Genomic DNA, 57671 nt, shown 5'->3' with positions numbered 1-57671 from the left:
CGCGAAAATATAGGCTTTATTTTCCAGCAGTTTCATTTATTACCTGAATTAACCGCACTTAATAACGTTGCATTACCGCTCAAACTACGTGGTGATAAGCAAGCACTGACTAAAGCAAAAACGTGGCTCGATAAAGTAGGTTTAAGCCATCGTTTAGCTCACAAACCCCAGCAACTTAGTGGTGGTGAACAACAACGAGTGGCAATTGCAAGGGCATTAGTCTTTGAACCTAAATTTATCTTTGCTGACGAACCTACCGGCAATTTAGATCAGCATAATGCGACTGAAATTGCGGATTTACTCTTTGATTGCTGTCAGGAAAACAATGCTGGCTTAATCCTTGTAACCCACAGTCACGCCCTTGCCAATAGAGCCGAGCATATATTTTCATTAGCAGATGGACACGGTATAGCAACCGCCATTGAGCAATTAGAGGCGGTGTCATGAACAGTGCAAATATAAAACTTGCAGTTCACTTTTTTCAACAGGAAAAGACACTGGCTCACCAAAAGTACCTTCGGTTTATCCAAGGCTTGTTAATGGTTTTTATTATTGCGTTAAGCCAAAGCAGCGATACGGTTCAAAGCTACTTACATGAGAATTTACAGAACCTATTAGGCGCCGATGTTGTCATTACTCAGCAAGAATCTTTGAACAATAATCAACTGCAAGAAATTGAAAATATTGCTCGAGCTCTAGTAGTCACTCAACAAGTATCATCCACCCTAACCCATAATGGTTTGTGGCAACGAGCCCAAATAAAGGCCGTTGGTGATGGCTACCCATTACAGGGGCAACTGTCTATTGCAGACAGCCCGCAAGGTGATGTGCAAGGCGTATATTCAGGGCCTAATATTGGCGAAATATGGCTAGATGCAAGATTGCTTGTTGGTTTGTCTGTCAATGTTGGCGAGTATCTAACATTGGCAGAGCAATCATTTTTGGTCGCTAAAGTCTTGGTCCATGAACCAGACAGATTAATGGAGGGCCATAATGTTGATATGCGCGCGATGATAAACGCTGCAGATATCACTAAGCTTGGCTTCCCAGCTGAACAGGTACAATACCGCTATCTTATTACAGCCAACAAACAACAAAGCACAGCACTTATTCAATGGCAAAAAGACAATTTACCTGGGGCACAACTCCATCATAAACAAGGGGCTCATCCGCTTGCATTATTTTGGAAACGTACGGAAAATTTTATTGGTTTAACATCGATTATCTTATTCTTTATGGCAGCCATCGCCCTTGAACAGTTAAGCCAAACACAAATCCATAAAGAGCAGTATTTTTCTGCAATTTGCTTAAGTTTAGGAAGTTCGTTAAAAAGCTGTATTCAGCTTTCAGTGGTTAAGTGGTGTTTGAGTTTCGCAACACTCTTACCCGCAGTATTGGTGGTTTCGGCATTGTTCTATGGTGCGGTGGTAATATGGTTACAAGCAACATTTGTTGAAATCACTTGGCAATGGAACACTTGGCTTGCAATAAAATCTGTGGCGGCAATGGCCATTATTTTAATGATAATGCAGTTACCCGTATGGCTGTCTTTAAAATCGTCCACCGTTGCTCAGTTGGTTAATCCCCCTAAAACAGACAGCAACTTGTTGCTAACTAAAATAAGCAGTGTCGTTGTTTTATGTGCCATCGCCTTTGCCTATTCAGACAACGGCTTATTGACTGCGATGGTGGTATCTTCAATCGCGGTCAGCATATGTTTGATGATCATCATCAGCTGGTTGAGCTTAACAATAGGTGAAAAAGTGTCGCAGAGGTTCTCTGGCTTAGTTCCATTCACCTTATTCATGATGAAACAGCGATTACTAGCAAAAAGCACCCAAATACTAGGTATTGGCTTATGCACTTTTTTACTGCTATTTACCTTAATGCTTTTAAAAGACCTCGGAAACACAATGTCTGCCTATCAGCGCCAGCATGATGGCAACCTGCTTATTTCCCAAGCAACGCAAACTCAGATGCTAGATATTGAGCAACTTGCGTCGACTGAAAACATTGAAATACGCCAAGTTAAGCCCTATTTACGCGCCAAACTAATAAAAATAAATGACACACCATTAGATGAATTTAGCCAAAAACCAAGTGATAGCTTATCGACTTTAGGCCGTGCTATTAGGCTACATTGGAGTCAAGATATACCAGCTAATAACCGCATAGTTGAAGGTAGCTGGTGGGCTGAAAACACTGAAAATTGGCAGCAGATTTCTGTTGAACAAGAAATAATGACAGATCTTGGTTTGAACATAGGTGATCGTTTTACCCTATTTATAAACCAACAAGCCATTGATTTTACCATTGTCGCCAGCCATGTTTATCGCTCTGGCGGAGGTTCGATTACTTTCTGGCTGCAAATGCCAACCGCAGCAATTGACCACATTCATGCACCAATTTTTAATATGGCAAGTATCGAGCTGAGCCAAACTCAATGGCCTTTATTAAATCAACTGTGGCAAAAACACCCCACATTGCGCATGGTTTCACTAAAAGAAATGACCGAACGCTTTGATCGTATTCTGGCAATGGTAACCCAAGTAATCAGTGGGTTTTCACTGCTCATCATCATTCTAGCCAGTGTGGTTATTTTGGCCTCAGTTCAAACGTTAGAAGACAAAGAAAAGAAAAAGAACAGTATTATCATGAGTTTTGGTTTTAACAAACCTACCTGTTTAAAACTCAATATCATTGAATGGTTATTTACCGCTGCAATTGCAGCTCTTGGGGCGATTTCTGGCACTTACCTCGCAGGCATGATGATTTACCAATCGCAATTTTCAATTGCTTACCAACCTAATTTCTGGTGGCTGCTGGCAACACTCACCTTAATATTAGCCCTAGTGACATCATTTGGTATTTACGCCAGCCGCAAAAGTTTAAAAACATCTATTCGACAATTATTAGCAGAGAATTAATCGCGCTAAGTGGTAACGAATAGTGTTAAGTGGAAACGAATAGCGCTAACTGAAAACGAATGTCGCTTAGCAAGAGCTAATCGCTGTTAATATGAACTAACAGCATTAATATGAACCAACAACATTGGGGTTTCACATCTGTTTCACATCAAGGTTGCCAATATATAGGCAACCTAATGGAGGAAACATTATGTACCACTTTAAAAAACAACTCATCCAAGCTCTCGCACTTGCCACTCTCGTTATTTCCACCTTTTCATTTGCCATGCCTTCACAGAAAAAAGTGCTCATGGTAGTGACCAGCTATGGCGAGCAACAAGGTAAAGTCAGCCCAGGCTATGAGTTTGATGAATTCAGTAAAGCCTATTTAGTGTTTAAACAACATGGCATTGCCATTGATGTTGCGAGCCCAAAGGGAGGAAATGTTGAAGCCGACCAATACGACCCTGCCAAACCTTTTAATGCAGCAGTATTAAACGACAATAAGGCAATGGAAAAACTAAGTCATACCTTAAAAGTGAAGTCGCTTTCTGCAAGCCACTACGATGGTATTTTCATCGTTGGCGGAAAAGGAGCCATGTTTGATTTTCCAAAGAACCAAGCATTACAGCAATTAATCGCTGATGTGTATCAGCAGCAAGGTTCAGTTGCTGCCGTATGTCACGGACCTGCTGCACTCGTTAATGTGAAACTCGATAACGGTCAATATTTAGTAGCAAACAAAGCCGTTAATGGGTTTACCAATCAAGAAGAACATTTATTTAGTTCAAAATGGATTAATGACTTTGAGTTTTTACTTGAAGATAAGTTAGTTGAACGCGGTGGCCTGTTTCAATCAAGCGAAATCATGCTAAGCCATGTGACTGTTGATGGTCGTTTAATGACAGGGCAAAATCCAAGTTCAACCATTGCTGTCGCAACTGAATTGGTTCGTTCTTTAGGAATAGCTCCACAACAAATTAAGCAAGACAAAGAAGATAAGACAATGGCGGTCATTGCCGAAATAATCGCAGGTAATAAGCAAGCTATTGCTAAGCTCAACAGCGAACAGTCGCAGTACCAATTACCTTTAGTTGGTATGTATGGTTTTTACTACCTAAAAGTTGCAACAACCAATCAGCAGCGTGAAAACGCATTAACCTTAATGAAGCTGGGGCAAGAAGCTATCAACAAGCCTAGTCTCGATATGAAAATAGCCAATACCCAAGTTGAACTCGATAAGCATGAAGCTGCCGTCTCAACTTTGAAGCAGTTACTTACGAAAAAACCTGACTTTAAACCCGCATTAGACTTGTTAAAAACCCTGTCTTTATAATAAGTTACTTTTAGTCATCAAGAATAATCGGAGTGTTCATGACGCAAAAGGCCAATTCACTGAATATTTTACTGGTAGAAGATCAGCTTAATATCGCTAACAACATAGCTGATTACATGGAGTCAAAAGGACATATTTTTGATTTTGCGACTCAAGGTAAACAAGGTTTATCATTGGCACTAGAGCAATACTACGATTTGATTATTCTTGATTTAAATTTACCCACAATGGACGGCCTTGAAGTGTGCCAGCAGATAAGAGAAAAAGCTGACCGCTATATCCCTATCCTGATGCTTACTGCACGCGACAGTGTTGAAGATAAAGTATCTGGTTTTACAGTCGGTGCTGATGACTACCTTACTAAACCATTTTCATTGCAAGAATTAGAAGTACGTTGCCTCGCTCTTTCAAGGCGGCACTTATTACAAACCAAGGATGTAATCCATATCGGCCCTTTATCTATCAACAGAAAACAAAAAGAAATTCAACGAGATGGTAAAATATTGGCACTTCACTCTATGGGCTATCGTATTTTAATCATTCTAGCCGAAGCTTACCCGCAAGTGGTCAGTCGCTCAGAGCTAAGTCATAAACTCTGGGGCGATAGCCCAACAGAATCAGATGCGATACGCTCACATATCTATCAATTACGTACAGTGCTTGATAAACCATTTTCACAACCGCTGTTAAAAACAATACACGGTGTCGGTTTTTCACTTCACATTCCAGTTCGAGATTAATCTTATGACTAACAATACAGGTAGATTTCATAGTTTAAGTCGACGAATCGTCATCATTTTTTGCATGTTTACTTTAGCACTATCACTGGTTTTTAGTTCTATAGCCTTTATTTTAATGTATACCTTGGAGGACAGTTTCATTGAAAAAACCATTGTTCAAGAAGCGGAATACTTAAATCAGGTATACCAGAGTACGGGACAGTGGCCATCAACAAGGCAAGGTAATATGCAGCTGTATTTCTCAAAAGAAAGCTTCCCTGAAGATATTCGACAAACCTCAATTGCTGAACCTAGACGTAAAGAGTTTTACGGACATAACAATCGCCATTACCACTTACACACACTCACCGAACAACCAAATACATTTCTTGTTGCTGAGGTAAGCGCCGACTTGTTAGTACGCCCCATAAGAGGCGAGATAATCAAGTTTCTTCTAATGAGCACACTTATAGTCACCATAAGTGCGTGCCTCATTGCATGGTTGATGGGAAGAAGAACGACTCGACCTTTAAAACAATTAGCGCAATTAGTTAACGGTGTTGCGCCTGAAAATATTCCAGAAAAATTTGCTCACCATTATCCGAATAACGAGATTGGTATTTTAGCGACAACCTTAGAACGCACACTAAAAAATATGAGCAATGCATTAGAGCGAGAAAAATGTTTTACCAGAGACACCAGTCACGAATTACGCACACCTCTGGCAATCATTAAAAATGCAGTTGAAGTATACATGTGCAAAGCCACGCTCAATAATCAAGATAAACAAGTGCTTAATCGAATCAATGAAGCCTGCCAACAAATGGAGCAAACTGTTTCTACGTTACTAATACTTGCTCGCGAAGAAAATACCCAAGCCACGCAAGAGGCAACAAAGCTCATGCCAATGGTTGAAGCATCAGTGATCAACAATCATTATATCTTGGCAAATAAGCCGGTAGAGGTTGAAATAGACAACTCATGCAACATTACAATCACTTGTCAGGCTGGCATGTTAAAAGTATTAATCAACAATCTTATTAGTAATGCATTTCAATATACTGAACATGGCAAAGTCAGTATTTTATTCATGGACAACCAAATCATTGTCAAAGATACAGGCCCAGGTATCGAGGCAGAAATTTCAAATAAAATAACCGAACCCGCCATTAAAGGCAGTCAAAGTACAGGCTTTGGCTTTGGTTTATCTATCGTAAAAAGACTATGTGACCACCAAGGTTGGCAACTTGTAGTAACCAGTGACCAAGGCACAACTGTCTCAGTCACATTAAGTTAATTCTATGATTATTAACGCGCACCAATGTATTGATAATCTGAAAAGGTATCAGTTGAGGTTTCATCAATGTCGGTAAAAAAGGCAAAATGGCCTTTCATTGCCAGTTGGTTTTGATATAGCAACACTGACTCTTGCAATTTAATGAAGCTAAATACTAATTTAAAATCGGTTATTTTGGCGCTAAACATTGGAGAAAATGATTCCGTATTAGTAATAATCAAGGTTTCAATAAACTGGTTGTTTTTATCGTAAATTAATTGGCCATGGAGTTTTTTACTGCCCTCCTCACCTAGCTTTTTAAGGTATACATTAAAGTTTGCTTGCAGCTTGAATTCATCTTCAGCAGCAAAGGTTAAACTGCCTTGCTGAATCAAATCTGTTGGTTTAATCGATATATTATGGCCATTGTCTTTATTTTCAGCGGACTCTACTTTGCCCGCTATAAAATCACTAGTTTGCTGTTTAGTCGGCAATTGGCCATTGATTAATTCGAGTGACCACCGCTGAGAAATGTCTTTGTGCGGGGTAAAGCGCTCAAGACTGCTAGTGACATTACCCTCTTCATTTTCAAAGCGCGATACTTCATACGACCATTCTTTTCGACGAGTTTGTTCAAGGTGTTCAATTGCTGTTGCAATTGTTGTTTGCAAATAGCGAGGGTTTTCAAACAAGCTACTTTGTACATGTTGAGCATTGTCATTAGCGGCTAACTGAAAACTGATACCAAGAGACAACACAATGAGCAAATATTTAAACTTCATTAGAATTCCTTGTAGATATTTTAGTGAAGAAAACTTACGCCATCCGATGTGAAACGCTTGTGAAATGACAGGCTTAATTAACAAGAGCACAAGCATAGGCTTGGAATACCAATGAGGAAGCAAATATAGATTGGTTGTGGGTGATAAAGAACCAAACACCTCAGCTTGATGTGGTTCTTTTTTACATTGTGATTTAGTTATAGAAAACGCTTTAGCTATTAAGTTGCATCGTGTTGTTTTTCTGGAGATGCCGCATCGAACGCTGCCAGATCAGTACACGCTTTATCAATACGTAAAATATTGGGATATGCTGCCATATCGACGTTAAAACGTCTGGCGTTATACACTTGCGGTATTAAGCATAAGTCTGCCATTGTGACCGAATCGCCAAAACAGAATTGCCCTGCATGTTTATCTAATTGTGCTTCTAGTGCTTTAAAACCGAGGTGGATCCAATGGTGATACCACACCATTTTATTTTCTTCGGTGACATTCATGTCATTAACTAAATATTTCAACACCCTTAAGTTATCCAGCGGATGAACTTCGCAGGCTAATGTTTGCGCCATCGCGCGTACAATTGCTCTTTCTTGGTGACGTTCAGGCAATAGTGGAGATTGCGGGTAACTTTCATCTAAGTATTCAATAATCGCCATAGATTGTGTAATGCAAAAATCACCATGTTCGCCAATATCAATTAAAGCCGGTACCAAGTTCTGTGGGTTCAAACGTTCGAAAGATGCAGTATGTTGCTCCCCACCATTGTTAACTAAATGGACTGAAACATGCTCAGCGGTTAGTTGTTTTAAATTAAGTGCAATTCTAACTCGGTAGGCTGCGCTTGAGCGCCAATATCCATAAAGCTTCATCGTCTTTCCTTATTACTTTTGCCGACATTATATCTACGCAAAATATCACTCATATTAAAAAAGCAATAACGAATCGCTATTGCTTTTTGGTAAATATCTTATCTTAATGATATACAACTAAAGGTACTAGCCTTTATATTCAACAACTTTCTGATCAATCGAACCGAATATGCTGCTGTCATTGTCATCGAACATTTCGATGCGCACTGTATCGCCAAAACGCATAAATGGTGTGCTAGGCTTGCCATCGGCAATGATTTCTAACATGCGCTTTTCAGCTAAACAGCTTGAACCTGCACTACGGTCATAGTTCGAAATTGTGCCTGAACCAATCACAGCGCCAGCACATAGTGGGCGAGTTTTAGCGACATGAGCCACTAATTGACTGAAATCAAATGTCATATCAACACCAGCATTTGGACGACCAAACAGCTCACCATTTAGATGGGTAACAAGTGGTAAATGGACTTTACTGTCTTGCCATTTTTCACCTAATTCATCAGGGGTAATCGCCACTGGCGAAAATGCGCTTGATGGCTTAGATTGGAAAAAGCCAAACCCTTTAGCGAGTTCACCTGGAATAAGGTTACGCAGTGAAACGTCATTAACCAGCATCAATAATTTTATGTGTTGCTGTGCATTTTCAGCGCCAACGCCCATTTTTACATCATCAGTGATCACTGCTATTTCAGATTCAAAATCAATACCGTATTCTTCACTGGCCATTTCAATATCAGCTTTAGGGCCAATAAAGCAATCAGAACCACCTTGATAAACCAGTGGGTCAGTCCAGAATGTTTCTGGCATTTCAGCGCCACGGGCTTTACGCACTAATTCCACATGGTTTACATAAGCACTGCCATCAGCCCATTGATATGCGCGTGGTAAAGGCGATAAACAACGTGCTTCGTCAAAATCCACTGCATTATCCATTTGACCCGCATTCAACGCTTCATACAGCTCTTGTAGCTGAGGATTCAGTAAATCCCATGCATCAAGTAATTGTTGCATTGTTTTCGCAATAGCAGGTACTGCAACGGTTTTAGTTAAATCTTTGCTAACCAACATCAGCTGGCCATCGCGGCGACCGTTGTTATAACTTGCAAGTTTCATTCTGACTCCTAAATAGGTACAAATAAAGTTGATATCAAATAAATAAAATTGTCATCACTGCTGAGTGTGTAGCTCAATAAAACATAGCTTATGTTCCACTTTTAACCGATACACATCGCAGGTTAATACCAACAAAAATAGCCTTCTTAAGGCTAGAAATACCTTAAGCTTAGCCAAATTAATATAGCGTGAGGCAAATCACATTTTTGCAAGGTAGTCTAGGTTTTGTAAACCTTTTGATACATTGCTCAAGATAATGCCAATTAAAGCAATAAACGTCTTGAAAACACGACAATGCCAGCGTATTGCTGGCATTAAATCGTTACACAAGATTTGAGTCTCAGTTTCTACACATTGACCTTTACCGCTAATTATCGTTTTTTGGTAATTTTGTAATCTCGTAATTTATTAGCAATTGCGGTGTGGGAAACCCCCAGTTTTTTCGCCAACTGACGCGTACTTGGGTAAGCAGGATATAAGCGCCTTAGTAAGCTTGCTTCATATTCTTTCATGGCTTGATCTAAACTGCCTTCGAACTCTTCGTCAAAGTAACCAAAACCTTCTGCATAAGATGGCAGTTTTAATTGTTCAACGGTTAACTCCGCAGAGCCATCCCACATTGAAACAGCTCTAAATATCGCATTTTTTAATTGGCGAACATTGCCAGGCCAAGCGTAAGTGAACAGATAATCACGACAACTGGCAGAAATACGTCGAAGCGGACTAGAGAGTTGCTGGCTGTAATGCTCTAAGAACATCTCCGTTAACGGTATAACATCGACTTTACGCTCACGCAATGATGGCATGTGATAACTCAAGACGTGAATGCGATAATATAAATCCTCTCTAAACTCACCTGATTGACATAACTCAGCTAAATTCTTCTGGGTTGAACAAATAATACGTACATCAGCACGCACTTCTTCATCACCGCCAATACGTCTAAATGTACCGTCTTGCAACAGACGCAGTAATTTAACTTGCGCCGCTTTCGACATTTCAGCAATTTCATCTAAAAATACCGTACCGCCCTTTGCTTCTTCAAACAAACCGCGTTTAACGACTTGGCCTTCATTAGAAACAAAGCCAAATAACTCTTCTTCGGCAACACTGTCTGGGAGCGCGGCGCAATTAATTGGGATAAAAGGGTGTTCACGTCGCATGCTGGCATCATGGCTGGCTTTCGCCATTAACTCTTTACCAGTGCCTGTTTCACCGGTGATGAGTAACGGTGCATCAAGTTGCGCCATTCGCTTAGCTTGCTTAAGCACATCTTTCATTTTATCGCTAACAGCCAATACATTATCAAAACCAGTGGTTTGATTCTGTAATGCATTGAATTGCTTACCGACTCTTGCTGGAGATTTAAGTGACACCACTGCGCCCGCAAGAATGCTGGCATTATTTTCATCGGGTAGATAAATCGGCAGCATTTCGGCTAAGTATTCATTGGTACCAATTTGAACCCGTGTAGCTTGTGCAAGCACTGGGGCTTCGGTTAACCAACGCGAAAAGTTAAATCCTTGCACCCAATGATTTAACGACTCATCAATCACTTCATGTTCTTGCATATTTAACGTCAATAAAGCCGACTCGTTTACAATACGAATACGTCCTTTAGCGTTTATGGAGAACACAGAATCAGGTAAGGTTTTTAATAAGGTTTTTAACGCATAATGTTCTTGCTCTGAGGGCATAAACGAGACAGTACGAACATCATGTACGCTTTCTACTTTACGAATAAGAGGCATTAATTCGCTTAAGGTTTCGAAACCGATTTCAGCAAATTGTAAGTATAGAAATCCCCGGTTACTGGCATCAATTGCGATTAAGTTAATGCCATAATTTTCTAGCACTTCGAGAATATCTTTCGCAAGGCCGATGCGATCTAAACAGCTCACTTCCAAACGCATATACAACTATTCCCTATCAGTCATTTTTTCTGGAATATACGAGGATTAATGAAAATCTCATTTAAAAATAATGAGAAATACCATCCTTCTTTATTTGTGAGCGATACGTTAAAAGGTTATGAGGCGTGTGGCAAGTGTTGTTTACAGTGGAATTGTAACAGGGGAAGTATTTCAGCAGGTTACGTTAACGTAACCTGCTGAAATTCATGATGAAGATAATTAACCAATTAACTGGTCTGTTTTCGCCGCCATGATGAAATCATTCTTATGTAAGCCTTTTATTGAATGTGACCACCACGTTACCGTGACTTTTCCCCATTCAGTTAAAATTCCTGGGTGATGAAATTCTGCTTCAGCAAGCTCGGCTAATTGATTAGTAAAAACCATCGCAAGTTTGAAGTTTTTAAACTTATACACGCGTTCTAGTTGATTAATACCATCGCGATTTTCAACACGCCATTCAGGTACCATTTTACTGAACTCAACCATTTCTTGCTCAGTTACTTTTGGGGCATCAATTTGGCAAGCTTCACATTTCAACTCTGATAAATCAGACATAACAACTCCTGGGTAAAGTAATTTATTCTTATTAAATTTAATTCTGTCGCTTAACTGGCAATGGTTTTAGGTGCAAATTTGGGTTCAAGCAGTCCCAACTTACGTGCTTCAGTCACGGCTGCCATAATATCCATCTTGGCAATTTCATCAAGATAATCAACACTGTCGATGACGTAATAAACAGGCTGCATGATATCGATGCGGTATGGCGTTCTTAGCACTTCAATCAGATCAAATGGCTTACGCTCAGGTTCATCGCTTAATGCATATAAGGTCTCACCGGGAGAGCTTAAAATGCCGCCGCCATAAATATTCAATTCGCCATCAGCACCTTTTACTAAGCCAAACTCTACAGTGAACCAATAAAGTCTCGCTAAAAAGACTCTCTCTTCTTTTGTCGCAGCTAACCCTAATTGACCATAAATATGCGAAAAACGCGCAAATGAAGGGTTGGTTAATAATGGGCAATGACCAAAGATTTCATGAAAAATATCGGGCTCTTGTAAGTAATCAAACTCTTCCTTAGTACGAATGAATGTCGCCACTGGGAATTGTTTATTTGCCAGCAGCTCAAAGAACTTTCCGAATGAAATAAGTGCAGGCACGCCAGCCGTTGTCCAGCCAGTTGCCTCAAGTAGCACCTTATCGATTTCTTTTAATTGTGGCACTCGGTTGCTTGGCATAGCCAAAGCATCCAATCCTTGCATGTAGGCATCACAAGCGCGGCCAGGCATATTGATGGCTTGTCGCTGATACAGTTGATGCCATACATCATGTTCTTCATCTGTGTATTGAATATAGCCCTGATTGTCAGGGATCTTAGCGGTATAGTTTGTTGCTTTGCTCATAAGTGTCACTTTACGTAAACTGCTCTCCCTTCATAGTGTGCTAAGGTTTCAAATTTGTTAACAACCTCAGGGTTTATTCTTGGTCCATGTGGTAGCAACAAACGTAAACTATTCACTACAAGTTACCATAATTAGAAAATTACTCTTTTAAAATCAACAAACTAAAATGTAGTTAATGTTTGACAAACGAGGCGATAACTTCAAAATTACTTTGTTGGCATTTTGCTTTAACTTCTAGCTGAGACGCTAAAATAGATAAAAGACAACAAATGTTATATTCAGCTCGATAACTTCAGTACAATAAGTTTAATTGTATAATTCAATCGAATAGTTTGTCGTACGACAGCGTTAAGGAAAGACCATGGCAATTTTAGTTACAGGCGGTGCTGGGTACATAGGAAGCCATACTGTTGTTGAACTTTTGAATGCCGATCAGCAAGTCATTATCGTAGATAATCTATCGAACGCCAACGTTAACGCCCTTGAGCGTATCGAAACCATAACTGGTAAAGCCTGTGTTTTTTACCAAGGCAGTGTGCTTAATAAAGCCCTACTACATAAGATTTTTACCGATCACCCTATTGAATCTGTGATTCATTTTGCAGGTCTTAAAGCTGTAGGTGAGTCTGTTATTAAGCCTCTGCAGTATTACGAAACCAATGTCACTGGCACCATTATTTTATGCCAAGTGATGGCTGAGCATAACGTAAAACAGCTGGTGTTCAGTTCGTCCGCGACCGTTTATGGCATCCCTGAAGGTTTACCTATTCGTGAAGACTTCAGCACAGGTGCAACCAATCCTTATGGGCAGTCAAAATTAATGGTTGAACAACTGTTACGAGACTTACAGGTGGCCGATAATCAGTGGAATATTGCCGTACTGAGATACTTTAACCCGGTTGGCGCCCATCAAAGTGGTTTAATTGGTGAAGATCCAGCTGATATACCCAATAATTTAATGCCATTTATCTGCCAAGTTGCTGTGGGGAATATCCCTGAGCTAAAAATATTCGGTAATGATTATCTAACACCAGATGGCACCGGAATTCGCGATTACATTCATGTCGTTGATTTAGCTCAAGGTCATTTAAAAGCGTTACAAAAGTTATCAGAGCAACCTGGCATAGTGACCTATAACTTAGGTACAGGAAGGGGCTACAGTGTTATCGAAATCATTAAAGCGTTTGAACTGGTCAGCGGTAAACAGATCCCCTATCGTTTTGCCCCACGCCGTGATGGCGATCTTGCAGCATATTTTGCCGATGCAAGCCTTGCTTATGAAGAATTAGACTGGCAACCATTGCACACGCTTGAATCAATGGTTGAAAGCAGTTGGTTGTGGCAATCTAAGAACCCTAATGGTTATAACGATTAGCCTAACTTAATCTATTTTGTGTTACCGGAAGAAATATGAGCCAATCAATTAATCACAGTCGCAGAAACTTGTTTCGTCGTAAAAAGTTTGATGCGCAAAGACCACCTTGGGTAAAGTCTGATATTGAATTTACCGATGAGTGCACCCGCTGTAATGCCTGCATCGACGCATGCGAGACCAAGGTATTAATTAAAGGCGACGGCGGTTTTCCGGAAATCAAATTTACTGAAGATGAATGCACCTTTTGTCAGCAGTGTGCCACTGTGTGTAAAGAGCCCATTTTTGACCTAGCTCAAGAGCAACCATGGACGATTAAAGCGACTATTAATGACTCTTGTTTGACCTATAAAGGGGTTTGGTGTCAAAGCTGTAAAGATGCATGCGACCCAGGAGCGATTAGTTTTAAGATGGCGGTTGGACAGGTACCAAAACCAATTATTGATACTGAAGCTTGTACTGGATGCGGCGCTTGTGTTTCGCCTTGTCCATCAGTGTCAATTAGTATCAATGAGTCAAAAATCGGCGATTAATGGTGATTTCTACTGAGCAGTGTCAGAAAAAGTCAGTGTCGTCAAAATATAATGGTTTTTTTTGATTTTATTTGCCGTTATATTAATGTTAATTTTTATAATAAAGCCATTTCGGTCGCTTATATATAGTGGACTAATTTGCGAAAAAAGAGAGCCTACATGTTTAGTAAAAAAAGCCCTACCAGTAACTTAAGTTTCATCGCTAATGATTGTGAATTAACGGGTAATATTAAAGTCGCTGGAGATGTACTCATCGCGGGTAAAATCAATGGTGAAATTCGTGCATCAGGCAATGTAACTGTAGAACCTTCTGGCGTGATTACAGGCGGCGTTGTCTGTGTTGAAGCCACCGTTTCAGGCTTAATAAATGGCAATATTACTTGTGAGAAGCTTTCGATTACTAACACGGGAACCTTTGACGGTGAAGTGTACAGTAAACGTATGGAAATATTAGATAATGGGCAGTTTATTGGCTACCGTAAAGCCTATGACGAAAGCCTAGAACACAAGAGCTTGCTTAATGAAAAGGTGGTTAGTCCAGAAGCTGATAAATCAACTGATAACCCTCAGCTGTCAGCAGTTAACGCGTAACTGACAGTTAAAAACTAATAATTTAGTTATCGTTTGTATTGATAAAATGCACTTGCTGCCACTCGCGAAGTAGCTCAACGAACTCTGCGGGTGGTCTATCAAGACTATCAATCGAAATATACAGATGAAACCCCAAATGACTTTCTAGGGTTTGACAACGATGCCCAAACATCGCTAATACACCTCGATAGCGATCACCGTTCACCACTAATGGGGTAAATTCAGCCCCAAGATACGTTTCTAGACTCTGTAAATCTTCATCTTGTGTCGCAGCGGTCATTAATAGCGGACGTTGTTCCCCTAATAACCCCGTTGCCAACCTCGGTGAAATACAATCTAAAATCGGATTAATTTGCTTTAATTTAAAACCAATATAAGGCAGTTCAATTAACTCAAGGTTTTGTGTCACTCTAGATACATCAACACGTTGAATATTGTCCCAACTAATGTGCACTGTGCCACGTTGATGAAAGTAATCTAGTCCCGTCTCGGTCAGTTTAAAGCTTGCCTTAGGCTGATTAACTTTGGCTATCCCTAATATTAAACTCACACTGCCAAAACCAAATAACACAATGCCGATACCAAAAAGATGTTGGGCATTGATAAACAATACTAGGCTGATAATCAGCGCTATTGCGCCAAAAACACTCAATGTGATGCCATTTCGCTTGCCAAATGGGCTGATTAATAATGTTTTATCATCTAGGTTTGTTTCATTAGACATTGGTGACTAACCCTTTAACTTTTATCCATAGCATGCCGATATACTCGTGAATGGAGCGTTGTGAAATAAATAGGTTTTCAGCACTAAAACGCCACCAGTAACCTGGAGAGCTTAAAAAATTAGTTGGTGCAGCAACCGGTGAGAGCTCATTAGCAGTGAAAATCATCATCGAGCGAGGTATATGGGTCGCTGATGTCACTAAAATAAATGGTTTTTTACCAACAATGCTTTTCATTGAACGTGCTTCTTCGATGGTATCAAGTGCATCAGGGAAAGTGACGATGCTATCTTCGCTAACGCCTAGCTCAATTGCCGCTTGTTTCATGATGATGGCATGTGGTGTTGGGGTTAAGCCGCCACTCCAGCCACTCACCACTAAAGTACACTGTGTATCTGAAAGCGACAGTTGCCTAATGCCCTCAGAAAGTCTTGATAAAGCAGTAGCCGATAATTGCTGAACTGCACTGATAGCGTTATTTTCTCGATGGGCAGATCCCAGTACCATCACAAAACAAGCATCATGACTAATTTGTGTCAACGGTAACTCGTTAACTGGATATCTTGACTCTAAACTGTTCGCGAGGTTGGCAGAAATAAAAGAGTTACTTAATAGCATTAAGCTCGATATGCCAACCAATAAACATAACTGGCCAAATGACTTAAATTTTTTAGCCTGAAAACGCCAAATAAAAAGTGCGAACAATAAACAAATTAAAATAAACGGCACCGGCATTACAAATTGCGACAGGCCTTTTTTAAACCAAAACATCAATTTCATCTGCTGTTTACCTGCTCAATTAGAAGGGGCTAAAGTAAATTAGCTGTATTGTATCTTTTGCGACAGCAGATTGCGAAAATTACCGATATTCAATTAGATTTTGCAAATAAACCCAATAAAAAAGGTGCTCACAGAGCACCTTAATATCAGCAATTTATACTGGCAAAGCTTATTAATTGATGAGGACCAATTAAGTGTTACTCTTTGCCCCACAACCATGCAGCGCCACGTACACCTGATGAAGCGCCAAATTCATTCTTAACCACAATTGTGTTGCACTCACGGCCGACTACGTATTTAGGTAACACTTTTGGTAGCTCAGTATAGATTGCATCAATATTTGACACCCCACCGCCTAATACAATCACATCAGGGTCTAACATATTAATCAGATGCGCTAATGAACGTGCTAAACGGTCTATATAACGAACAAATGCTTGGGTCGCTAACGGATCACCTTCTGCCATCATTTGTGAAATTTGAATACCACTGTCTGCCACGCCGCCTGATCGGCGAAAATCTCGTACCCAACCCGTGCCCGATATAAAAGTTTCAATACAATCTTTATTGCCACAAAAACATGAAGTGGAGTTGAATTCATCAGATGTCATCCAAGGCAGTGGATTATGTCCCCACTCACCTGCAATACCATTGCCGCCAGCATGCACTCGACCATTTATCGATAAACCGCCGCCACAACCAGTGCCAATAATAACCCCAAAGACCACACCTTTACCTGCAGCTGCGCCATCAACGGCTTCAGATACAGCAAAACAGTTTGCATCATTTGCAATGCGCACTTCTCTATCAAGACGTGCACTTAAATCTTTATCTAATGGATGGCCATTAATCCAAGTAGAATTTGAGTTTTTAACTAACCCTGTAAAGGGTGAAACCACTCCAGGGATCCCAACGCCAACCGAGCCTTTTTGTTGAGTATCAGCTTCAGCCTCATCTACTAAACCAATAATGGCATCTAAGGTATCAGGATAATTTCTCGGGGTAGGAACACGTTTACGAAACAATTCGCTACCATCTTCAGCTAATGCCACTAATTCAATTTTTGTCCCGCCAAGATCAACACCCATGCGCATCATAGCTTTAGTCTCCATTTAATTATAATCTGTCATTCGATACGCATTTGATGCTGCAACCATGATGGTTCATAGGATGTTTAATGACTTAATCTCTGTGTGCTACCACTTTAATACACACAAATATGTTAGCCAATAAACAATACTAAGCTATGTACGCTCAAACCATTTTGGTGATGCTGCTATAAAATACGGATTTAAAATATTTTCTTTTTGGTTGTACTCAAGCGGTGTGAGTTCAGGGTAAATAAGCACCTGACCACCCGCACTTTCTAATACCGCTTGCGCCGCACCAGTATCCCACTCGCTAGTTAAGCCTAAACGTGGATAAACATCTGCATTGCCTTCAGCAACTAAGCAAAACTTCAGCGAACTCCCCACACTTTGCATTTGGTGGTCGCCGATATTAGCAACGTATTCAGCAAGGCCAGGGCTAATATGTGAACGGCTACCGACCACAATAGGCTTATCATTAATCTGTTGCTGACTGATATCCAACACTTGCTGCTTTGCGTTACTTTCTAACCATGCACCCTCGCCTAAGAGGCCTGAGTAGCATTTATTTAATACAGGGGCGTACACGACACCCGCCACGGCTTTGCCGTTATGGATAAGCGCAATGTTGACCGTAAACTCGCCATTGCGTTTAATAAATTCTTTGGTGCCATCTAATGGATCAATTAACCAATAGGTTGGCCAGTTTCTTCTTACATTCCAATCAATATCAGCAGCTTCTTCACTCATCACTGGTATATCAACAAAATGTTTTTCAAGTTCAGCGACAATCACATTATGGCTGGCGATATCGGCTGCCGTAACTGGGCTGTCATCTTGCTTTTGCTCAATTTGCAAGTCAGGCTTTGAATACACTTGCATAATCGCGTCACCTGCCTGCTTGGCAATGGTAATGACGGTATCGAGCTGTGCTTTAGTTAAGCTTGTATGTTGTACTAATTTTTTATTACTCAAAGGGAATTCCTTAGAAAATACCGACATTTAAGCCAGAAAATTATCAACATACATTATGCCACCTTGCTTATTAAAGATTTATAACTATTTTGTTTGTCTTAGACATTTAACATGATTGAAATTAATGCCATTAAATGGCTTGTACCACGGGTTTTCTTTATTCACTCACACTAGATTTCTAACGTGATGTAATCTGATTTCATTCAAGGCTAAAACTTTATTGTTACTTATTTGTAACGCCAGCTTGATAGTAAGCCAAGAGCGATGAGCTTAAAACCCTCATCGCCTTGACTGCATTCGTATTCAAACTTATTTAGTCAACATCACATTATCAACTTGCATCACGACACCACTTTGATTACCCCATGCAGGAAAGATAACTAAAGGTGTATCCACTTGAGTTAAATCTAAACTAGAACCTGTATTGGCTACGACATCTGCAAACGCTATTTTGTAATGAGTCCAAACACCAATTTCAGGCGCATCAATCGCAAAGTCACCTGAACTGCATGGATGACCACAGTCGACTTTAATATTAAAATCTCTTACTTCACGTGGGTCGCTGGTGACATTCAAATCAAACTCGACAAAGTTAAAGCTACTGACGTCTTGCTGAAAATTTGCACTTTGAAAATACACCACGGCTTCATTAGTATTAAAGCTAAATTGGCTCACAAGATTATTGTCACCACCAACATCAACCTGTTCAATTGCAACACTCCCTGTTGCCGCATAATGACCAATTTCAAAAGGCGCTTTAACTGCATCATCATAAACAATTAATTCATCAGATTGAGACACTTCATATTCATAGCGCACATTATCAATTTGCAGGCTCATATTGCCTAAAGGCTCTATCACAAAAGGGTTGGCTACCGAGGCTAAATCAACAAAGCTTCCCGGTGAAAATCGATTACCACTGGCAACAAGGTCGGCAATAGGTAAGCGAATTTCACTCCAAGTATTTAACTCGGGTAAAACCACGCTGGTGTCGCTAACATTGGGCCAGCCACTGTCTATTTTAACCAATAGCTCCACGTCATTATCGGTGCTAATGACATTCAAATCGAAAACTAACACGCCATTCGTCGCCCAATGGGATAAATCAGCCGTGGGAGGGTGTGCAAAATAAGCGTTCCCCGTTGCGCCAACCTTGTCTAACTGAAGCACTTCGCCGCGCCCTTCAACCTCAACAGCAGCAAGCGTGACAGAACCATCAGGGTTATAGCTGTCTAAGCTTAGCCCTTCGCTGAGCTCGTCATCATATAAAATGAATTCTGGCCCAGCTCCAATATCAGTCGATGGCGTGGTGATTTCAGGTGCTGTATGGCCTTCGACCATTTCAGCGCTTTCGCTAATAGACGCACAGCCTTGTCCTGTTTCTGGCGAAACACTGCATTCATACACTCGTACATAATCCACTTCTAACGTCTGTGGGAATACGCTTTCATCCACCCCAGTATTATTGACATTCGCCGCCCACGTGCCGCCAACTGCTAGGTTTAAAATCATATGAAATGGCTGATTGTAGGGCGCATCTTCTGGAGCACTTTGAAGGTTCCCATCTGTATCCGTGTATTGGCTATACCAGCCTGCTGAAGTTTGAGTGGCAAAATGAACCTCATCAACGTACCAACGGATCTCATCTTTTTCCCATTCCACTGCGTACACATGAAAATCGTCAGCAGGGTTTGCTCCTTCTGGCAGTGAATATTCTGCGCCAGAATAAACATTTCCAGGCCATGCTTTGCCATAATGCAAAGTACCGTGAATACGAGACTCTGGTTCAGAACCTTCGGTAACTACTTTTAAATTCACCGCTTCCATGATGTCGATTTCACCCGACCCCGCCCAAGGGCCATACACCCAATCCGTTGGTAGCATCCAGATTGCAGGCCACGTTCCTTGGCCTTGAGGCATTTTGGCGCGGATCTCAAAACGGCCGTATTTCCAATCCCCTTTATGGGTGGAATCTAATCTTGCCGAGGTATAAGGTTGCTGCTTAGATGTATCGGTTGCATCGTAATTAGGATCGCCTAAAGCCACGGCTGGACCGCTAAAATCTTCTCGCTCAGCCGTTATCACTAACATGCCATCAGCTACTTTGCTGTTTTCATCACGCTGGGTATAACACTGATGTTCTTCATTACCCCCACCATAACAGTTATGGGCAAGATTCCATTTTTCTAGATCAATCGCAGTTCCGTCAAACTCATCACTCCAAACTAGTGTCCACGGGCTTTCTTGTGGCTGTTCGACGGTGTTATCAACCGATGTAATATCATTTTCTGTTGAGCTATCTGAACCACAACCAACTAGCAATGCTGCGGCGATACTCATACTGGTGAAGGTTAAAGTTGATGTTAATTTTTTCATTTTCCCCCCAAGGAAATAGTAAAATAACTTGAAAAAAATCCAACAAAATCCCTTACAAAGTTAATTGCAAGTTCACAACAGTGCAGGAGTTATTGCCAGTTGATTGTCTTAACAATCAACTGGCAAAGATTAATTAAAGCGCTGGACAGGTAATCGTGGCGTCATTAGCCGCATTAGGCACAATCAGTAAATCACTGAAATTAATTTCGGCTTTACCTTCTGTCGCAATATAGAAAGGTGTATTGATATTGCCAAACTCAACTTGCTGATTTGCAAAACACTTCAAATCAACACTAATAGTTTGCCAAGTTCCAACTGACTCATTTAAGGCTCCTGCAATATCAACATCTGCGCGGCAATCTCTATCGCACGCCACACCTAACATGACCGGTTTTTCAACCTTGTTGGTGGTTTTAATTAATACAGATAAAGCGGAATTACTGTTTGAATAAGCACGTAAGTCACGTGGGAAGTTACTGATTAACCCAACAAAGCCCATGCCTGTTCCGTTAAAGTTCACTAACCTTGCGTCTTCTTGCACTGCTTTATCAAAGGTTCTTAAGGTCAATGCATCATTTTTTTGAATACTGCTACTTACTGTCTCCATTGATGTTTCTGTACCAATAATAAGTTTCCAAGGTGCTTTTACAGCTCGCTCAAATAAGGCTAACGTTTCAAGCTTAGCGTCAGATGCGAAGTTATCTTCTGAAAGCATATCTGACACCTGGCTTTTTTCACCGTATTTAAGACCATAACCATAAGCAAATAAGGGTTGGTAGTCTTCATCATTCACATTAACCGACGTTTGCTGCGGCGTTGTTGGCCATGAGAAAGATAGCTTACCGACAAAGTCAGCATTGACTTTTCCATCTATCTCAGTGAAAAGTACTTGAGCTACGCCATCACCTTCTGTGCCAGGTAACCAAGCAGCGACAAAGGCGTCTGATGCGTTTAATTCAGGGTTAACCCACATAGGACGGCCACTGATAAATACTGAAACCACAGGAATACCCTGAGATTTTAATGATTGCAGTAAAGCTAAATCACGCTTATCTCCACGTTGGTATTCAAGGTTATCAATGTCGCCATTACCTTCTGCATACGGCTCTTCACCAAATACCACAATTGCCACATCAGGTTTGTTTGTTGCGTCAAATTGACCATCAACACTTAACCAAGCTTGACCACCCGCAGCATCCACAGTTTGCTCAATACCCGCAAAAATCGAAGTTGCACCTGGGAAATCTTCATTTAAGTTATCTGTACCCTGCCAAGTAATACTCCAACCACCAGATTGCTTACCGATATTATCGGCTGCATCACCCGCCACTAAAACTTTGGAATTTGGCGCTAATGGTAAAATGTTAGCGTTATTTTTAAGCAGTACTAGTGATTCACGCACCGCTTGTCTTGCTACATCTCGATGCGCTTTAGCACCAATTAATTCTGTTTTGCCTGAAATAGCGCGATTAGCAGGACTTGGCTTTTCAAATAATCCTGCGCGAAATTTAACTCTAAGAATACGACGTACTGCATCATCAACACGTGCTTGACTAATTTCGCCATCTTTAACTTGGGCAATAGTGTTTTCGTAAAGAGGTTTCCAAGCACTGGTTGGCACCATGAATACATCTAAGCCTGCATTGGCAGCTTGAGCACATGATTCATTAGTACAGCCGTCAACTTGACCATGACCGTTCCAGTCACCTACCACAAAACCATCAAAACCCATTTTGTCTTTTAATACATCATTAAGTAGGTATTTTTCGCCGTGGATTTTTTTACCTTGCCAGCTATTAAATGACGCCATGACGGTTTGCGCGCCAGCAGTTAAACCGCCAACATAACCTTGAGCATGGATATCAAATAAGTCTTGCTCTGAATCTAGGTTTTGCCCCTGATCAATACCCTTTTCTGTTCCACCATCACCCAAGAAATGTTTTACCGTTGAAATGACATGTTGGTCAGATAAAAAGTCATCACCGACTTTTCCTTGCAAACCTTCAACAATCGAGTGCGAGTAAGCTTTAACAATGCGTGGATCTTCTGAGTAACCTTCATAGGTTCTTCCCCAGCGATCATCCCTTACAACCGCAACCGTTGGAGCAAACACCCAATCAATTCCTGTTACCATTACTTCTTTGGCTGTAATGGCAGCAATATCACGGATCAAGTCTGGATTATTCGCCGCACCCAAACCAATGTTATGGGGAAACAAGGTCGCACCAATGACATTGTTATGACCATGAACCGCATCGGTTCCCCACATTGTTGGAATAGCGATACCATCAACGCTGTCGTCCATAGATGCTTGGTACATATCTTCAGCTAACTTAATCCAGTCCGCAGGTGTTGCGTGTTTATCATCATTTGGATAAGCTCCGCCGCCATTCAAATAAGAACCAAATCCATACTTACGCATATCTTCAACGGTGATATCACGGATTTCAGGTTGGATCATCTGAGCAATTTTTTGCTCTAAGGTCATCTTTTCCATTAACGATGAAATGCGCTGTTCAAGTTCAGCATCTTTCGCTAATGGAATCGCAAGCTTTGGCCAAATATCAATATTATTTACTGTCGCTACGTCAGTGTTTTTGGCTGCAACTTCTACTTCAACCACAGGCTGTTTATCTGCTTTAACCGATGCCATTGGCATATCCTTGTTTTCACCTGAACAAGCCGATAGCCCCATCAATACGGTTAATACTTGCAGTGGCAATGCTAATTGCTTCCTTGCGATAACCTTATTTGCCTTTTTCATAAAATTTGCCTTATGTATTCTTGTCATAAATTCTATATTTGTTTTTAAATGTTTCATCATTAAGCGTTTCAGTCGAATATTACGCAGCTTCTGGGCGTTTAGCTTTACTGCCCACTAAACCGTAATAAGCAATAAAGGCGTAACACACTAGCGGTAAAACAAACGCCAATTGAATGCCAAAGGTATCAGCTAGCATGCCTTGCAATAATGGGACAATCGCACCACCAACAATCGCTAAACACAAGACACCAGAACCTTGACTGGTATGCTGCTTTAAATCTGTTAACGCTAAGCTAAAGATCGTTGGGAACATAATAGAATTGCATAGTCCAACCAATAGCAATGCCCACATTGCTGTTGTGCCTTCAGATAACATCGCTACTGCCACTAATAAAACTGCGCAGGTAGCGTTAAATGCTAGCACTTTGCCTGCAGCTATTTTTTGCATCACCAAAGCACCAATAAAGCGACCAACCATTGCACCACCAAAATAATAAGCAATGTACTTAGCAGCTTGCGATTCAGTAAATCCACCAATATCAGGCTGAGTCAAAAAGTTAATTAAAAAACTACCTATGCCAACTTCGGCGCCAACATAAACAAAGATACCTACAGCGCCTAATACCAAATGTGGATATTTCCACGCACTACCTGTGCCCTTTTGTTGTTTGGTTTTTTGCTCGCTAATACCAAGAACGGGTAACTTTAAAATGAAGAAAATAATCGCTAGCACACACAAGGCGCCAGCTAACATTAAATAAGGAACTTGCACTGTACTAGCTTGATGTACAGCTGCAATAGATGACTCTGCCGCACTAGAAGCTGCTTCATGGGGTTGATTACTTAAAATCAAGTAACTGCCAAAAAATGGCGCGACTGTGGTACCAAGCGCATTAAATGCTTGAGTCATGGTTAATCTTGAAGACGCGGTTTCTGCAGGGCCTAATGCACTCACATAAGGATTAGCGGCAACTTGTAATATGGTGATACCCGATGCTAATACAAAAAAAGCACTTAAGAACATCCAATAAGAGGCATAGCTCGCTGACGGGTAAAAGAGTAAGCAACCTGCGCAGGCAATAGCCAGTCCGGTAACAATCCCTTTTTGATATCCAATTTTACCGACTAAAGAGCCCGCAGGAATTGATACAATAAAATAGGCGCCAAAGAAACAAAACTGAACTAACATCGCTTGGGTATAGCTTAATTCAAACATATTTTTTAAATATGGAATTAAGATGTCATTTAAACAGGTTAAAAAACCCCACATGAAAAATAGTGAGGTTAATGCCATCAAAGCAAACCGAAAATTCCCAGTTTGATGAACACTCCCCATTTCTGCAGCATCTGCATTTAACGGTGCGTTAGCCATGACATTTCCTCTTTAATTATTATGTATTTATGGTTTAAGTCTATCTAAGCACCCTTGTCCTACATCTTTGGTAGTACATGGATAGGCCGTTTCGAGAATTATCTAAATCAATTATTGACGTTTGGTTAATTAATCACTAATCTCGATGTAAGCGCTTTCATTTTTAACATACCGATAACGAAAGTCAACGATTTTTATTAGTAAAAATTGTAACAGCACCTCAGTAACCGCCTGTGTTTAGGCCTTTGAAGCGCTGTAGGCAGAATTACATCAGAAACATATTAAGTGAATAATAAATATGAAAATATCATTACCATCAGATTCTAAAATGCACTCAAAAGAATTTACTTTTGGTGTTGCAACCGCCTCTTTTCAAATTGAAGGAGCGGCTGATTCTCGCTTACCTTGTATCTGGGATACCTTCTGCGCAACACCAGACAAAATCCGTGACGGTTCTGACGGCAAACAAGCTTGCGAGCATGTGGCATTATGGAAAGATGATGTTGAGTTGATTGAATCATTAGGAGTTGATGCTTATCGATTATCTATTTCTTGGGGGCGTGTGATTAATCAAGATGGTAGCCTCAATCAAGAAGGTGTGAGCTTTTATACTAACTTGATGGATAATCTTATCGCCCGAGGGATAAAGGTATATGCCACGCTTTATCATTGGGATCTACCACAACATATTGAAGATCAAGGTGGTTGGTTAAATAGAAAGACTGCCTACCTCTTCCAAGACTACGCCGATAAAATCACTCAAGCACTTGGTGATCGCGTACATTCTTACGCCACATTAAATGAACCTTTTTGTAGCTCTTATTTAGGCTATGAGATTGGTATTCATGCACCAGGCCTTGCAACAAAAGCCTATGGTCGTAAATCTGCGCACCACTTATTACTTGCTCACGGTCTTGCCATGCAAGTGATTCAAAAGAACTGCCCAAACGCATTAAACGGTATCGTGCTTAACTTCACTCCTTGTTACCCTTATTCTGACAAGCCAGCTGATATCAAAGCCAGCCAAATTGCTGATGACTACTTTAATCAGTGGTATATCAAACCAATAATGGATGGTAAATATCCTGAAATAATTCATGATTTTGATGACGGTGACAAACCAGATATTGAACCTGGGGACATGGACATTATTAGTCAACCAATCGACTTTTTAGGAATTAACTTTTATACCCGAGCCGTGTATCAAGCTTGCAGTGAAAACCAGTTTGAACAAATTGATATGAAAGATGCCCCTAAAACTGATATCGGTTGGGAAATTTACCCTGCTGCCTTCACCGACTTATTAACTAGCTTACATAACACCTATACATTACCGCCTATTTACATCACTGAAAATGGCGCAGCTATGGATGATAAAATTGTTGATGACGCGGTAAATGATTTAGACAGACTTGAATATTACCAAGCGCATTTAAATGCGGTTAATGATGCTATTGAGCAAGGCGTTAAAATCGATGGTTATTTTGCATGGAGCTTAATGGATAATTTTGAATGGGCAGAGGGCTATTTAAAACGCTTTGGGATAGTGTATGTTGATTACCAAACACAAAAACGAACAATAAAACACAGTGGTCTTGCCTACCGTGATTTTATTAGCCAAAGAGCTGAATTATAGCAAAATTGAAAAAATGCCCAACACCCTACATTAGAAAAATAATAACCCGAAAGAGGTTTGCATGATTAGCGTTAAAGAGAAGATAGCCTATGGATTAGGTGATACAGCCAGTAATATCGTTTTCCAAACGGTGATGTTATTTCTTACGTTTTTTTATACTGACATATTTGGTATTTCACCTGCATTTGTCGGCACAATGTTTTTGGCTGTTCGATTTATTGATGCTATAACCGACCCTCTGATGGGGGCACTCACTGATAGAACAGAAACCAAATGGGGTAAATTCCGTCCTTACCTTATGTGGTTTGCTCTGCCTTTTGGCTTAATTAGTGTTTTAGCATTTACGACACCTGACTTAGCTGAAGAAGGCAAAATGATTTACGCCTTTGTCACCTATACTGCATTAATGATGGTCTATACCGCGATCAACATTCCTTATTGTGCATTAGGTGGTGTATTAACAGCCGATCCCAAAGAACGAGTTTCAGTACAGTCTTACCGCTTTGTGTTTGCCATGATTGGCGGTTTAATGGTGTCAGGATTAACATTACCTTTAGTTGAATATTTCGGCCAAGGCGATCAAGCTAAAGGTTATCAACTGACCATTGCAGCAATGAGCGCATTGGGCGTGGTGATGTTTATTCTGTGTTTTCTTGGCACAAAAGAGCGCTTACACCCGCCGAAAGATCAAAACTTAAGCTTTAAAAGAGATTTCAAGTTACTGTGGCAAAACGATCAGTGGCGTATTCTATCTATAGCCGCTATATGGTTGTTATCAGGCATGGTGCTTAAAACCAGCTTAGCAATCTATTACGTTAAGTATTATTTGCATATGCCAGACTCAATCACTTTATTCATTACTCTTGGTATGATTGGTAATATATTTGGCTGTATTTTAGCTGAGCCTTTAGCTAAACGAGTCTGTAAGGTCAAAGCTTATATCACCATTCAATTCATTGCTGCTGCTCTGTGTATTGCGGCCTATTTTGTCTCAGGCGACCAAGTTGAACTCGCATTTGCACTATTTATAGTGTGGGGCTTTACGTTTAATATGGGCACCCCACTACTATGGGCGAAAATGGCAGACGTAGTTGACTACGGTCAGTTTAAGACTGGCGTAAGAATTACCGGAATGATTTATTCTTCAGTTATTTTCTTTATCAAGTTAGGTGTTGCGATTGGTGGTGCAGCCGCAGGTTGGTTGCTGGCATTATATGGTTACCAAGCTGATGTTGAACAAACCCAAGCAACTCAACAAGGGATTTTGATTTCATTTACTATCTACCCTGCAGTGGGATCAATTATCGTGGCTATCGTCATGAAGTGGTACAAGTTAGACAATGAGCAAGTTGAGAAAGTGCACGCTGCAATTACGCAATAAATATGCTCAACATTCACTAATGAATAAATATTCACAAATGAATAAATATTCACAAATTGTAGAAACTTATTAATTACAGAGCTTGATACAATTGATACGCACAACAGATAATACTGTTTATTTGGCGAACTGATTTATTAATGTTCGTCAAATAAAACCGTTTTTTAATGAATGTGCTAAATAGTTCATGCTAGTCTAACCGACGTTTTGACTCTCATCATTAGCTAGACAGTATTAAATAGGGATATATGGCGACAATATATGACGTATCAGTTTTAGCAGGCGTTTCACTCGCGACAGTGTCCCGAGTGATGAATAACAACACTAAAGTCAGCGAAAAAACGAAACAGAAAGTATTAAGTGCAATGGATCAATTGGGATATCGTCCAAATACCATTGCGCAGTCCCTTGCGTCTAACCGTTCAAATAGTGTCGGTGTGTTAGTGTCTCAATTAGACGGCCCCTATTACGGCCCAATGATGACTGAGATTGAAACTGCACTTCGAGCGGGCAATAAACACGTTATCATTGCAGCAGGACACAGTGATGAGTCCCAAGAAAAAGACGGTGTTGAGTTTTTAATGAGTCGAGGCTGTGATGCGTTAATTCTTGACGTAGAAGCTGTTGATGATGAATATCTGATTAAGCTGCACCAGGGTGATACTCCCATCGTGCTGATTAACCGCTACATCGAAGAAATCAGTGATGCTTGTGTTTATTTAGATAATGATCTTGGTGGTTACCTAGCCACCAAACACATTCTCAGTCATGGACATAAAGACATTGCGTATATCTCAGGCCCCAAATTTAAACTCGATGCTCAAGACCGATTACATGGTCATCAACGGGCATTAACTGAATTTGGTGTCGAATTTGATGAGCAACTGTGCTTTGAGGGAGACTTTAAAGAGCACAGCGGCTGTTTAGCAATGGAGCACTTACTTAGCGTCAAAAAGACTTTTACCGCAGTAGTTTGTGCTAACGATCAAATGGCCTCTGGTGCCATTGCAGTATGCCTTGAAAAAGGCATGAAAATCCCACAAGAGTTGTCATTTGTGGGGTACGATAACATCCCTTTCCCACAATATATCTCCCCTAAACTCACGACAGTGAATAACCCGATCCATGAAATGGGCAAAATGGCTGCATTTTGGGTATTAAAGCATGTTTATAATGACCCTAAAGCTGAAGTTGAAAATACCTTTACACCACAGTTAATAGTTAGAGATTCGGCAACTAAGCCTTCTGACAATCACAAGAAACAATAATAAGTGCAAAGCACCAATCCCTAGATGATTGCTTGTCAGACCCAATTTAGCCGCGACTTATGCGGCTTTTAATTAGCAGCATTCAAGCTTGCTACATCAAAAATCAATTCTCATACCTCACTTCGCATTTCTCAAGTTATTGCACAACTAGTGTTATTTCAATATGGGGATCTGCCATCAGTTTCAGGCCTGCTTTTGTGCTTACTGCTTACTGCTTACTGCTTACTGCTTACTGCTTACTGCTTTGCGTATTTTCTAAAATAGTATCTAAATTCATGGCAATTTTTGACTCCGAAATTGACCTAATACTCATTTAAAAACACTATTCATTTGTCATACAATATGTGTAAAAACAAGCATGTAACTGCACTAAACTGTCTTTATATTGAAATTAGCTTCCATAATCTGCAACAACCACCTTCCTTAGCGTATTTATTTCAAAAAAAATGTAAGCGCTATCACAAAATTATTTCTTTTTTTATTTTAGATAAAACTGCTAAATAGTAAATTATTAATGTTTTTATTCAGCAACTTAAGATTTCTTGTTTTGTTTTGCCACAAAACAAAGTTAACAACTTGTGATTTTTTGTAGCAATTATTGTTGACGCTGTTAACAAATTAATCTAGTTTTATGTAAGCGCTTACATTAACTTTTACATAAAGGCTTTTCAAAGCGTTTACAAATGATGAATAAAACATATTACGTGAATGCGTAATCCGAATAAAAAAATCAGAGAGTAGTAGCCTGAGATCTAGTCGAGGGGAGACTTAGATGAAATTTAGAACATTTAAAAAGACCAGAATTGCCACTAGTTTGTCGGTAGTACTGAGTGCAAGTACCATGATGCCAGCATTCGCAGCTGATGAAGCCGCTGCAGATGAAAACATTGAAGTACTTCAAGTCACGGGTATTCGCGGAAGCTTAATTAAATCAATGGATTTAAAACGTAGCTCTAACGGTATCGTTGATGCAATTAACGCTGAAGACATTGGTAAGTTCCCAGACAGTAACTTAGCTGAGTCTTTGCAACGTATTACGGGTGTATCAATCGACAGACAAAATGGTGAAGGTAGCCGTGTTTCTGTTCGTGGTTTCGGTGCAGACCAAAACTTGGTTATGCTCAATAACCGTCAAATGCCAGTAACAACCGGTTCTCGCTCTTTTGACTTCGCTAACATTGCATCAGAAGCAATTAGTGCTGTTGAAGTTGAGAAAACAAGCCAAGCGAAAAACTCAACTGGTGGTATTGGCGCAACAATTAATGTTCTAACTCATCGCCCACTAAGCTCTCCAGGCCTTAAAGCGACTTTCGGTGTTAAAGCTGTTGATGATCAATCAACTGATGAAGGCTCTGTTACACCAGAACTATCAGGTTTATATTCAAATACATTTGCTGATGGCAAATTTGGTATATCTATTTCTGCGAGTTACCAAGAACGTGAAAGCGGTAACCAACAAGCTCAAGTCGGCACAGGCTGGCGTAGCTTCCCAGGTATTGTTGACCAAGACTGGGGCGGCGATAATGCAGAATGGGGCGGCGTACCAAAAGATGATAATCAAATTAACCGTGCCGGTGAAGATGATATTTACTCAGTGCCTCAAACCACTGTTTATCGTTTTGAAGAGCAGCAACGTACTCGTACTAATGGTCAGTTAGTTTTGCAATACGAGCCTATTGACTCGTTACGTGCAACTCTAGATTACACTTATATGCAAAATGATGTTGATACCCAATCACATGATGTATCAGCATGGTTTAACTTTGTTGGAACTCAAGAAAGTACTTGGTCAGATGGCCCAGTATCATCTCCATTGGTTTACTCTGAAACTTACCCTGATGGCGGCGCTGATTTATCAATGGCTGCTGGTGATTACGGAACTCGTGATGAAAGCGGTTCTTTAGGTTTTAACTTAGAGTGGGATGCAACTGATAACTTATTCTTATCATTGGATTACCATACTTCAGAAGCAGAGCGTTCACCTAATAGCCCGAACGGAAGTAACAGTAACCTAAGTACTGCAGCATTTATTCGTACAAGCGCTGCAACTGATTTCACCGGTGACGTACCAGTACTCGCTGTTGGCGGTGGTAATGCTGTTCGTCCTGAAGATATGCGCGTTACTGGTTCAGTATTTGGTAATGCTCGTAATAAATCAGAAGTTGAACAACTACAAATTAATGGTACTTACGTCTTCGAAGAAGCAGGTAGCATCGACTTTGGTATCGCAGCAACTGACGTAAATAACCATTCACAAGAGGTTAATGTCCAACGTAATGACTGGGGGGGGGTTGGTAACGCTGGTGATTTAGATGCAGCTTGGTTCCCAGCGGGTAGTGTTCAAGATAAATTTGATGGTTCGCAAGGTGACTTCTCAGATTATGAAGGCTCTGCCTCTATTGACCCACAAGATGTTATTTTCCTTTGGGATTTTGAAGCGGTTCGCGCTCGCGCTGCTGAACTATACGGCTCTACAGCTATTGGTGACTGTGGTAACGGCTTCTGCCCTTCAACTGATTACACTACAGATCGCTACACTCAAGAAGAATCGCAATCTGCTTATGTTCAATATAATTACGAAGGCGAATGGGGCGATATGCCATTTGATGTTCACTTCGGCGTACGTTATGAAAAAACCGACGTAGAATCAACATCTCGAGTTTTAACATATAATGAAGCGACTTGGATAGCTGAAACTGAAGTTGCTTTAGGCAGCACTGCTACTGACAACAGTGCTTTCCAAACTGAGACTGGCGAGTACGACTATTTTTTACCAAGCTTTAATTTCAATATCGAAGTAATAGAAGATGTTTATGTACGTGCCGCATACAGTGAAACTATTGGTCGTCCTGATTACACCTCAATTCAAGGCGGAACATCAATAGGAGAGCTGGCTAACCGAGGAGGTGGTTCTGGTAATACGGGTACTCCAGGCTTGCTCCCACTTGAGTCGACTAACTACGATTTATCAACAGAGTGGTATTATGATGATGCCAGTTACGTTTCTGTGGGCTATTTCCGTAAAGACGTAACCAACTTTATTGATAGTAACTCTGTTAATTCTAACCTTTATAACATTCCAGACCCAACCCAAGGTGCTTATGTTCAAGAAGCTATTGCAGCAGGTGAAGTCGAAGCTGTAGACCAACGTAATTGGATATATACAAACTATAACTCCATCGACGGTTTATTAGGTCAAGATCCTAACGTTACTAGAAATGCAGACAATGGCAATATTGAAATTACCGGTGGTGCTGGTGATCCAGATTTAATCTTTAACATTGCTACACCATCTAACAGTAGCGACAGTTCTGTGATTGATGGTTGGGAGTTCGCTGTACAGCATTTCTTTGGTGAGTCTGGTTTTGGTATGCAAGCTAACTACACCATCGTTAACGCCGGTGATTCTTATGACAATTTCAACCTAAACCGCCCTGGTTATGCAGAACAAAACGTACTAACCAACATCAGTGATACGGCTAACGTTGTCGCAATGTATGAAAACTATGGCTTCTCTGCTCGTTTAGCATGGAACTGGCGTGATGAGTTCTTGAACTCTACAGGAGACGGCACCGGTGCTAACCCATCATATACTGAAGAATACTCACAAGTTGATTTCAATATTGGTTATGACGTCGCTGCAGTTGAAGGCCTAACAGTATTCTTCGAAGGGTTAAACATTACTGAAGAAAATACGCGTACTCATGGTCGTTCATATTCTCAAGTTCTTAATTACACCCAAACAGGAGCTCGATACAGTTTAGGTGCGCGTTATACATTCTAACTTGAACACGATTTAAATATGTAAACTAAGGTCGTTTGAGGTGACTATCATGGTCACCTCTTTTTTAAGCTACATCCGTTAGCAACATGGACGTTGCACCTTTTTTATGAATTTACAATTCTCTCTCATTATTACAAATTATTACTTACAAACACTTGTAAGCGATTGAAAAATATTCAATGCTAGTCAAGCTCTAGCGGAAAAAATGACTCTATCGATACGAATTAAAGTTATTAAAACTGGCCTTAACTACAAAATATAAAATAGGCATTTTATGGCACAAGCGATTCAAAACATTATTATTGTTGGCGGCGGCACTGCAGGTTGGTTAACAGCGGGAATACTGGCTGCTGAGCACAACGCTGATAATGGCAAGCTATCGCCCTCTCCTAAGCTCAATATCACTTTAATAGAATCTCCAGATGTGCCGACCATTGGCGTAGGTGAAGGTACTTGGCCTTCAATGCGCAGCACACTCAAAAATATCGGCATCAGTGAAACTGAGTTTTTAATCCATTGCGACGCAAGTTTTAAGCAAGGTTCGCGTTTTTTCAACTGGACTCACTCAGCTAATACACACAATCGCTCCGGCGAGCAATATCTTCATCCTTTCAGTTTACCTATAGGAACAAACGAATTAGATCTTTGTCCTTACTGGATGCCACACAGAGAGCAAGTCAGCTTTGCAGATGCTGTTGGTCAGCAAAATCAATTAAGCCAATTATTTTTAGCGCCTAAACAAATCACTACTGGTGAGTATCAATTTCAAAATAATTACGGCTACCACCTTAACGCAGGTAAGTTTAGCCAGCTGTTGCAAAAGCATTGCACCGAAAAACTTGGCGTGACTCATATTCAAGACCATGTCACCAGTATTCACAAAAACGACAATGGGGATATTAGCCACTTAGCAACCAAGCAATCAGGCATCCTCAAGGCTGACTTTTTTGTGGATTGTACTGGAGTCAAATCTTTACTGCTTGGTGAGCAGTTAAGCGTTCCATTTATATGCCAAAAGTCGGTGTTATTTAATGATTCCGCTTTAGCGGTACAAGTCCCCTACCTAAGCCCTGACTCAGAGATTGCTTCATGCACTCATTCTACTGCGCAAACAAATGGTTGGATTTGGGATATTGGTTTACCGACAAGACGAGGCGTCGGTCATGTCTATTCATCGAGTCATACCGATCAAGACCAAGCAGAAAAGCAGCTTATCGATTACCTTAGACCCACAGTCAATATTGATGTGGATAATCTAGAGTTCAAAAAACTTTCTATTGCACCGGGGCATCGACAAGTCTGCTGGAAAAACAATTGTATGGCTATCGGTATGGCTGCAGGCTTTATCGAGCCTTTAGAAGCATCAGCGCTAGCATTAGTTGAATGGAGTGCCAATACCCTTGCTAAGCAATTACCTGCGAATAGACAAGTAATGGATATTGTTGCCTCTCGAGTCAATCAACGTTTTAGCCAACATTGGCAGCAAATTATCGAATTTTTAAAGCTGCATTATGTCCTGAGTAAAAGAAGCGACAGTGACTATTGGCATGACCATCGTGAGTCATCAACGATACCGGATTCTTTACAACAACAAATCGAGCTGTGGCGAAATCAAGCGCCGAATATACACGACATTCAACATACAGATGTATTATTTCCAGCTGCGAGTTTTCAATTCGTGCTTTATGGTATGGAATTTCAGACCATGGTGCCAACTCAACTAAAGCCGTCATTGCAACATAAAGCTCAACAACTTTTCAGTGAAAATATAAAACGTACACAAGGCTTAAAGCAAATATTGCCCACCAACCGAGAGTTGCTGGCAAAAATTGCCCAATATGGATTACCTAAGATTTAGTCGCAATACAATAATAAACGACAAATTACACTCGCTATTACAAGACCAATTACACATAACAATAAACACAGCTAAGACTGTATTTGATTAGGATGTCAGCATGAATAAACCAGTATTACTCAATAGTGTCGATCATAAAGACTTAAAAATTATTACTGAACGCTCAGAAAAATTCGGTGATAACCTCTGGTACACAGTGACCTTTCCAGCCGAATTTAGAAGTGTACAGGCACATTATCCAATCTTTTTTCAAAAAGACAGTAATACCGGCCAATTCTATTCTGTTGCTATGTTTGGCTTCCAACATAAAGAAAACTTGTTTCTTCAAGATGGTAAATGGCAAGCGGCCTATATTCCATTAACTGTCCGCCGCCAACCTTTTTTAATCGGTCAGCAAACTGTACAGGAAGATGGTGTTGAGCAGGTTCAACGTGTGATTCATTTAGATCCAAACCATCCTAGAATCAATGAAGCCGAAGGTGAGCCGCTATTCTTCCCATACGGTGGTAACACCCCTTACCTTGATGAAGTTGGTGAAATGCTTGAAACCATTCACCATGGCTTAATCGATAGCAAAAACTTTATTGAAACCCTGATCAAACTTGAATTGCTTGAGTCATTTACTCTAGACATTGAGCTTGATAACGGTGAAAAGCACCAAATGATTGGTTTTTACACCATCAATGAACAAACCCTTGCCACGCTTCCCGCGGAAACACTCGCTGAACTGCATCAGCAAGGTTATCTCAGCGCTATTTATATGACGTTGGCATCACAATCAAATATAAGACAGCTTTTGAACTTCAAAAATGCTCAGACAAGTGCTTAACGCTGTATCAGGCACATCTATAAGGTTGTTGTAAATGGATACGAAACAGACAGTAAGAGTGATTGAAAACAGCTCAATGAGTGACATCATTGATGAGATTGAGTCAATCGATGAACCCGTTATTTTTAAAGGAGCTTGTGCCCACTGGCCTTTAGTGGAAGCTGGCCTTAAAAGTGCAGAAGATGCGGCTCAATACTTACTGTCTTTTTATCAGCAAACCCCAGTAACTGCCTATTACGTGGCACCAGAACATAAAGGCCGCGTATTTTATAACGATCAAGTTAATGGCTTTAATTATCAGGCCGCCCAGCTTAATTTACATCAGGTGATTGATAAGCTATTTACCCATAAAAATGATGATTTTCCGCCAAGTATCTATATGGGTTCAACTGAGATTAATCAGTTTCTGCCAGGTTTAGCAGATAAAAACAGCCTAAAGCTTGAGTCTATTAAGCCGCTAACCAGCGTCTGGTTAGGTAATCAATCTCGAATAGCAGCACATTTTGATTTCCCGCAAAATCTTGCCTGTAACGTTGTTGGCAAGCGTACTTTTACCCTATTCCCACCCGAACAAGTCGGTAATTTATACATTGGCCCGATGGAGTTTGCCCCTGGTGGCCAAGAAATTAGTATGGTCGACTTTGATGCGCCCGACTTTGATAGATACCCTAAATATAAACATGCCCTTGCTGCGGCTCAAACCGCTGAGCTTGAGCCTGGTGATGTGCTATATGTTCCTAGTATGTGGTGGCATCAAGTAAGTGGTGTAGAAGCCTTTAATGTGTTGATAACCCATTGGTGGCGAGACACGCCAGCTTATCTAGGTAGACCGAATAACGCGCTGGCAATGGCAATGTTAAGTCTTCGCTCACTGCCTAAAGCACAACGACAAGCTTGGAAAGCCATGTTCAATCACTACATATTTGATCATGATGACGATGATGTCAGTCATATCCCGAAAGATGCTCAAGGGATGCAGACTAAACCTCTAGATGATATCAATGCTCGAAAGCTTAGAGCGGACTTAATTAATAAGTTAAAGCGATAAACTCATAAAAAAGCGAGTTCATTAATTTTCAAACAACGAATAATAAAGAGTTAATCACTATTTTGTGAATTGATCGTAAGGAAATTCTGTTATGCAAAAGCAAGCCTCTGAAAAAGCAAACGCTTCAAACAAGCCAATTAAAAAAGTTGTCATCGCAGGTGGTGGCACCGCTGGCTGGATGGCCGCTGCTGCATTAACAAAACTGCTAGGTAAAAACTTAGAAGTGGTACTGGTTGAATCCGATCAAATAGGCACTGTAGGTGTCGGTGAAGCCACCATTCCTACGTTGCATATTTTTCATCGTTTATTAGGCATTAAAGAACAGGATGTCATGGCTGCCACCAATGCCACTTTTAAATTAGGTATTTCATTTGAAAATTGGCACGATGTGGGAAAAGATTACATTCACTCCTTTGGTTTTCTCGGCAAAGATTGCTGGGCCTGTGGTTTCCAACATTTTTGGCTGAAAGGCCAACAACGTGGCATCGTCAGTGAAATCGGCGACTATTGTACTGAGCATTTAGCGGCGCGAGAAGGTCGCTTTGCTGTACTGCCGAATCAAGATTACAACCATGCGTATCATATGGATGCGACGCTTTACGCTAAATTCTTACGTGCCATTGCCGAGCAACATGGCATAACTCGTATAGAAGGCAAAATTAATGATGTCTTGCAATATGAAGATAGCGGCAATATTAAAGCCTTACAACTTGACTCAGGCGAAATCGTGGAAGGTGATTTATTCCTAGATTGCACTGGATTTAGGGCCATGCTTATCGAAGGCACACTCAATACAGGTTTTGATGATTGGAGCCATTGGTTACCTTGTGATAGCGCCATTGCAGTGCAAACCAAAACCACCGAAAAACCGATTCCTTATACTCGCTCAATCGCTCGTGATTCAGGTTGGCAATGGCGGATTCCACTTCAAAGCCGTACCGGTAATGGCATCGTTTTTTGCAGTAAATACATGAGTGATGAAGATGCCAAAACCACGTTAATGAACAATATTGAAGGTGAGCCGTTAACTGACCCTCGCGTGATTAAGTTCCGCACAGGCAGTCGCCGTAAAACATGGCATAAAAACTGTGTCGCAATTGGTTTATCATCTGGTTTTTTAGAGCCGTTAGAGTCCACCAGCATCCACCTTATTCAACGAGGTATTGTGCGTCTTCTGCAAATGTTCCCTTCACAAGGTATTGTTGAAGAAGACATTAATGAATTTAATGAGCAAACTCGCACAGAAACTGAAAACATCCGCGACTTTATTGTATTGCATTATAAGGTCACTGACCGCACTGATACTCGCTTCTGGCGCTATTGTAAAAATATGAGCGTACCTTCATCGTTGCAACATCGTATCGATATGTTTGATGCTTCTGGCAAAGTGTATAAACACGGTAATGAATTATTTGGCGAAAGTTCTTGGATACAGGTAATGATGGGCCAAGGTTTAGCACCGAAACAATATCACCCAATTGTCGATATGATGGAAGATGAAGAGCTGGAACACTTCTTAGGCTCAATCAAAGCAAAAGCGAAACAGAAAGTCTCGAATTTGCCTGACCATTATGATTTTGTGCAGCATTACTGTAAGTCAAAAATGCTTTAACTAGTCATGATTGAGTTTATTTAGAATTAAGCCAGTAAGGTTGTTTATGACAGAACCACATTCGCAAACAGTGCAAAAGCAAGTATCTAGTGCTAAGCCAACAGATCTCAATCCAATGGTACGCGTCAACAAGCCATTGAAACCAGAGATCCATTATATTGGTGAGCAAAAAACACCTGTGATTGTTATCGATGACTTTACTGCTGACATCTCTGAACTACAACATTGCGCTAATCAAATCGACTTTAACTTAGACAAAGGTTCTTATTATCCAGGGATAAGAGCCAAACTGCCTAGAGATTATGTGATTGAAGTATTAAACCACGTATTTCAATTGATTTATGATGTTTACAAAATACCCACTAACCTTCGCATCAAACCTCAAGCAACGTACTTTTCGTTAATCAATCGCCAGCCAGAAAATTTGACGACGTTACAACGTATTCCTCACTTTGATACCCCTGCGCCCTATTATTTTGCATTACTGCAGTACCTTAACGAAGAGGATCATGGGGCAACGGCATTTTTTAAGCACGTTCCCACACAATTCGAACGTATTACCCAAGCCAATATGGATGAATACTTCCGAGCTGCAGAGCCCTATTTACAAGAACTAGCTCCGCATCCGGCAAAATATTTTGTCGAAAGTAATCAGTATTACCAACAACATCATCAAATCGAATATAAACAACATCGATTGGTGATATATCCGGGTAATTTGCTGCATTCAACTTTAGTCTGTCCTAAAACAGATATTGATAGTAACCCCCAAACAGGCCGATTAACGGCCAATATATTCATCAATGTCAGCTAATTATGCTGGTGAACTCTTTGCCAATTGACATTGTTAACCTCATAAAAAATATCTTTTATTAATCTATCAAGGAGCTTCAGATGACACCGATATATCGGACAAGAATGAAAGCGCTTACAAAAAATAGGCTTCGAGCAGTTTCGATTTCAGCTTCAATACTGATGTTAAGCAGTTCGGTAGTCATTGCAGACTCATCAAATACTGCAGATTCATCAAATACAGTGAAACAGTCACATGCATTATCAGTACTGAGTCAAAGTGAGCAACAGCGTTTACAGCACCGTTTATCTCAGGTTGAATCTGAAATTGAACGTCTTTTACCTCAGCTCTCTCTAGAGGAAAAAGTGTCTTTAGTCCATGCCGGCGGAAAATTTCATATCCCAGCAATTGAGCGATTAAATATTCATGAAATGTGGATGTCTGACGGTCCTCACGGGGTTCGTTACGAAATTGACAGAAACTCTTGGGCACCTGCCGGCTGGACGAATGACTACTCAACTTATTTGCCGCCACTCACCGCAGTAGCCGCAAGTTGGGATCCTAAAATGGCCAGTTTGCATGGGAATGTTTTGGGGGCTGAAGCGCGCCACCGTAATAAAGACCTTATTCTCGGCCCAGGCGTTAACCTTGCACGCCTGCCATTGTATGGTCGCAACTTTGAGTACATGGGTGAAGACCCATACTTGGCTGCCACATTAGTCGTGCCAACAGTCAAAGCCATTCAAGCTAACGATGTCGGTGCAACCGTTAAGCATTATGCGTTAAACACCCAAGAGTTAAACCGTACTGGAGTGAATGCCAAACCTGACGAGCGAACCCTACGAGAAGTGTACTTGCCTGCATTTGAAGCTGCAGTTAAAGAAGCCAATGTGCATGCCATCATGGGCGCATATAATGAGTTTCGCGGCACTAATGCTAACCAAAGCCATCATTTGATTAAAACCATTTTAAAAGGTGAATGGGCCTACGAAGGTGTGCTCCTTACTGACTGGAATGTCGATATCAATACCTATGGTGCTGCCATGAACGGCCTAGATATTGAAATGGGCACCGCTGTCGAAAGTTATGATGAATACTTTTTAGCTGATCCACTCCTAGCAATGATAAAAGCAGGTAAAGTACCTGAATCTGAGCTTGATGATAAAGTACGCCGTATTCTTAGAGTGCAATTAAGCATTGGCATGATGGATAAACAACGCTTATCAGGTGAACGTAATACTCAAGCTCATCGTGACGATGCTCGCACCATTGCGACCAATGGCGTAGTGCTATTAAAGAACAATAAACAGGTATTACCCCTTGATGCGGATAAGGTCAAAAACATCCTAGTGTTAGGGCCTAACGCGGATAAACGCCATGGCTTTGGCGGCGGGTCATCTGAGGTAAAAGCCTTATATGAAATCAGTCCACTTGATGGCCTTAAAGCAAAATTTGAACAAAATGGCCGTAAAGTTAATATTCAATACATGCGCCCTGCCAGTAGTGCATTTATGCCAATCCCAAATGACTACTTAACCACTCGTCATTGGACTGGGACCCCATCATGGCAAATTAACTATTATACAGATAATCAACTTAAACAATTAAGCAGCGAATCATGGATTGCAGATCCGCAGTTTGATGCCAAAGGTCAGCAACAAAACGTTGAAATTCTTGCCAATATCAAACCGATGGAAACAGGAAAGCACACATTAAAGCTAATGGCGCAAGGTAAAGTAACCCTGTTGATTAATGACAAGGCCATTGTCGATGATAATGCTAAACCTGCCAATATTATTAACGCTGAAGTAGAGCTGAAAGCTGGTGAAACTTATGCCTTTAAGCTTATTTATCAAGGTAAAGATAAAGTCACTTTAGGTTGGGAAACGCCAAACAGTTTATACAATTCAGAAGATGAGTATTTAGCCGCTGCGAAAAATGCTGACGCGGTAATTTATTTTGGCGGCTTAAGTCATGCAGACGATCGTGAATCGATTGATAGACCGGATATGAAGTTACCAGGCCAGCAAGATGAAATTATCGAGAAACTATTAACGGCAAATCCGAATACTGTCGTATTTATGATTGGCGGCTCGGCTGTAGAAATGCCTTGGGCTGAAAAAGCAAACGCTATTGCTTGGGGTTGGTATGGCGGAATGGAAGCGGGTAATGCCTATACAGACATCTTATTTGGAGATGCTAATCCAAGTGGAAAAATGCCGATAACCCTTCCTAAAAAACTACAAGATACTGCACCTATTGCGCTAAATGATTATAACGAGAAAGAGTCGTTATATTCTGAAGGGGTATTTATTGGTTATCGCTGGTTTGAGCAACAAAAAATTGCTCCTGAATTCCCGTTTGGTCATGGTTTGTCTTACAGTGAATTTAGCTATGACGACATTAACTTCTCAAGTAGTAAACTAAGCGGAGATGATACGTTAACTGTTACTGCCAGTATCACTAACACCAGCAAAACCGATGGTGCTGAAGTTGTGCAGTTGTACCTTAATGATGTTAAGGCTAGTGTGCCTCGTCCGCTGAAAGAGTTGAAAGGCTTTGATAAAACCTGGCTAAAAGCTGGGGAGACGGGACAAGTTAGTTTCACACTGAATCAACGTGATTTATCATTTTGGGATATTAACACCAATGATTGGTTAGCTGAATCGGGTGAGTTCAAGGTTATGCTTGGTTCGTCAGTGGAAGACATTAGACTCCAAAAAAGTTTTAATTATCAGCAGTAATAAAAGCTATAAGAATCAACTTAGATATAGATATAGTTATAGTTATAGTTATAGCCATAACACTGAATTTGCGGGAATTGAGTCACTCAATTCCCGCTTTTAAATCTCAAATGTATAAAGCTAACTTGTACCTGTCATTTGTTATCACTGCATTTTATGAGCGATTTGCTCCTTTAAACATTTCATAATGCTTTCAGCAGATTCTAACTCTCCAACTTGAGATAATATGTGCGCAGCGCATTCAGCCGTACACAGGCCTCCTTCAAGCTGATTTCTTCTTAGCTGATAAATGGATTCAACCTTGCTATCAATTGAGACTTTTTTAAGTTGCTTGAGATAAGGACTACGATTGTATATTTTGCGCGCTTCTTGCCACGTAGAGTCAATAATCACTAATGCGTCAAAATTTGAAAATGTATCGGATTCAAGCCTAATACTGGTATCAATTCTCTCTGCAGAATCAATTGAACCTACTACGAGGCTGGGCTGGGCTGGCAATTCAGGAAATAATAATCCCACTTTCGCTGACGCGATTAACTGAGTCAGTTCCGGGTTGGGATTTACTCTGTCCCAAGGTATCACCAGTGCACGCTCTTCTAATACAGCTTTCACCCAACGACCTGTATTGCTCGGTCTAGTGAGCTCTTTTTGATGTGTAAGCAAGATGATTTTCAATACTTGTATACCTTTAACGAGAAAGAGACATATAACTACAGATAAGCTCGGCTGATTATTATATTCTATTCACAATATAGAAAAGCATAATGCCTCAGGAAGCGCGATTATAATGGAACTACAGCAATCACTCAGCCTTTTATTTACCATGTTCATACTAGCAATAGTTCCAGGCCCTGTTGTATTTGCGATAATTTCACGTTCTTTCTCTCATGGTTTAATGCCAGCAATGCAATTATTTCTCGGGGTACTCATCGCTGATTACCTATTTATCTGTATTGCGCTATTTGGCCTTACAGCACTTGCCAGTGTGATGGGCTCTGCATTTATTATTATCAAATATTGCAGCGCCGCTTATCTGTGCATTTTAGGCTTTCAGCTTATTAATGAGAAACCACAAGCAGCTCAAATTGCAGATATAGGAGAACATAATAATTTCAAAGGGATAAAAAATACCTCAACAGGCTTAATGATAGGACTAAGTAATCCCAAGGCTCTTATATTCTACATTGGGTTTTTCCCTGCATTTGTCCCCTCAACCAATATTAGTGTCAACGATGCCTTGATCGTTATGAGCATCGCAACGATTGCCTTTGGAAGTATTAATCTTTGTTATGCATTAATGGCGGTGAAAGCGAGAAAAGTATTTAAATCAGCAAAAGCCAATCGCGTGATTAACCTAATAGCCGGAAGCATCATGATAATAGCGGGAATCTTAATAGCACTTAATATATAACAACAGCATCCACAAATAGCTAAAAATGTTTTTTAAAATGTGAAACCATTTACTTTAGTTTTTCCTTATATACACAGCGCAGATCCTTATTCAAACTGCAAAAATAACTCCAACTCCTAGCGACATCAACACGATCAATTTACCTATCAAATTTACTTATATTGTAGAGTTTGTATGTTGCAAAAAGGATTTGTTGTTAATAAATGGTTTGAATATCATTGTTTCACCCACTCATATGTTGCATAACTTGCACTTAATCTACTGTATATAAATAAATCAATTACCTTTCTTATTGCTCGCGCTAAAATAAGTCATTAACTAGACTTAATTATCTATAGGGTTACCAATGATTGTAGAAGTCAAAGTACATTGCAGTCACTGTAAAGAACACCTAATGACAAACAATGAATACTACCCTGGTCGTTTCACTGATTGTGAGTGTCCAAGTTGTCTTACAAGATGCGAGTTTACTCAAAGTATTCAAGAAATGGTGTCTGTATCAAAATGGTACAAACCATTGAGTTGGGGTAAGCGAGTTCCTCTAACTGAAATTAAGTCATAATTTAAAGATTTTAAATTGGTTCAATCGTTGTTCAGGTATTGTTAGCTATAGTTAGCTTTCGATAATAACACTTTGATAAAAGTTAATTGGTGATGACACTTTGGTAAGAGCTTATTGAGCTAGGCTATATTTACTCAGCTTAATCTGTAAATCAGAGCCATTTTAAAAGAGGCATGTAAAAAGAGGCATGCTAACAGTCCCATTTTAAAAGAATCATTATCCACTCTTGCTCGCTCAGTAAAAGCCAACTGTGAGTATGCGACGTCATTTAATACCTTGATTTATCCGTTACATTTTGGAGTTCAATATGCAAATTCAATCGTCAGTTAGTACTCAACAAGTCAATGATGCAAGTGCAACTACTACGAGTATTACACCAGCAGAAAGTGCCAGTATTGCAACTTCAAAATCAAGTGCAAGTGCAAGTGCATCTCAAGTTGATAGCGTAAATTTAAGTGCTCAAGCTATAGCGTTATCTAACCAAGCCGCAACAATACCTAACCAAGCAGCTCAGGCCAAGCAAACTAATTCTGCTTCCTCTGAAGATGGTACCCAACCATCATTACCCAATGATGGAGAAAAAGTAGAAAACTATGTCCACTACAAAAAGGCTCAAGCTCAATATCAGTTCTATTCTGACTTAGCGGGTGTTGCTAATGGCAGCGATAATTCGATGAGTGCGACATCTGCCTATATGGTTAAAAATAACGATGATGCAAGAGCCGCCACCGTGCAGGCAGCCAACATGAACAACCAGCAAAATATGTTAGATACTTATATGCAAACCACTCAAAGTATTAATGAAAGTGTGTGAAGTGATAATTAATAACATTGATATAAAACATTCCCATCAACTCAGTCATTGTTATGTAACAAGCAGTAAAAAATAAGCGCCTTTATTATATGAATACTCAATAGGCTGTTATTATTGCGAATAACAGCCTATTTTTTATTAGTTGATGTAATACTTTCATCTAAATGAGTACAAAATGAAGTTAAAAATACTAGCAGGGATTGCATTACTAAGCAGCTTTTCAACGCAAGCCGCTTGGTGGATTGAACCTACCGACCTACCTCTTCGTGCCGACATTCAACTCTTAGCTGATACAGGCATTATTCTTCAGCCTGTTACTACATTTCCATTAATGTGGTCAGGGATTAAGTCTGATCTTGATAACGCTGCTGAAAGCCCGATGTCAGTGCATCAAAAAGATGCCTTTCATCGCGTCATGCGTGCCTACAACAAAGATCATAAAGCGGTGAACTTAAGCGCAGGTCTTTCTGGTGCCAATGAACAAGCACGCTTTATTGGTTACGGTAATGATTACCGTGATAAAGCTGAAGTTGAATTCACGGCAGAAGTCACTCAAGACTGGTTCAGCGGACGTTTAGCGGCAAGCTACCATTACGATGCCATCGATGGTAATGAATCACGCCTTGATAACAGTTTCGCAGCGGTAAAACTCGGCAATTGGATTGTTACCGGTGGTGCAGTACAGAAGTACTGGGGGCCAGGCTGGGATTCAGGTTTAATTCAAACGACAAACGCTAGACCTATGCCTGGGGTTACATTTTCAAGAAACAACAGTAATGCCTTTGAGACGCCATGGCTTAACTGGATTGGCCCATGGACGTTCACTACCAGCTTTAGTCAAATGGAAAGCGATCGTTATGTCGCTGATACTCAACACTGGGGCGCACGCGGTACCTTTAAACCTATTTCAAAGTTAGAAGTTGGTTTTTCATGGACTATGCAGTGGGGCGGTGAAGGCTACGGAAATAGCTTATCAGACTGGTGGGATGGCCTAACAAATGGCGGCGTTCACGAAAGTGAAGAGGTAAATGGTCAAGAAAACATGCTTGCGGGATATGATTTTAGATGGTCAGATACCGCATGGGGCGTGCCTTATGGCATTTATTACGAACGCATCCATGAAGATTATCACAATGGTAAAAACAAACTGATCAATGCGTCTAACATGGGCGGTGTTGATATTTACATTGCTGATTTAAGCACCCGGTTTTTTGCAGAATACTCTGATACTGCAGCATCATGCGGCTTAGAATCTGATGTGTACAACTGTATGTACGAGCACGGTTTTTATCAAGATGGTTATCGATACTATGGCAGAAGCTTAGGTAGCACTTACGATAATGATTCGCGAGTGGTGGTGCTAGGCGGCATTACTCAGCTTGAGCATGGCCAAAGTCTTAGCACTAAGTTCCGCTACGCTAAATTAAACTTTGATGGTGTCGATACTGGAAATCCGTCAGGCGGGAACCCAGTATCACCAGGGCGATATGAACGCTTATACCAAGCTGATGTTAGTTACCATCGTCCATTTTACGAAGGTAAATTAAAAATCGGCGGTACTGTGGGCTATAGTGAATACCCAGAAATTGACACCAGTAGCGATTGGGAAACCACTTTCTACGCTGGTTGGGAACGTGATTTCTAAGCAGTAAAAGTTTATAAGTGATTGAACAATAGCCCATCAAACTTGATGGGCTTCTTTTATTTATAAGCAAAAATTTACAACCTGCTTTATAGCCCTTTATCTTCCCACTGCTGCTTTTTACGGTAAATCGTTGAAGGACTTACATCTAACAATGCAGCAGCTTTAGGGATATTGCCATCACATTGCTCTATCGCTGTTTCAATGGTGATCTTTTCTGTTAGCCAAAGAGGTTGAATATCTTCTGCTGATCCGATGACATCAACGGGTTCAGCGAGTGCAACAGCAGAACTGCTCACGTTACTCTGATTCGCACTTGTATTGCCCCCAATAGCCGCATCACTTGCGGTAAGTGAACCATCACGTATCAATTCTTGCGATTTGGCATTAATCTCTGTGACAGTGGAAATAGCAATGGGATTCACTTGCGACTCGCTTTTAGAATCAAGTTTAGCTTGCGATAATGCCGCAGTTACCTGTGCAGGTAACATGTTAATTGCCACCTCATCGGCAATATTAAGTACTACGACCTGACGGATGACATTTTGCAGTTGGCGCACATTACCCGGCCATGAATACTGGGTAAAACACCTTTCAACTTCTGAGCTGAAACGTTTAAATGTTTTGCCTTCTTCTTTGCTATATTGTTTAAGTAATTTTTTAGCAATAGAAATCACATCTTTACCGCGCTGGCGCAGTGGCGGTAATTCAATAGGAATGACATGAAGGCGATAGTATAAGTCTTCTCTAAATCGGCCATCTTGCACTTCTTTCCATGGGTCACGATTTGTTGCGCTGATAAATCGCACATCGACTTTTTCTTCTTTACTGCCGCCCACACGTTGAAATACACCAGTCTGAATAAAGCGCAGTAATTTGCTTTGCAGCTCTAAATCCATCTCACACAATTCATCAAGAAATAACGTCCCACCATCTGCACGAGTTGCCGCGCCGTCTCGATGACTTACAGCTCCAGTAAAGGCTCCTTTAGTGTGACCAAAAATTTCACTTTCAATCAAATCTTTTGGAATTGACGCACAATTAAGCGCAATAAAAGGCTCTTCAGATCTGATCCCCGCTTCATGAATTGCTTGGGCACAAACTTCTTTACCTGTGCCACTTTCACCAACGACAAAAACTGATGCCTTACTATTGGCAACACAATCAATCGTGTTATACACCGTTTGCATAGCCAGGGAGTCACCAATAAAACCATGGAAATTAGTTTTAGGAAGGCTGTTTTCATAATTAGACACTAATGCCAATAAGTCTCTTTGCTTCAAAGCATTACGTACGGTTATTGATAACCTTTTACTGTCGAAAGGCTTTATCAAAAAATCAAACGCCCCCGCTCGCATCGCATCAACGGCTAAATCAATCGTGCCGTGAGCAGTAATCATAATCACTGTAATATTGGGGTATTCTTTTTGCACCTTAGTCAAAATATCCATACCCGACATGTCAGGTAATTTGATATCCAGTACTAATAAATCAGGCTGTTTACGCGCTAATTCTTTTAATGCATCTTCGCCAAAATTAACATGGGTCACTTCCGCGCCTTCTGCGCAAAGGTACTCACTGTATAACGCACCTAATGACATACTGTCTTCTACAAGAATGGCACTAAATCCCATGTGATAATTCCTTTTGGTATTCAACTATATTATTCATCGGTTTCTATTTTAAACCTTTGCTTAATTTCAGATAAACTTTGTTCGGACACGCTAAATATTTGTTCAAATAACGCCGATAGTGGTTCATTGCTTGTTCTAGAAGCCGCTTCTAACTGTGTTGCCACTTCAGATAATTTCTGCGCGCCAAAACTACCTGCACTGCTCTTAATAGTGTGCACTTGGTCTTCGATCTCGTCACGGTTTCCATCTGGAGTGAGCGCTTTTAAGGTGTCAATTCGCATTAACGTTTCACCATAAAAAACCTTCATCATTTTAGCCAAGCTCGCTTTACCTACCGCTTGTTCTAATTCATCAAAGACCCGTTGATTTAATAATGTATTATCAGTTGCACTGTCATCTTGAATCTCAGCCTTGTTTTCAGAAACTTCATCGCCGATACCATCAGTCACATTATCACTAAGTTCATTGCTGGCAACAGCCAAATCTATATCTGAGCCTGAGTCTATATCTAAATCACTGCCTGTATCAGAGCCAGCATCAGAGTCTGTATCAGAGCCAGAATCTGCAAGCGTAAATTGCATCCCCATTGTCATAACGCTGTCTTGCTTTACCTGACCAAGCCAATGACTCACACCTGAAATCAAATCAGATTTGTTAACCGGTTTACCAATACAATCCAGCATACCTACCGCTTTACAAGCAGCAATTTCTTCACTAAAGACATTGGCCGTCATCGCTAATACGATTTGATCAGGCTTATGGGCTAAGATTTTTTGGCAAGCTTCTAGTCCATCCATTTCAGGCATTCTGATGTCCATCAAGATCAAGTCAAATTCTTGTTTCAGCGCGAGTTCAACCGCTTCAACGCCATTATTAGCGTAAGTCATCACAGCGCCTTCATTAGTCAGCATAGTCCCAGCAACCATTTGGTTTGCAGGACTATCTTCGGCCAATAATATGCGGCAACCGTCAGGTAAGGTGGCAACTTTCTCTAATGGTTTTTCATGAGTATTATCAGCCGTTGCGCCTTTAATTAAACTCAATAACATTGCACGGCTTAATGGTTTGCTTACTGACTCTTCAATACCTAATGCAGAAATAAGCGTTTGAGCATCATTATTCACTCCTGAAGATAAAGCTGAAATATACCCAGACTCAAATAAATAGTCGCTACGCAGTGAAGTAACTTCTTTTTCTTGTGCGGCTAGTAAACAAGTATCATCCAACATCACTAAATCAAAACGGCCACGGATTCGAGCGTTTTTAAACACTGAGCTAACCTGGTGTTCGTATTTAGTCTCAACACCATATTGACTATATTGTTTCTTAATCAACTTACATACCGTTTCATCAGGGTGGAGTAACAGCACTCGAGGGTGTTCTGGTAATCTGACATTATGGTTTGTCGCTTGACTAGACTCATCTAAAAGAACAGAAAGCGTAAACTGACTGCCCTCTCCTAACTTACTGGTCACTGAAATTGAACCGCCCATCATTTTTGCCAGTTCAGAACAAATTGCCAAGCCTAATCCCGTACCTGCATAACTCGTAGTATGAGTGTCATGAACTTGTGAGAACTCACGGAATAGTTTCTCTTGTGATGCTTCACCAATACCAATACCTTGGTCAGTCACGCGACAGCATAATTCCACTTTGTCATTACCACGATTAGGGATCCACACTTCAACTGAAATACAACCATGGGTCGAAAACTTAATCGCATTATCCACTAAGTTCTGAACGACTTGCCTAATTCGCTGCGCATCCCCCACCAGCATTTGCGGCACATTACGATTAATGTAACTGGCTAAATGCACGCCTTTATCGTGGGCTTTATGGGATAAAATTTGCAGTACCTGAGCCACAAGCTGATCAGGCTCAAATTCTTTGGGATCTAACACCATTTGACCCGCTTCAATTTTAGAAAAATCAAGTATGTCATTGATGGTGCTGAGCAATACCGAACCCGCTTCTTTAGCAGTTCGCGCATACATGCGCTGACCTTTTTCAAGGCTGGAGTCCAACAGCAAATCAACACTGCCTAAAACAGCATTAAGCGGCGAGCGAATTTCATGGCTCATAGTTGCCAAGAAACGGGATTTCGCTTTACTGCCTTCCTCCGCTTGCTCTTTAGCTTGGCGTAACTCTTCTTCTTTGGTTTTTTGCTCTGAAATATTACGTAAGAATGCGGTGTAATACATTTCATCACCTAGCTGAATTGGAATCACCCTTAATTCAACTGGGAACTCGTCGCCTGCTTTATCATGCGCAGGGACTTCTATTCGATTATTCAATACAGGGCCTTCACCAGTCTTACGATGATGGTCCATGCCATTTTTGTGCGCCTTATGAAAGCCATCTGGGATAATGAGGTCTTCTAGTAATTCGCCTAGTGCTTCTTCACGTTCATAACCAAATAGTTTTACCGCAGCAGCATTAAACTCTTCTACACGGCCGGCAATATTAATGGTGATTAACGCATCATGACTGGCTTCTAAGGTCGCTAAATGAATTGACTGAGTTCTTGCAGCTGAAGCTTGCTCCTTTTTAAGCTCAGAGACGTCTTTTATAAACCCGAGGAACAACACTTGACCATCAATTTCCATTTTGGAAATTGATAACTCAATAGGAAATAAGTGGCCATCTTTATGTTGCGCTTGTAACTCTCGACCTCGACTGAAACCGATTATTTTTGCATCGCCACCATTTAAATAGTCTTGAATGTAACCGTCATGCATAAAACGATCAGCCATCGGCATTAAAATCGACACATTCTCGGAGATTAACTCATCTTTCTGATAACCAAATAATTTACTGACAGCTTTATTAACTTCATTAATCACACCATCTACATCTATAATAACAAACCCATCAGCTGCAGAGTCTAGAATGGTATTTAGGCGAACATTGGCACCTTTTAAATCGTGTCGTTCTTCATCTACGGTTTTTAGCATTTCATTAAATGCATTGGTGGTATCGGTAATATCTTGAGTACCAGGTTCATCCACCTGCACTCCCATTTCACCATTCAATACTCTTTTTGAAGCATGCTGAATATTAAATACATGCTTAATTAAGCGTAAGCCTTGAAACCAAGACAAAATAGAAATCAGAATAATAACCAGCAGCATCAGAGCACTATATTTCATTGCAACGCTGACAACACTGTCATCAAATTCTTCAGTGTTGACCATCAGTTTAATTTCAACCCCAGTTCCATTATTGGACTGTGCTTCCACTAAAACTAAATCCTCAACATTTACTGGATCAGTAGATTCGAGTAACTCAAAAATACCTTGGTTATTTCTTTGGGCAGCATAAAGTCGGTTGTCGCCTTTAAATACTTGAACAGACTCAATATGGCTGATGTGATGTTCTTCTAAAGATTGCTTAAGCAGTAATATAGATTGGCGTGGATTATTGACATCAACACTATTGGCCACTAAAACGGCAGACAAGTGACCTTGTTGTTGAATTTCAGTTTGATTGGCAATTTGGATTACTCCGAGGCTGTTAAAAATCAGCAGCAAAAGTAAAGCCGCTTGCATTAACCCAATTGCGATAATGGCTTTTAATCTAAATGACAAATTCCTTCTCCTAATGCCGCTTGAAAACCTATCCATGTTATTGAGAAATAACCACTATAAATCCAATATAAAGCATGCCACAACTCACTATGGAACACCTCGTTGCATTTTGCAAAAGTTAATTTGCAAAATGAAAATACGCAATATTGCATATTGCGAATAATCGAATATAACTTTGATAATCAACAACAAAAAAATTTGGGAACATAAATTGCTTTAACTCACTATACCTCTTTATTTTTAGGAAACAGCTATGCAAAATGCAAGTGCTCCTGCAAAAAGTATGTCGATTTTATTAGTAGAAGACACTTTTAGTGAGCGTTATTACATTGCTAGCCTCATACAGAGCTTTCAGCCAGAAGGCGTGGAGTTCGTCATCACTCAATGTGAAGATGGGCTAACTGCATTTGATACTTGTAAATTACATCACTTTGATTTAATCATCAGTGATTGGCGCATGCCTAATATGAGTGGTGTAGAGCTATGTAAACGCTTAAAAGAGGCCAATAATCCTGCATTTTTCTTATTACTTACCGGAAATGATAAAACTGAGGACATGGTTTACGCCATGGAAACAGGCGCTGACGACTACATAACAAAGCCGTTTCTCGCCTCTGTTCTTAAAGTAAAAATACTTGCTGCAGTAAGGTTAATACAAGCCAAAAAGTTAATTATTGATAGTAAGCTTGAACTCGAATCAATACTCAGCCAAAAACAAACAGAACTCAAACAAGCCGCAGCACTGCAACAATCTTTATTACCCAAAGATAACTTGATATTTGATAACTGGGAAATTCAACATTATTTTGAACCAGCAGCAGAACTGGCTGGTGACATTTTCCAATGCTTTAGAATTTCTGAAGACTGGATAGGCTTTTATGTCATTGATGTATCAGGTCATGGGGCGCCTTCAGCAATGTTGAGTTTTACCTTGGCACAAGGATTATCTCCGCAGCGAATGGACTGGCAACTCCCACCAGAAATCTTAATGCAACGGTTAAATCTGTTGTTTGACGACCCTGCCAATTTAGGTCAATTCGCCACTGTCATTATCGGAAAAATTAATACTCAAACGCACACAGTACAAATGTGTAGCGCTGGTCACCCTATGCCATTTTTACTATCTAAACTCGGTGTTAACACTCTTGAAATCCCATCGGGCCTCCCTATTGGGATAGACAATAATAGCCAATATAAAAGTGCTGAATATCAACTCAACTCAGGTGAACAGTTATTACTTTTCTCTGATGGCGTTTATGAAGTTAGCCACCCCTTACACGGCATGTTTGGCTTAGAACGATTTAAACAGCGTTGTTTAGAAGCCAAAGCAATGCCGGCGCATCAACTGCTTAAGCATCTTATATATGTGCTGAATCTTTGGAAACAGAATGACCCCCAAGATGATATGTCTTTACTGCTTTTTTCAGCACCTTAATATCTATTACTGATAGTAATCATATGAATAAATACAATGCCTTAAATAGATTGTTCTAAGGTTCTATCTGAGATTAAAGAAATCGAGAATGAAATGAATGAAAACTGAACATAATGACTCTAAGGTAAATAACTAAACTTTAACCAGCAAAGTCAAAATGAAAAATAGCTACATCGGCTTTTAAGGATTAATTATGAATAGCTTACAAATGAATACATTATCAATGAATGCAAAACCAATGGATAGCTTGCAGATAAATATTGCTTTAAACGAAATGACACCAGAGCAAGTTTATGACGACATTGAAGCCTTTTTCATTGTTAATAATATTGATTCACAGCAAAGATTTAAGCTCATGTTATGTATTTTAGAGTCGGTTAATAACGTGGTTCAGCATTGCCCAGAAGATGCAGAAATTGTCACGGTGATGCTACAAAACCATCAAGATAATATTGTCATTGATATATTGGACAATACCAAATATGTAAAACTATCAGCGCCCAAAAAGTGTCCAGAAATCACCCAACCCAATGGCCGTGGTTTATGGATAATGGAGCAATGGATGGATCAAATCGAAAAGCAAGCCACTGTGCTTGGAACACATTTAAGGCTTTCTATGCAAAAGCAGCCAGCCTAATATTGTTCTAAAACTTGCTCCATAGTGCTGTACTAGTGCTGTATTAGTGCTGTATTAGTGCGATATTAGTTTTGCTGATATCGTTTGGTCAGTATTTGAGATGACAAGAACCGAAATAACGTTTTATATGAACTGACTAATTAACCATGTTTGTAAGGTCATTTAGACATAGGCAAGGTTAGCATCAAATGGTTTATTGACCGTATAGAGAACTTTATTAACATTCAACCTAACTCATTTCTGGACAATTCCGAGTTACGATGAACAAGTGTAGCTGAACTTTCTGATAACTTATTCTATTCCAAACACATCAATTGACTACAAAGTAGTGGCCAGTTTTGCCAAACCACTACAGTAATCAGTGTTACGATAACAAGATTGAATGCGTTAGGTTTATTCTGCAAGTGTTTCTTCAAAAGTGAACTTACGATTCTATTTATTTTACAATTCTAGAATAAAAAACACCTTACTTCATCGGTTTTAAGTGAGACTTATTTAGTTTAATCAATCAAATATACTATAGCATCAGAGGTAAATAAATCCGTGCCCCATACTGAATTAGTTTTTAACTGGGATGAACCAGTAATATGTCAAAATGGGGATGTTCTATACCCCTCTGATACATTAGATAGATGTAAATATGCAGATTTTCTCTACCAATATCTTGCTAACAATTCATCAGATACTGGATATGTACTAAACCTTAACGCTGCATGGGGTTCGGGGAAGACTTACTTCATCAATCGTTGGGTGGAAAGCATTAAAGAAATTCATCCGGTTGTTTATATCGACGCTTGGAAACAAGACTACTCTGATGATCCAATGCTTACAGTTATTTCCTCCATCGTCAGCGCACTAAACAAACACCTACCTGAAGGAAATGCCGAAGTAATTGAGTTTGGTACAAAAGCCAGTCGGTTCTTTAAGTCAGCCGCACCGCTGCTTGCAAAGGGGCTAATCAAGAAAGCAACAGGTCTAAACATAGATGATGTGTCTACTGAGGAAGAGCTTGAGCCTAGCACTGGAGAAGATAGTAAGAATAGTTACAACTTAACTACTGAGGCTGGTGCGGCGTTAGCTAAGTGCCTAATCGATGATCACAATGAAAAACTAAAAACAGTAGAACATTTACGAACAAGCCTTAAAAACACAATCCAAGCAATACAACAAGATCCAGAAAAACCTAATAAAAAACCTACTTTTGTATTTATAGATGAGTTAGATAGATGCAGACCAAGCTATGCGGTTGAGATGCTTGAGGTCATCAAACATTTCTTTGAAATAGGCGACATAGTGTTCGTAATTGCAACTGACACAGAACAACTTCAACACGCAGTGAAAGCGGTATATGGGAACGACTTCGATGCACAGACTTATCTAGGACGTTTTTTTAAAAGACGTTACTCCCTTAGCAGCTTATCTCGCAAGGAATTCGTAGGACAATATCTAGGTGGTGTGGAGACTATGTCTAACTGGGTACATCACTGCCCGGCGGTACATGAACGAAGCCACCTAACGGGATTGGTACATCAAATTGCAGATTCTTTTAAGTTATCCTTAAGGGAAACAGAACAGTTAACTGACAAGTTTCTCGCTGTTCTAAACTACACAGATAAGTCATTCAATACGTACCTACTGTTAGTTTTGTTCGTAATACGAGAAAAACACTATAGCCTATATGAGTTCTGGACTAATTCATCAAATAAAAATATATATAGTCGTGAAATTGTAGAAGAGCTCAAGTTAACAAATATAAACCTAAGCTCCTCTATAGCAACAGGTTTTGATGATTTTTCGTTTGTCACAACCACAACGGGCCATAGTGACCAAAAAACTTATTTCGGACTAAACGAGTACTTAGATTTATCGCTTTTGTATGCTTGGCCAATGGGTGAGAGCCAACGCAGAGTGGTATTGAGCGATATCAATCAATCCATTGGCCATAACACCACAGATGTTGAAAGAAATAGAGCACTGTACAAACAAATGGTATGTAATCTGAGTGCAAAAAAAATAGACTACATCAATTGGGTTGAGTTAGCGGTGTCATTTGACTAGTTTAACCAAGCACCAATAACGACGGCGCTTTTTAGCCCGTCGTTTTTATCAAACTTCTTTCCCTAGGCACTCTAATGCACGATAAAGCCGCAGCAGCGCTTTTTTTGATCATTTATATGGATATCCATCATCATACTGAAGAGTTATTGAACTTCCTTCATCTATCAATATGTCACAAATTTCAGTCAGTTCTTTATCTTCTTCATTAAACTCAACTTTCATTGAAATATCATAAAATTCGTCAAACTCCATATTTTGACTAAATGTTTCGACAAATATGTATTCTTTATCTTCTCCATCCCAAATAGAATTATCATAATCAGGGCCGCTAACATCTGCCGTACACTTTATTCTCACCTTAAGACTCAATGTTGCTGATTCTTTATCGATTTCAACCACATTGATTTCAAAAATTTCATCGTGCGTTACTTTGACATTCTGGACTTCTGCTTTCCAGTTGTCAGAATAGTCAAAGTAGCACTCAATATAAGCTTCTCTAATGGATTCTCTAACCCAGTCCGTTGCTTTTTCTACATAGGAATGAACGATTGTTGTCAATCGCTCTTCTGCCCTGTTATAGATATCCAGAAACTCAGTGAGTTTGTCCACACTAATAAATGAATCATAACTGGCACAAAATCCTTTCAAGTCCTTGTCATCACTTATGACGTATACAGACTCTCTTTCATCATCAGTCCAAACTTTTAAGCTAAGCAAAGAAATTGCATCAGGGAATTCATCTTTTTTCTTGCCTTCACTAAATGGAAATGAACCATCAAAATAAAGTGACAATAATTCACTATTACAAATATCATTAGGATCGATGACAGAAATATTGGAATCCGATATGTACTTATCCCATCTAGCAATAGCTAACTCTGTTAAGCTCTGAGTATCTAAAGCAGCTATTGCTTCATCAATTTCTTTTGGAATGTATCCCTCGATTATTGATATAGCTTTTTCGATCTCAGATTTTGATTTTTCTATTAGGGCTAGCTTTTCTGTAATTTTGCTCGTAACTTCATTTTGTACGACTTCAGAAATTAGAATGTTTAGTTTTCCAGCTTCTCCGAGCCTGCTTAACTTTGACAGCACTCTATTTTCAAACTTAAACCCTTGTCGCATTATTGCTTGCGTATCGATAAATACATTTCTAGTTTCCAACAGAGCCTCCTTCAATAGTGCTGACTCATAAGATTTAACGTTTTAGTATTTATGCGTTGCGCTGTTTGCAGGGCATAAATCGCTTGTTGGACTTGGCATCTGCCAAGTCCAGGTTAATTTGGTATGCTTTATGCTATAGGGATTTGCTTTTTTTGATACTGACTCTGGGCTGTAGAGCTGTTTTGAATTGATTATATGGCTTGATATGTACTTTTTTCATTGAAATTCCCTTGTCATTGTTGTGTTCCATCACATCTTTTAAAGTCTAGCTGATTCAATGAGGATAATATACTCGATTAAGTCCTCATTCGGCTCCGCGCAGCGGCTTAGCTCAACATATAAATAGTGCGCATGCGCATATTTGGCAAAACGCGCATGCACATTTAACAAACCAATCATCTAAGCCTTGTTATATCAAAGCTGTTGATTTATAAGGACTCTACCAGAGTGGTGTTGAATAAGCGAGCACGAAAAATTGAAACGTGAGCATTGATATTGCTCCCTTATCTAAAGTAATCAGTAATTGTCATTTATCGATTGGTAAAAGTAGGTCAACTGGCTTTTGACTTTTCTATGCTGCTTATCATCTGAAACTTACAATGGGGCATGAACGTGTCAGCAGCAACTCACTGACACGTATTTGGACAGAAATCATTTAGATCAAAGGGTCTAAAGGTTGGTCGTGGGATTAGTAAATTTTGCACAATAGAAACTCTATTTTGTTTGAGCATTCGAAATATACAGACACATTAAAGGGAAACTGCCAGTAACAATCGTTAACAATTTACCCTTAAGTTTAAGTAACTGGTCAGCCATTGTTAATTAGATCGTCTAAAAACTATAGATTAGAGTAATTACTTCAAACTTTGATAGTTATTTAT

41 protein-coding genes (1 of these 41 running past the window's edge) are annotated in these 57671 nt (G+C 40.2%); 24 read left to right on the top strand and 17 right to left on the bottom strand.

Going from position 1 to position 57671, the window contains the following annotated elements:
- The 5 genes from Q4600_RS09755 to Q4600_RS09735 form a co-directional block, all read left to right on the top strand.
- Window positions 1–447 carry the 3' portion of an ABC transporter ATP-binding protein gene (locus Q4600_RS09755; protein ID WP_303515786.1) on the top strand. It extends 237 nt beyond the left edge of the window, so only the last 447 of its 684 coding nucleotides appear in the window; the start codon falls outside the window, past its left edge; its stop codon occupies window positions 445–447.
- On the top strand, window positions 444–2927 hold the full coding sequence (locus Q4600_RS09750; protein ID WP_303515783.1) for an ABC transporter permease: 2484 nt from the start codon (window positions 444–446) through the stop codon (window positions 2925–2927). Before Q4600_RS09755 ends, Q4600_RS09750 begins: the two co-directional genes overlap by 4 nt.
- A 190-nt stretch (window positions 2928–3117) precedes the next feature.
- The gene (locus tag Q4600_RS09745; protein WP_303515780.1) at window positions 3118–4242 is read left to right on the top strand and encodes a type 1 glutamine amidotransferase domain-containing protein; all 1125 of its coding nucleotides are present in this window, start codon (window positions 3118–3120) and stop codon (window positions 4240–4242) included.
- 38 nt (window positions 4243–4280) lie between these two features.
- Complete coding sequence (locus tag Q4600_RS09740; RefSeq protein ID WP_303515777.1) at window positions 4281–4982, top strand: response regulator transcription factor; 702 nt, start codon at window positions 4281–4283, stop codon at window positions 4980–4982.
- A gap of 115 nt (window positions 4983–5097) precedes the next feature.
- Entirely contained in the window at window positions 5098–6258 is a 1161-nt protein-coding gene (locus Q4600_RS09735) for a HAMP domain-containing sensor histidine kinase (RefSeq protein ID WP_303515775.1), read from the top strand.
- 11 nt (window positions 6259–6269) lie between these two features.
- On the opposite strand, the gene Q4600_RS09730 is transcribed toward Q4600_RS09735, so the two are convergent.
- From Q4600_RS09730 to phhA, 6 genes are all read right to left on the bottom strand, one after another.
- Entirely contained in the window at window positions 6270–7019 is a 750-nt protein-coding gene (locus tag Q4600_RS09730; RefSeq protein WP_303515772.1) for a hypothetical protein, read from the bottom strand.
- Window positions 7020–7237: 218 nt separating this feature from the next.
- A complete protein-coding gene (gene maiA, locus Q4600_RS09725; protein WP_303515769.1) occupies window positions 7238–7888 on the bottom strand; it encodes a maleylacetoacetate isomerase in 651 nt (216 codons plus the stop codon).
- Window positions 7889–8014: 126 nt separating this feature from the next.
- Window positions 8015–9001, bottom strand: a complete 987-nt coding sequence (locus tag Q4600_RS09720; RefSeq protein ID WP_102526298.1) for a fumarylacetoacetate hydrolase family protein — start codon at window positions 8999–9001, stop codon at window positions 8015–8017.
- Window positions 9002–9372: 371 nt separating this feature from the next.
- Complete coding sequence (gene tyrR / locus Q4600_RS09715; protein WP_102526297.1) at window positions 9373–10914, bottom strand: transcriptional regulator TyrR; 1542 nt, start codon at window positions 10912–10914, stop codon at window positions 9373–9375.
- Window positions 10915–11133: 219 nt separating this feature from the next.
- Window positions 11134–11472 (bottom strand): 4a-hydroxytetrahydrobiopterin dehydratase, encoded by a 339-nt coding sequence (locus Q4600_RS09710; protein WP_102526296.1) that lies wholly within the window; start codon window positions 11470–11472, stop codon window positions 11134–11136.
- Between the two features lie 50 nt (window positions 11473–11522).
- Window positions 11523–12320 carry a phenylalanine 4-monooxygenase gene (phhA, locus tag Q4600_RS09705; RefSeq protein ID WP_198589506.1) on the bottom strand — a complete coding sequence of 266 codons (798 nt, stop codon included), beginning with the start codon at window positions 12318–12320 and terminating at the stop codon, window positions 11523–11525.
- Between the two features lie 361 nt (window positions 12321–12681).
- On the opposite strand from phhA, the gene galE reads away from it, so the two are divergent.
- The 3 genes from galE (at window position 12682) to Q4600_RS09690 (ending at window position 14816) form a co-directional block, all read left to right on the top strand.
- The gene (gene galE, locus Q4600_RS09700) at window positions 12682–13695 is read left to right on the top strand and encodes a UDP-glucose 4-epimerase GalE (protein WP_303515764.1); all 1014 of its coding nucleotides are present in this window, start codon (window positions 12682–12684) and stop codon (window positions 13693–13695) included.
- Window positions 13696–13730: 35 nt separating this feature from the next.
- Entirely contained in the window at window positions 13731–14225 is a 495-nt protein-coding gene (napF, locus tag Q4600_RS09695) for a ferredoxin-type protein NapF (RefSeq protein WP_303515761.1), read from the top strand.
- Between the two features lie 159 nt (window positions 14226–14384).
- Entirely contained in the window at window positions 14385–14816 is a 432-nt protein-coding gene (locus Q4600_RS09690; protein ID WP_303515760.1) for a polymer-forming cytoskeletal protein, read from the top strand.
- Between the two features lie 22 nt (window positions 14817–14838).
- Here Q4600_RS09690 and Q4600_RS09685 read toward each other — a convergent pair whose 3' ends face one another.
- The 7 genes from Q4600_RS09685 to Q4600_RS09655 form a co-directional block, all read right to left on the bottom strand.
- Window positions 14839–15540 (bottom strand): DUF2982 domain-containing protein, encoded by a 702-nt coding sequence (locus Q4600_RS09685; RefSeq protein ID WP_229368893.1) that lies wholly within the window; start codon window positions 15538–15540, stop codon window positions 14839–14841.
- Entirely contained in the window at window positions 15533–16318 is a 786-nt protein-coding gene (locus tag Q4600_RS09680; protein WP_303515755.1) for an ElyC/SanA/YdcF family protein, read from the bottom strand. Before Q4600_RS09680 ends, Q4600_RS09685 begins: the two co-directional genes overlap by 8 nt.
- A gap of 197 nt (window positions 16319–16515) precedes the next feature.
- The gene (gene mak, locus Q4600_RS09675) at window positions 16516–17415 is read right to left on the bottom strand and encodes a fructokinase (protein ID WP_303516026.1); all 900 of its coding nucleotides are present in this window, start codon (window positions 17413–17415) and stop codon (window positions 16516–16518) included.
- A gap of 147 nt (window positions 17416–17562) precedes the next feature.
- A complete protein-coding gene (cysQ, locus tag Q4600_RS09670) occupies window positions 17563–18381 on the bottom strand; it encodes a 3'(2'),5'-bisphosphate nucleotidase CysQ (RefSeq protein ID WP_303515753.1) in 819 nt (272 codons plus the stop codon).
- A gap of 309 nt (window positions 18382–18690) precedes the next feature.
- On the bottom strand, window positions 18691–20757 hold the full coding sequence (locus Q4600_RS09665) for a glycoside hydrolase family 16 protein (RefSeq protein WP_303515751.1): 2067 nt from the start codon (window positions 20755–20757) through the stop codon (window positions 18691–18693).
- Window positions 20758–20890: 133 nt separating this feature from the next.
- The gene (locus Q4600_RS09660; protein WP_303516024.1) at window positions 20891–23452 is read right to left on the bottom strand and encodes an exo 1,3/1,4-beta-D-glucan glucohydrolase; all 2562 of its coding nucleotides are present in this window, start codon (window positions 23450–23452) and stop codon (window positions 20891–20893) included.
- A 148-nt stretch (window positions 23453–23600) separates the two neighbouring features.
- Window positions 23601–24893, bottom strand: a complete 1293-nt coding sequence (locus Q4600_RS09655) for a sugar MFS transporter (RefSeq protein WP_248954712.1) — start codon at window positions 24891–24893, stop codon at window positions 23601–23603.
- A 298-nt stretch (window positions 24894–25191) separates the two neighbouring features.
- Here Q4600_RS09655 and Q4600_RS09650 point away from each other — a divergent pair, with 298 nt between their 5' ends.
- The 10 genes from Q4600_RS09650 (at window position 25192) to Q4600_RS09605 (ending at window position 41846) form a co-directional block, all read left to right on the top strand.
- A complete protein-coding gene (locus tag Q4600_RS09650; protein WP_303515747.1) occupies window positions 25192–26529 on the top strand; it encodes a GH1 family beta-glucosidase in 1338 nt (445 codons plus the stop codon).
- A 61-nt stretch (window positions 26530–26590) separates the two neighbouring features.
- Complete coding sequence (locus Q4600_RS09645) at window positions 26591–27910, top strand: glycoside-pentoside-hexuronide (GPH):cation symporter (RefSeq protein ID WP_229368900.1); 1320 nt, start codon at window positions 26591–26593, stop codon at window positions 27908–27910.
- A 248-nt stretch (window positions 27911–28158) separates the two neighbouring features.
- Window positions 28159–29178 carry a LacI family DNA-binding transcriptional regulator gene (locus tag Q4600_RS09640; RefSeq protein ID WP_303515745.1) on the top strand — a complete coding sequence of 340 codons (1020 nt, stop codon included), beginning with the start codon at window positions 28159–28161 and terminating at the stop codon, window positions 29176–29178.
- A 772-nt stretch (window positions 29179–29950) separates the two neighbouring features.
- A complete protein-coding gene (locus Q4600_RS09635) occupies window positions 29951–32962 on the top strand; it encodes a TonB-dependent receptor (RefSeq protein ID WP_303515742.1) in 3012 nt (1003 codons plus the stop codon).
- Window positions 32963–33236: 274 nt separating this feature from the next.
- Window positions 33237–34820 (top strand): tryptophan halogenase family protein, encoded by a 1584-nt coding sequence (locus Q4600_RS09630; protein WP_303515740.1) that lies wholly within the window; start codon window positions 33237–33239, stop codon window positions 34818–34820.
- Between the two features lie 100 nt (window positions 34821–34920).
- Window positions 34921–35649: a SapC family protein gene (locus tag Q4600_RS09625; protein WP_303515738.1), complete on the top strand. Its 729-nt coding sequence runs from the start codon at window positions 34921–34923 to the stop codon at window positions 35647–35649.
- A gap of 34 nt (window positions 35650–35683) precedes the next feature.
- On the top strand, window positions 35684–36697 hold the full coding sequence (locus tag Q4600_RS09620; RefSeq protein ID WP_303515736.1) for a cupin-like domain-containing protein: 1014 nt from the start codon (window positions 35684–35686) through the stop codon (window positions 36695–36697).
- A 91-nt stretch (window positions 36698–36788) separates the two neighbouring features.
- Window positions 36789–38309 (top strand): tryptophan halogenase family protein, encoded by a 1521-nt coding sequence (locus Q4600_RS09615; RefSeq protein ID WP_303515735.1) that lies wholly within the window; start codon window positions 36789–36791, stop codon window positions 38307–38309.
- A gap of 46 nt (window positions 38310–38355) precedes the next feature.
- On the top strand, window positions 38356–39123 hold the full coding sequence (locus Q4600_RS09610; protein ID WP_303515733.1) for a DUF6445 family protein: 768 nt from the start codon (window positions 38356–38358) through the stop codon (window positions 39121–39123).
- Window positions 39124–39203: 80 nt separating this feature from the next.
- A complete protein-coding gene (locus Q4600_RS09605; RefSeq protein ID WP_303515730.1) occupies window positions 39204–41846 on the top strand; it encodes a glycoside hydrolase family 3 C-terminal domain-containing protein in 2643 nt (880 codons plus the stop codon).
- A gap of 144 nt (window positions 41847–41990) precedes the next feature.
- Here the strand turns inward: Q4600_RS09605 and Q4600_RS09600 are convergent, their stop codons facing one another.
- On the bottom strand, window positions 41991–42554 hold the full coding sequence (locus Q4600_RS09600; RefSeq protein ID WP_303516021.1) for a tRNA-uridine aminocarboxypropyltransferase: 564 nt from the start codon (window positions 42552–42554) through the stop codon (window positions 41991–41993).
- Between the two features lie 79 nt (window positions 42555–42633).
- Between Q4600_RS09600 and Q4600_RS09595 the strand changes: the two genes are divergently transcribed.
- The 3 genes from Q4600_RS09595 to Q4600_RS09585 all read left to right on the top strand — a co-directional run bounded on the left by Q4600_RS09595 (window position 42634) and on the right by Q4600_RS09585 (window position 46278).
- A complete protein-coding gene (locus Q4600_RS09595; RefSeq protein ID WP_248954703.1) occupies window positions 42634–43257 on the top strand; it encodes a LysE family translocator in 624 nt (207 codons plus the stop codon).
- Between the two features lie 869 nt (window positions 43258–44126).
- Entirely contained in the window at window positions 44127–44633 is a 507-nt protein-coding gene (locus Q4600_RS09590) for a hypothetical protein (protein ID WP_303515726.1), read from the top strand.
- 175 nt (window positions 44634–44808) lie between these two features.
- A complete protein-coding gene (locus tag Q4600_RS09585; protein WP_303515725.1) occupies window positions 44809–46278 on the top strand; it encodes a capsule assembly Wzi family protein in 1470 nt (489 codons plus the stop codon).
- An 86-nt stretch (window positions 46279–46364) separates the two neighbouring features.
- Here Q4600_RS09585 and Q4600_RS09580 read toward each other — a convergent pair whose 3' ends face one another.
- The gene (locus Q4600_RS09580) at window positions 46365–47909 is read right to left on the bottom strand and encodes a sigma-54 dependent transcriptional regulator (protein WP_303515723.1); all 1545 of its coding nucleotides are present in this window, start codon (window positions 47907–47909) and stop codon (window positions 46365–46367) included.
- Window positions 47910–47938: 29 nt separating this feature from the next.
- Window positions 47939–51496: a PAS domain S-box protein gene (locus Q4600_RS09575; protein ID WP_303515721.1), complete on the bottom strand. Its 3558-nt coding sequence runs from the start codon at window positions 51494–51496 to the stop codon at window positions 47939–47941.
- Window positions 51497–51749: 253 nt separating this feature from the next.
- On the opposite strand from Q4600_RS09575, the gene Q4600_RS09570 reads away from it, so the two are divergent.
- The 3 genes from Q4600_RS09570 to Q4600_RS09560 all read left to right on the top strand — a co-directional run bounded on the left by Q4600_RS09570 (window position 51750) and on the right by Q4600_RS09560 (window position 55626).
- A complete protein-coding gene (locus Q4600_RS09570; RefSeq protein WP_303515717.1) occupies window positions 51750–52931 on the top strand; it encodes a SpoIIE family protein phosphatase in 1182 nt (393 codons plus the stop codon).
- A 193-nt stretch (window positions 52932–53124) separates the two neighbouring features.
- A complete protein-coding gene (locus Q4600_RS09565; RefSeq protein WP_303515715.1) occupies window positions 53125–53568 on the top strand; it encodes an ATP-binding protein in 444 nt (147 codons plus the stop codon).
- A gap of 543 nt (window positions 53569–54111) precedes the next feature.
- A complete protein-coding gene (locus Q4600_RS09560) occupies window positions 54112–55626 on the top strand; it encodes a KAP family NTPase (RefSeq protein WP_303515713.1) in 1515 nt (504 codons plus the stop codon).
- 108 nt (window positions 55627–55734) lie between these two features.
- Here the strand turns inward: Q4600_RS09560 and Q4600_RS09555 are convergent, their stop codons facing one another.
- Window positions 55735–56790 (bottom strand): PIN domain-containing protein, encoded by a 1056-nt coding sequence (locus Q4600_RS09555; RefSeq protein WP_303515711.1) that lies wholly within the window; start codon window positions 56788–56790, stop codon window positions 55735–55737.
- Window positions 56791–57671 lie beyond the last annotated feature (881 nt).

The organism is Shewanella sp. 2_MG-2023, assembly GCF_030548905.1.
GTDB lineage: Bacteria > Pseudomonadota > Gammaproteobacteria > Enterobacterales > Shewanellaceae > Shewanella > Shewanella electrodiphila.
This window is presented reverse-complemented; position numbering and strand designations above follow the sequence as displayed.

What these genes read in the sequence shown, in the direction of transcription:
- Q4600_RS09750 (WP_303515783.1), top strand. Translation starts at nt 444, where the DNA reads ATGAACAGTGCAAATATAAAACTTGCAGTTCACTTTTTTCAACAGGAA.
- Q4600_RS09690 (WP_303515760.1), top strand. Translation starts at nt 14,385, where the DNA reads ATGTTTAGTAAAAAAAGCCCTACCAGTAACTTAAGTTTCATCGCTAAT.
- napF (WP_303515761.1), top strand. Translation starts at nt 13,731, where the DNA reads ATGAGCCAATCAATTAATCACAGTCGCAGAAACTTGTTTCGTCGTAAA.
- Q4600_RS09655 (WP_248954712.1), bottom strand. Translation starts at nt 24,893, where the DNA reads ATGGCTAACGCACCGTTAAATGCAGATGCTGCAGAAATGGGGAGTGTT.
- Q4600_RS09610 (WP_303515733.1), top strand. Translation starts at nt 38,356, where the DNA reads ATGACAGAACCACATTCGCAAACAGTGCAAAAGCAAGTATCTAGTGCT.
- Q4600_RS09680 (WP_303515755.1), bottom strand. Translation starts at nt 16,318, where the DNA reads ATGAAATTGATGTTTTGGTTTAAAAAAGGCCTGTCGCAATTTGTAATG.
- Q4600_RS09735 (WP_303515775.1), top strand. Translation starts at nt 5,098, where the DNA reads ATGTATACCTTGGAGGACAGTTTCATTGAAAAAACCATTGTTCAAGAA.
- Q4600_RS09580 (WP_303515723.1), bottom strand. Translation starts at nt 47,909, where the DNA reads ATGGGATTTAGTGCCATTCTTGTAGAAGACAGTATGTCATTAGGTGCG.
- Q4600_RS09710 (WP_102526296.1), bottom strand. Translation starts at nt 11,472, where the DNA reads ATGTCTGATTTATCAGAGTTGAAATGTGAAGCTTGCCAAATTGATGCC.
- tyrR (WP_102526297.1), bottom strand. Translation starts at nt 10,914, where the DNA reads ATGCGTTTGGAAGTGAGCTGTTTAGATCGCATCGGCCTTGCGAAAGAT.
- Q4600_RS09585 (WP_303515725.1), top strand. Translation starts at nt 44,809, where the DNA reads ATGAAGTTAAAAATACTAGCAGGGATTGCATTACTAAGCAGCTTTTCA.
- mak (WP_303516026.1), bottom strand. Translation starts at nt 17,415, where the DNA reads ATGATGCGCATGGGTGTTGATCTTGGCGGGACAAAAATTGAATTAGTG.
- Q4600_RS09660 (WP_303516024.1), bottom strand. Translation starts at nt 23,452, where the DNA reads ATGGGGCTATCGGCTTGTTCAGGTGAAAACAAGGATATGCCAATGGCA.
- Q4600_RS09640 (WP_303515745.1), top strand. Translation starts at nt 28,159, where the DNA reads ATGGCGACAATATATGACGTATCAGTTTTAGCAGGCGTTTCACTCGCG.
- Q4600_RS09720 (WP_102526298.1), bottom strand. Translation starts at nt 9,001, where the DNA reads ATGAAACTTGCAAGTTATAACAACGGTCGCCGCGATGGCCAGCTGATG.
- galE (WP_303515764.1), top strand. Translation starts at nt 12,682, where the DNA reads ATGGCAATTTTAGTTACAGGCGGTGCTGGGTACATAGGAAGCCATACT.
- Q4600_RS09685 (WP_229368893.1), bottom strand. Translation starts at nt 15,540, where the DNA reads ATGTCTAATGAAACAAACCTAGATGATAAAACATTATTAATCAGCCCA.
- Q4600_RS09745 (WP_303515780.1), top strand. Translation starts at nt 3,118, where the DNA reads ATGTACCACTTTAAAAAACAACTCATCCAAGCTCTCGCACTTGCCACT.
- Q4600_RS09590 (WP_303515726.1), top strand. Translation starts at nt 44,127, where the DNA reads ATGCAAATTCAATCGTCAGTTAGTACTCAACAAGTCAATGATGCAAGT.
- Q4600_RS09570 (WP_303515717.1), top strand. Translation starts at nt 51,750, where the DNA reads ATGCAAAATGCAAGTGCTCCTGCAAAAAGTATGTCGATTTTATTAGTA.
- Q4600_RS09730 (WP_303515772.1), bottom strand. Translation starts at nt 7,019, where the DNA reads ATGAAGTTTAAATATTTGCTCATTGTGTTGTCTCTTGGTATCAGTTTT.
- Q4600_RS09630 (WP_303515740.1), top strand. Translation starts at nt 33,237, where the DNA reads ATGGCACAAGCGATTCAAAACATTATTATTGTTGGCGGCGGCACTGCA.
- Q4600_RS09595 (WP_248954703.1), top strand. Translation starts at nt 42,634, where the DNA reads ATGGAACTACAGCAATCACTCAGCCTTTTATTTACCATGTTCATACTA.
- Q4600_RS09605 (WP_303515730.1), top strand. Translation starts at nt 39,204, where the DNA reads ATGACACCGATATATCGGACAAGAATGAAAGCGCTTACAAAAAATAGG.
- Q4600_RS09620 (WP_303515736.1), top strand. Translation starts at nt 35,684, where the DNA reads ATGGATACGAAACAGACAGTAAGAGTGATTGAAAACAGCTCAATGAGT.
- Q4600_RS09625 (WP_303515738.1), top strand. Translation starts at nt 34,921, where the DNA reads ATGAATAAACCAGTATTACTCAATAGTGTCGATCATAAAGACTTAAAA.
- Q4600_RS09565 (WP_303515715.1), top strand. Translation starts at nt 53,125, where the DNA reads ATGAATAGCTTACAAATGAATACATTATCAATGAATGCAAAACCAATG.
- Q4600_RS09650 (WP_303515747.1), top strand. Translation starts at nt 25,192, where the DNA reads ATGAAAATATCATTACCATCAGATTCTAAAATGCACTCAAAAGAATTT.
- Q4600_RS09665 (WP_303515751.1), bottom strand. Translation starts at nt 20,757, where the DNA reads ATGAAAAAATTAACATCAACTTTAACCTTCACCAGTATGAGTATCGCC.
- Q4600_RS09635 (WP_303515742.1), top strand. Translation starts at nt 29,951, where the DNA reads ATGAAATTTAGAACATTTAAAAAGACCAGAATTGCCACTAGTTTGTCG.
- Q4600_RS09615 (WP_303515735.1), top strand. Translation starts at nt 36,789, where the DNA reads ATGCAAAAGCAAGCCTCTGAAAAAGCAAACGCTTCAAACAAGCCAATT.
- maiA (WP_303515769.1), bottom strand. Translation starts at nt 7,888, where the DNA reads ATGAAGCTTTATGGATATTGGCGCTCAAGCGCAGCCTACCGAGTTAGA.
- Q4600_RS09740 (WP_303515777.1), top strand. Translation starts at nt 4,281, where the DNA reads ATGACGCAAAAGGCCAATTCACTGAATATTTTACTGGTAGAAGATCAG.
- Q4600_RS09645 (WP_229368900.1), top strand. Translation starts at nt 26,591, where the DNA reads ATGATTAGCGTTAAAGAGAAGATAGCCTATGGATTAGGTGATACAGCC.
- phhA (WP_198589506.1), bottom strand. Translation starts at nt 12,320, where the DNA reads ATGAGCAAAGCAACAAACTATACCGCTAAGATCCCTGACAATCAGGGC.